Below are 57,671 nucleotides of genomic sequence, written 5' to 3'. Positions count from 1 at the left end.
GGCTGCCATGTCGATCTGCGTCACCGACAGATCCGAAGGCGCAGCCCAGCGCAGTTGCGCGGTGGTCTGCTCGAAGGTGGCACGGGCCTCGCTCGGGGTCATCTGGTGCATGGCCGGCAGGCCGGCGTCCTGGCTGTCTTGGGCCAGGTCGAGAAAGGCTTCCAGGTCAGGGTGTAACGACATCGCTAAGATCCTTGTATAAGCAAAAAAGGGGCGCGCCTCGGCAACGCCCCAAAATGACCGAGTGCCCGGCGATCAGCCGGCGCGTGCCATGCAATGCTCGATCAACGCCTCCAGCTCGCGCTGGTAATCGTTCATCAACGCATCCATGGTCCCGGCGCGATAGCGCTGGCTGCTGTAGATGCAGCGCAAGGCCAACTGACCGTCATAGACCTGGCCGACAATTTCCAGCCAGTTACCCAGGTTCGCCTTCAGGCTGTAGTTGTCGCCGGTCTCCTCCAGTGCCGGCACCAGCAATGCCTGCTCGTCGAAGCTCTGGTCGAACTGCCCCAGGTAATTGAACGTGACACGCGCCTGCGGCAGATCCGCCAGTTGCCGAGACACCTCGGCCCCCGCCAGATGGCGCAACACGCCGTAGCCGATGCCCTTCTGCGGAACCGCTGCCAATTGCGCCTGCACATCGACGATCGAGCGGCCGATGTCCTCGCTGTCCGGACGCAGACGTACCGGGAACATACTGGTGAACCAGCCCAGACTGCGGCTCAGGTCAAGGGTCTCGAACAGGTCTTCGCGACCATGCCCTTCGAGCAGGATCAGCGCCGACGGCTGCTGACTCCAGCGGCACAAAGTGCGGCTGAGCGCCGACAGCAGCAGATCGTTGATCTGCGTGCCGTACACCGCTGGCGCCTGTTTGAGCAGTTGCTCGGTGTGCTCGCGTGACAGTTTGAGGCGCGCCTGCGCTTGCTGGCGCACGAGGTTTTTGCCGCGCGGGTTGTCGCACGGCAGATCGACACCCGGCTGATCCAGTTGCTCCAGCCACCAGCCCAGTTCCTGCTCGGCAATCACTGGCGCCTGGGCCTGCAATGCCTCGGCAAACGAACGGTAGCTGCTGGTGCGAATCGGCAGCTGCGGTGGCAGCCCTTGCACGCAGGCTTCGTAGGCGACCTTCAAGTCGTCCAGCAGAATCCGCCACGACACCGTGTCGACCACCAGGTGATGGATCACCACCAGCAGTCGCGCCTGCCCCTCGGGCATGGCGACATGCATCACTCGCCAGACCGGCCCGGCGTCGAGTTTCAGGCTGCGCTGGGCGAGGTTGGCCAGCGTTTCGACCTGCTCGCTGTTCGCGGCTTCACGACGCCAGAGCAACGCTTCGCCCTGTTCATCGAGCTCACAGTAGCGCTGCACCCAGCGCCCGCCTTCGCGGGAGAAACGCAGACGCAACGAGTCGTGATGTTTTTCGATCCAGCCCAGCGCCTGCTCCAGCGCATCCAGATCCAGCGGCTGGCGCGCGCTCAGCAGCAGCGACTGGTTGTAGTGATGCGCCTCGGCCATGTCCTCGGCAAAGAACCATTCCTGAATCGGCAGCAGGTTGAACGTGCCCTCCGCTGCCACCTGCGTGAGGTCCGTCGCCGGTGGCTGGCCGCCCTCCTTCGCCACTTCCTGCTCGACGATGCCGGCGATGGTCTGATAGCGCATCAGATCGCGCAGTTTGAGCTCCATGTTCAGCGTCGGGTGATTACGCACCCGGGAAATCACCTGCAGGCTCAGAATCGAGTCGCCGCCCAGTTCGAAGAAGTTGTCGCAGATGCCCACCTGCTCGACCTGCAACACCTGAGCCCAGATTTGCGCGAGCAAGGTTTCCTGCTCGTTGCGCGGAGCGACGTATTCTTCGGTTTTGAACTCAGGCTCCGGCAACGCCTTGCGATCGAGTTTGCCGTTGGGTGTGACCGGGAAAGCGTCCAGGCAGACGATCTGCGCCGGCACCATGTATTCCGGCAACGACGCCCGCAGCCCGGCCTTGAGTTCATCGCCCATGTCCTGCCCGGCTTCGGTCACCACGTAACCGATCAGCTGTTTGCCCGACGCATTGTCCCGGGCGATCACCAGTGCATCGGTGACCGTCGGCAACTGTCGCAGACTCGCCTCGACTTCACCCAGTTCGATGCGGAAGCCGCGCACCTTGACCTGATGGTCGATGCGCCCGACGTAATCGACCACGCCGTCCGCACGCAGGCGCACCAGGTCGCCGCTGCGATACAAGCGCTCACCCGCGGCGAACGGGTTCGGCACGAAACGCTCGCAGGTCAGGTCGGGACGCCCGTGATAACCGCGGGCGACACCATAGCCACCGATGTACAACTCGCCGGCAAAACCTGGCGGCAACGGGTTCAGGTCTTCATCCAGCACGTACAGCGAACGCGCGCCAACGGCGCGGCCGATCGGCGCATACGCCGCTTCGCAATGCTCACTCACCGGGACTTTCCAGAGCATCGGCGTGACGACGGTTTCGGTCGGGCCATAGCCGTTGGTGAAGTACTCGGGGCGTAGCGCCGCCTTGACCTGCTCGAACGTCTGATCCGGTACCGCGTCACCGCCAAAGCAATAGATGCGCACCGGTGGCGGCGCGATTCCACTGGCGGCGGCGTATTCGGCCAACTGCTTGAGGTAAGCCGGCGGGAAGCAGGCAATGGTGATGCCGTATTCGTGCAACGCCTCGTAGGTCTGCTCCGGTGTCCACAGGCAACCGTCGCGAATCACCAGGCGACCGCCGCTGTACAAGGTGCTGAGCCAACGCTCATGGGCACCGTCGAAAGCGAACGACATGAAGTGCAGCTCGCAACTGCTGGCATCCATTTCATACAGCTCGGCAATCGCCTGGCAGTGCATGCTCAGCGGGCCTTGGGTCACCGCAACGCCTTTCGGCCGCCCGGTGGAGCCGGAGGTGTAGACCAGATACGCCAGGCCTTGCTCGTGAACGCGGCTGTCGGGGGCGTGATCGGCATAGCGGCATTCATCGAGGTGATCGATTTCCAGACGCAGCAAACCCTGTGGTGCCGGCAACGTCGCACGCAGGCTGCTCTGGGTCAGCAACAGCGCCATGCCCGAATCTTCGATCATGTACGCCAGACGCTCCGGCGGGTACTCGATGTCCAGCGGCACGTACGCCGCACCGCTCTTGAGCACCGCGAGGAAGCTGACCACCATCTCCAGCGAGCGCGGCAAGGCGACGCCGATCACCACTTCCGGACCCGCACCGTGCTCGATCAGGCAGTGAGCCAGACGATTGGCGCGCTGCTCGAGTTCGGCGTAGCTCAGGCTCATCCCCGCGCATTGCAAGGCAATGGCCTGCGGCTGTTGTTGCGCGTGGCGGCTGATCAACTCCGGCAACAACGCTGCCTGATGGCTGTGCGCCGGTTCGGCGCTCCAGACCTGCGCCGCTTGCCATTGCTCGCGGCTCAGGCGCTGCAGGTTGCCAAGGCGCTCGTACGGCGCGGCCATCATCGCCGCGAGGGTGTTTTCCATGGTCTGGCGAATACCCAGAACCGCTTCGGCACTGAAGTGGCTGCGCAGATACAGGTATTCGATCGACAACTCGTCACCGAGCATCACCGCGAGGTCCATCGGCACGTTGGTCACGCCGTGGCCGATGGATTTGCCGAAGGTCAGGTCGGTGTCGTTTTCTTCTTGCAGGCGATCGTCGATCGGGAAGTTCTCGAACACCACAATGCTGTCGAACAGGGCCTGGCCGCCGAGGTTGGACCAGCGCTGTACATCGGCCAGTGGCGCTTGGGAGTAATCGCGGATGTCGAGGTTATAGGCCTGCACTTCACCGAGCCAGTCGGCCACGCGCTGATGCGCTTGCGGCGTCTGAATGATCGGCAAGGTGTTGATGAACAGGCCGAGCATGTTGCCGACATTCGCCAGACTTTCCGGACGTCCCGACACCGTAGCGCCGAAGGTGACCGTCTGCTGCCCGGTGTAGCGTTGCAACAGCAGCAGCCACGCGCCCTGAATCAAGGTGTTGGGGGTGATGCGCAGGTCGCGGCAGAACTGCAGCAGTTGTTCGGTTTGCGCCTTGTCCCAGTTCGAGTAGATCGCATCGTGGCCGGAAACATCGGCGCTGTGGCGCGGATGCATCGCCTGGCTCAGCGCCGTCGGCTCGTTGACCACGGCCAGACGCGCCTTCCAGAACAGCTCCTGAGCGTCCTGATCCTGCGCCTGCAACCAGGCGATGAAGTCGCGGTAACGACCGTTCTCGCCGATGATTTCGCCCTTGGCGTAATACTGCAAAACCTCGCCGAACAGGCGCGAACTGCTCCAGCCGTCCATCAGGATATGGTGGCTGGTCCAGATCATCTGGTATTGATCGTCGCTCAGGCGCAGCAAGGTTATCCGCTGCAAACGCGCCTCGGCCAGATCAAAACCGAGCGCGCGGTCATCGCTGGCGAACTGGGCAATCAGCTCTTCGCTGGTTTCCCGCTCACGCCAGTCGAGCACCTGCATCTGCAACGGGGCGTGGCGATGCACCACCTGCAACGGTTTCACCAGGCCATCCTGCCAATGGAAACTGGTGCGCAGAATCGCCTGCCGGACGATCACGAATTCCCACGCCTGACGGAAGCGCTCCACGTCCAGGCCCTTGATCGGCAGGCTGACCTGCTGGACGTAAAGGCTGCTGCCGTTGTCCGACAGCGTGTGGAAAAGCATGCCCTCCTGCATGGGCGACAGCGGGTAAACGTCCTCGATCATCTGCGCCGGTACCGGCAACGCGTCGAGCTGCGCCTGATCCAGTTGGGCCAATGGATAATCCACTGCAGTGTCGCCCGCCGAGTCGTCATCCACCGAGACCACAGCCGCGAGTTTCTGCACGGTCTGCTGCTGGAACAGGTCTTTCGGGGTGAAGCGAATCCCCTGCTGACGCGCGCGGCTGACCAGTTGAATCGAGATGATCGAATCGCCGCCGAGGGCGAAGAAGTTATCGGTGACGCCGACGCGTTCGATCTTGAGAATGTCCTGCCAGACTTCGGCCAGTTGTTGCTCCAGTGGCGTCGACGCTGCCACGTATTCACGTTGCGCCTGGCTGGCGTCCGGCGCGGGCAGGGCCTTGCGGTCGAGTTTGCCGTTCGGCGTCAGCGGCAGTTGCTCGAGGAACAGCCACTGCACAGGCACCATGTAATCCGGCAGATGCGCCTTGAGTGCGAACTGCAACGCTTCACTCAGATCGTCCTGCTCCTTGAGGCTCAGGCCGCTGTCGCTCGGCACCACATACGCCACCAGTTGCTGCCCGCTATGGCCATCCACCGCCAGCACCACACCTTCGCGCACGCTGTCCTGGGCAAGCAGACGCGCTTCGATTTCACCCAGTTCGATGCGGAAACCACGCACCTTGACCTGATGGTCGATGCGTCCGACGTATTCAATCCGGCCGTCATCCGTGAAGCGGGTCAGGTCGCCGGTGCGGTACATGCGCTCGCCGCGGGTCGACAGCGGATTGGGCACGAAACGTTCGGCGGTCAGCCCCGGGCGGAACAGATAGCCGCGGGTGATGCCGTCGCCGGCCAGATACAGCTCGGCCGCCACGCCAATCGGCGCCGCCTGCAATTGGCCGTCGAGCAGGTACGCCGAGGTGTTGGCCAGCGGCCGGCCGATGTTCGCCTGACCACCGGCCTCGCGGCGGGTCCAGGTCGAATAGGTGGTGTCTTCCGACGGCCCGTACAGGTCATAGACGTGGGCCACCGAGGTTTCGCCATAGAGCGTGTCGACCAGGCCCTGCTTCAGTGGCTCGCCGGCGAGGTTGATGATGCGCACGCCGGGCGGAATGTGCCCGGCGCGTTGCAGCGCGGCAATCGCCGACGGCACGGTGTTGATCAGGCGCACCTGATCACGCTCCGGCAAGTCCGGCAGTTCCAGCGCATTGCGCGCCATGACGAGCGAACCGCCACGCGCGAGGGTGACGAAAATCTCCCACACCGACAGGTCGAAGCACACCGACGTCGAGGCCAGCACGCCTTGCAGGTCGTCTTCACTGTAGACCTCGGCGGACCAGTGAATCAGCGCCTGCACGTTGCGATGGGCGATGGCCACGCCCTTCGGTTTGCCGGTGGAACCGGAGGTGTAGATCACGTAAGCCAGATTGGCGCTATCGCCCCGCGCCGGCAGATTGTCCGGCGACTGCCCGGCAAACGCCTGCCCACCCGCCTCGACCAACACCACTTGCGCATCGGTCTGCGGCAATTGCGCCAGCAGCGACTGTTGCGTCAGCAGGACTTTCGCCTGGCTGTCGTCGAGCATGTACGCGACCCGATCCGCCGGATAATCCGGGTCCAGCGGCACATAAGTGCCGCCGGCCTTGAGCACCGCCATCAGGCCGATCACCAGTTCCGCCGAACGCGGCATCGCCACGCCCACGCGGATTTCCGGGCCGACCCCGAGCGCCAGCAGATGACGGGCCAACTGATTGGCACGTCGGTTGAGTTCGGCATAGCTCAGAGCCACGCCGGCATGACTCAGTGCCTGCGCTTGCGGATGCATCGCCACCCGTGCTTCGAAGCTCTGCGAAATGAGGCGTTGCTCTGCATAGGCGGCGTGATTGTCATTCCATTGCGCCAGGGTCTGACGTTCGGCCAGCGGCAACAGACCGATCTCACCCAGGCAACGCTGCGGCGCCTCGAGGAACTGACGCAGCACCTCTTGCAGATGCGCCGCCAGGCCCAGCACGCTGCGCTCGGAGAAGTGTTCGGTGAGGTAGTTGAAGTCCAGATTCAACACGTCGCTGGCCCCGGCGATCAGGGTCAGGCCGTAGTTGGTTTGCTCGCGGTGTTCCAGCCCGCCGAAACGCAACCCACCTGGATTGGCTTCCAGCGCTTCGGAGACCGGGTAGTTTTCAAAGACCAGCAAGGTGTCGAACAGCGCTTCGCCGCTCAGTTCGGCCAGACGCTGGATGTCCTGCAACGGGGTCTGCTCGTAGTCACGCAGCAGCAGGTTCTTGTCCTGCACGCTGCGCACCCAGTCGCCGACGCTGACGGTCGCCTGCGGGCTGGCGATCACCGGCAAGGTGTTGATGAACAGCCCCAATTGCTGCTCGATGCCCGGCAGATCCACCGGACGCCCCGACACGGTCGCGCCAAAGGCCACCGTGGCCTGCCCGGTGTAACGCTGCAACACCAGCAGCCACGCGGCTTGCACCAGACTGTTGAGGGTCACTTGCTGCTGACGCGAGAACGCGTTCAGGCGCCGGGTGAAGGCCGCATCGAAATGCAGACGATGCATCTGCTTGCCCGGCCCCGGCACCGTAGCACCGTGGCAGGCCGAAGCCAGGCGGGTCGGCGCCTCCAGCGCAGCCAGTTGCCCGCGCCAGAAATCCTGGGCGGCGGCTTTGTCCTGACCTTGCAGCCACACCAGGAAATCGCGGTAGCGGCCCTGCGCACTCGACACCGGCTGACCGGCGTAATCCTGCAACACCTCGCCGAACATCCGCGAGTTGCTCCAGCCGTCCATCAGAATGTGGTGGCAGGTGAAAATCAATCGATGACGTTCATCCGCAGTGCGCAACAGGCACAGGCGCAACAGCGGCGGATTCTGCAGATCAAAACCGCGCTCGCGATCGGCCTGCGCTCGAGCCTCAAGCACCGCCGGCAGATCCGCCACACCGCGCACATCGACTTCCGGCATCTCCAGGGTCAACTGCCGATTGATCACTTGCAGCGGTGCATCGAGACCGTCGCGGCCCCAGATGAACCCGGCGCGCAGCACTTCATGGCGATCCACCACCCGCTGCCAGGCTTGCTGGAAACGCGCCACATCGAGGCCGTCGATGTCCAGCAGCATCTGGTAGACGTAGGCGCTGGCATCGGCGTCGTACAGGCTGTGGAACAGAATGCCCTGCTGCATCGGCGCCAGCGGATAGATGTCTTCGATACGCTGAGCGGCGATCGGCAGGCTGTCCAGATGCGCCTGGGACAACCCGGCCAGCGGCACGTCGGACGGCGTCAAACCACCGCTCGAATGGCTCAGGCAATGGTCGATCAACTCGCCCAGCGCCACTTCATAAGCGCGAGCCAGCGCATTGATCGTCGCCTCTGCGAACACGTCGCCGCTGTAGGTCCAGGTCAGGCTCAGCTGGCCCTGATAGACCCGGCCATCGATGGTCAGCCAGTTGGCCATCGGCGCGTTTTCATCCTGACCGGCGCCCTTGTCTTCGGTGGCCGGTACCCACAGGGCATCGGCGTCGAAGTTGTTGTCGAACTGGCCGAGGTAATTGAACGTGACTTTCGGTTGCGCCAGCCCGTTCAGTGCCGCTTGTGCCTCGGCGCTGCCCAGATGACGCAGCAAGCCATAACCGATGCCTTTGTCGGGGATCGCGCGCAGTTGCTCCTTGATGCCCTTGATCGACGCTTCGAGACTGGCGCCGGGGGTCAGGCGCACCGGGAACATGCTGGTGAACCAGCCCACCGTGCGGCTCAGGTCGACATCGTCGAACAGGTCTTCACGACCGTGACCTTCAAGCTGCACCAGCGCGCTGTCCGTGTTCGTCCACTGGCACAACACACGGGCCAGTGCCGTCAGCAGCAGATCATTGACCTGGGTGCGATAGACCGCGGGGGCCTGTTGCAACAGCTGACGGGTACGTTCGGCATCCAGACGGGTGTCGACGCTGCACTCGAAACGATTGCTCAATTGGCCTTGCGGGTTGTCCAGCGGCAGCTCGACCGAGAAGTCGCGCAACTGCCCGCGCCAGTAGTCGAGTTGACTGTCCAGCGCCGCACTGCGGGCATGGGCTTGCAGACGCTGCCCCCAATCCTTGAACGCGCTGGTCTTGGCCGGTAGCACCACAGCCTGCCCGCCGCTCAGTTGTTGATAGGCGGTTTGCAGATCTTCCAGCAGGATCCGCCACGACACGCCATCGACCACCAGGTGATGGATCACCAGCAGCAAGCGCTGGCTGGCGTCCGGCAGATCGACCAGCGCCGCACGCATCAGCGGGCCGTCGAGCAGATCGAGACTGCGCTGCAACTCCAGGCACAGCGCCGGCAATGCCGCACTGTCATCCAGCGTGACAGTGCGCAGCAACGCTTGCGCCTGATCCGCCGGCGCATGGCTCTGCTGCCAGCCATCACCGGTCTGGCGATAACGCAGGCGCAGCGCGTCATGGTGCCGTTGCAGGTGCAGCAGCGCCTGTTCCAGCGGCGCCGCTTGCAGCGCCGTGGCCGGGGTCAGCAGGATCGACTGGTTCCAGTGATGCCGCGCCGGGATGTCGCTGTTGAAGAAGTAATGCTGAATCGGCGTCAGAACCGCATCGCCGAGCACTTCGCCCTGTTGCGTCTGCACCGCATCGCTCTGTTGCGCGACGGTTGCCAGACGCTGCACGGTCTGGTGCTGGAAGATGTCTTTGGGGGTGAAGCGAATACCCGCCTGACGGGCGCGACTGACCACCTGAATCGAAATGATCGAATCGCCGCCCAGCTCGAAGAAATTGTCGTTGAGACCGACGCGCTCGACCTTCAACACGTCCTGCCAGATATCGGCCAGACGCTGTTCCAGTTCGTTGCGCGGTGCGGCGTAGGCTTCCTGCACCTGGGCGACGTCCGGCTGCGGCAGTTGCTTGCGATCAAGCTTGCCATTGGCCGTCAGCGGCAGACGCTCGAGGAACGCCCAACTGACCGGAACCATGTAATCGGGCAGCGATTCGCGCAAGTGTGCCTTGATCGAATCGCGCAGCGCGCCCTGCCCTTCGGCATCCAGCGCCTCGTTGGCGACGATCCAGGTTGCCAGTTGCTGACCACTGAGACCATCGACCGCCAGCACCACCGTTTCACGCACTGCGGGGTGCTTGAGCAGTTGCGCTTCGATTTCTCCCAGCTCGATTCGGAAACCGCGGATCTTCACCTGATGGTCGATGCGGCCGATGTATTCGATCACACCGTCGCCGCGCAACCGCGCCAGGTCACCGGTGCGATACAGGCGTTGACCGGCCTGTGGATTGAACGGGTCCGGAACAAACCGCGTCGCGCTCATGCCGGCCTGATTCAGATAACCACGGGCCAGACCGGCACCGGCGATGTACAGCTCGCCGATGCAGCCTTGCGGCACCAGGTTCAGCGCGTTGTCGAGCAAATACCACGACAGGTCGACGATCGGCTCGCCGATCGGGCTGCTGTGGCTCTGCTGCAAGTCGGCCAGCGACAATGGCCGGTAGGTCACGTGCACGGTGGTTTCGGTGATGCCGTACATGTTGATCAGCGTAGGCGCGCGGTCGCCGAAACGTTCGAACCACGGGCGCAGGCTCTGCACTTCGAGGGCCTCGCCACCGAACACCACGTAACGCAGGGCGTTATCGCGCGACGACTCGCTGGCCACCTGCACCAACGGCTTGAATGCCGATGGCGTCTGGTTCAGCACGGTGACGTTTTCATCGCACAGCAGGCTGTAGAAATCTTCCGGGGAACGGCTGACGTCGTGGGGCACCACCACCAGTTTGCCGCCGTAGAGCAGCGCACCGAAAATCTCCCAGACCGAGAAGTCGAAGGCGTAGGAATGGAACAGCGTCCAGCTGTCCTGCGGGCCGAAATCGAACCAGTGCTCAGTGGCACTGAACAGACGAATGACGTTGCTGTGCGGCAACAAAGCGCCCTTCGGTTTGCCGGTGGAGCCCGAGGTGTAGATGACGTAGGCCAGATTGTCCGGCGTGGTCAGGCACACCGGGTTGCTGTCGCGGCTGCCTGCGACTGGCTGGTTCAGATCCAGGCAGGTCAGTCCCGCTGGCACTGGCAATTGCGCCAGCAGATGACCCTGGGTCAGCAGCCACTGGATGCCGCTGTCCGCGATCATGTAGCTCAGCCGATCATCCGGGTAACCCGGGTCCAGTGGCACATACGCGCCACCGGCCTTCAGCACCGCCAGGATGGCGACGATCATGTCCAGCGAACGCTCGACGGCAACACCGACGCGCACGTCCGGGCCGACGCCACGGTCGATCAGCACGTGCGCCCACTGGTTGGCACGGCGATTGAGCTCGGCGTAGGTCAGACGCTGCCCGTCAAAGGTCACCGCGATCGCTTCAGGATGACGTTCAGCCTGGGCTTCGATGACTTGATGAATGCACTGCTCGACCGTTCGTTCCACCCGTGCCGGATTCCACTGCGCGAGCAATTGTTGCTGCTGGCCGTCATCGAGCATCGGCAGTTGCCCGATACGCTGGCCCGGCTCGGCGACGATCGCCCGCAACAGCGCATTCCAGTGTTGCGCCAGGCGCTCGATGGTCGCGGCGTCGAACAGATCCGTGGCGTACTTGAGCACGGCTTCGATGCCGTGAGCCTGCTCGGTGGTGTTCAGGGTCAAGTCGAACTGCGCAGTCTGGCTTTGCCATTCCAGCGGTTCGATGCTCAGGCCGTTGAGGCGGGTTTCGACGCTTGCGCGGCGTTCTGCCTGGTGGTTGAACATCACCTGGAACAATGGGCTGTGGCTCAGGCTGCGCCCCGGCTCCAGCGCTTCGACCAATTGCTCGAACGGCAGGTCCTGATGGGCCTGGGCTTCCTGCGCGGTCTGTTTGACCTGACGCAGCAGATCGACAAACGGCATCTGCCCGTCGATGTCGGCCTTGAGCACCTGAGTGTTGACGAAGAAGCCGATCAGACGCTCGATTTCCACCCGCCCACGGTTGGCCACCGGCACGCCGACGCGGATGTCGGCCTGCCCGCTGTAGCGGTGCAGCAACGCCTGGAACGAGGCCAGCAACACCACGAACAGGGTCACGTTTTCCTGACGGGCGAACGCCTTGAGCGCATCGCTCAGCGCCGGATCGAGAATCAGGTTGTGACTGGCCCCGGCAAAGCTTTGCTCGATGGAACGCGGGCGATCCATCGGCAGTTCCAGCACTGGCTGCTCACCGCCCAGCTTCTCTTGCCAGTACGCCAGTTGCCGCTCTTGCTCACCGGCCTCCATCCACTGCCGCTGCCACAGGGCGTAATCGGCGTATTGAATCGGCAACGCCGGCAGACCGGCGGCGTGCCCGAGATTGAAACCGGCGTACAGCTGCACCAGTTCCTCGATCATCACTTGCAGCGACCAGCCATCGGAAACAATGTGGTGCAGGGTCAGCACCAGGACATGGTCATTCGGGGTGACCTGCAGCAACGCCGCGCGCAACAGCGGGCCATGCTCCAGGTCGAAAGTTTTCTGGCTCTGGGTCTGCACGAACGCCTGAATGGACGCTTCAGGGTCGTTCGCCGACTCAGCGCTCAGTTGCTGGATCTCCAGTGCAAAGGCGCCTGCGGGCAGGACCACTTGCAAGGGTTGTCCGGTTTCCTGGGTGAACACCGTGCGCAAGGTTTCGTGTCGTTCGATCAGCGCCTGGACGCTGCGCTCCAGCGCGGAGACATCCAGCGGCCCCTGCAAACGCAGGGCCGTCGGAATGTTGTAGGCCGCGCTGTGCGGCGCCCACTGCCAGAGAAACCACTGGCGTTGCTGGGCGTAGGACAGCAGCAACGGCTCTTCAGCCGTGCGCTTGAAAACCGGGGCAATGTCAAAGAGGTTGACGCCTTTCTGCTTGAGCAGAACCGCCAGAGCCTTTCTTTGCTTAGCCGAAAGTTGTCCTACCGACTCGATTAACTCTTGCACGCGTTTTTCCCTCTCAAGAAATCAGTTTTTCCAGATCATCGAGGGATAGACGTTTGAGGGCCTCCAGGGATTTAGCCAATTCATCCTGAACGGGCGACATTTCGACACGCAGGGCCTCGATCCGCGCACAGAATGCCTTGAGGGTATCGGTTTCAAACAACGCCTTGAGCGGCACCTTGTCACCCAGACGTTCCTTGATCCGGGTCACCACCAGCGTGGCCAGCAACGAGTGCCCGCCGAGCTGGAAGAAATTGTCCGCCAGCCCGACGCGCTCGACCTCCAGCACCTCCTGCCAGACCGTCGCCACTTCCCACTGCAGATCGGTCTGTGGCGCCTGATACTGCTGCTGCGCAGGACTGTCGCCCAGGGTCATCAGCGCCTTGCGATCCAGCTTGCCGTTAGGCGTCAGCGGGATGGCGTCAATCAGGTGCAAGTGCCCCGGCACCATGTGCGCCGGCAGGCGCGCGGCCAGAGCACTGCGCAAGCGTTCCGCCAACGCGACCTGATCGCTCACCGGCTGCGCCGGTACGACGTAGGCGTGCAGGTGTTTACCGGCCGCACCGTCCTGGGCGAGCACCACCGCTTCAGCAACGTCCGCCTGCTCCAGCAGCCGCGCCTCGATCTCGCTGAGTTCGATACGGAACCCGCGAATCTTCACTTGATGGTCGGCGCGACCAATGTATTCGATGTTGCCGTCACTGCCCTGGCGCACCAGGTCGCCGCTGCGGTACAGCCGTTCGCCGTTGCTGGCGTAAGGGTTCGGCACAAAGCGTTCGGCGGTCAGCGCGGCCTTCATCAGGTAGCCACGGGTCACGCCGGCACCACCCAGGTAGAGCTCGGCCGGCACGCCTTCAGGCAGCACCTGCAACTGACTGTCGAGCAGGTACGCGACGGTGTTTTCCAGCGGCCGGCCGATGTTCGCCTGCCCCTGTGGCGTACGCAGGGTGAAGGTCGAATATGTGGTGTCTTCCGACGGCCCGTACAGGTCATACACCTGCTGCACCGAGGTGCTCGCATACAAGGTATCCACCAGACTTTGCTTGAGCGGTTCACCGGCCAGGTTGATGGTCTTGACCGAGCGCGGAATCTGCCCGGCGCGTTGCAGCGCGGCAATCGCCGACGGCACCGTGTTGATCAAGGTGACCTGTTCGCGGCCCGGCAGATCGGCCAGTGCCAGTGCGTTGTCCACCAGCACCAGACAACCGCCGCAGGCCAGCGTGACGAAGATTTCCCAGACCGACAGGTCGAAGCAGATCGACGTCGACGCCAGCACACCGCGCAGTTGTTCTGCGCGATACACACCCGCCGACCACTGAATCAGCGCCGACAGGTTGCCGTGGGTAATCGCCACGCCTTTCGGCTTGCCGGTGGAACCCGAGGTGTAGATGACATATGCCAGATTCTGCGCCGTCACTTTCGCCACCGGAGCGGTAGACGGGAACTCGCAGAGCGCGTCCTCATCCACCAGCACTACCTGCGCACTCAACGCTTCAGGCAGCATCGCCTGCGCCGCGGGTTCGGTGAGCAGCACGGCGGCGTGACTGTCGTCGAGCATGTGCAGCAAACGTTCCTGCGGGTAGTCCGGATCCAGCGGCACATAAGCGCCACCGGCCTTGAGGATCGCCAGCAGGCCCACGAGCATGTCCGGGGTACGACGCATGCACACGCCCACGCGCACTTCCGGCCCGACACCCAAGGTTTGCAGTTTGTGCGCCAGACGATTGGCCCGGCTATCGAGGCTCTGGTAATCGATCGATTGCTCGGCGAACACCACGGCCTGCGCCTGTGGTTGCCGCTGCAGTTGCGCGGCGATGTGTTCCAGCACCGTGCGAGTATCCGGCGCGGTGATGGCAGCCTTGCCCCAATTGATCGCCTCTTCGCGCTGCGGCGCTGCGAGCAATTGCAACCCGCCCAGTGGCTGAGCAGCATCGGCGAGGAACTGCGTCAGCAGACTTTCCAGCTGCGCACTCAGGGCAACGACTGTGTTCGCGGCAAAACTGGCCTGATCGTAACTGATCCCCAGACTCAGCTCCCGACCGGTGACCGCCACCAGCGTCATTGGGTAGTTGGTCTGTTCCTGACGACGAATCGCCGAGAACGTCAGGCCGGTGGCCGGGCCTTGTTGCAGGGCTTCGGCCATCGGGTAGTTTTCGAACACCAGTAGGCTGTCGAACAACGCCCCGGCACCGGTTCCCGCCCAACGCTGAATGTCGTAGAGCGGCGTATGTTCGTGCTCGCGCAACGCCAGATTGAGTCCCTGCACCTGTTGCAACCACTGACTGACGACGATTTCCGCGGACGGCGCCGCCACCACCGGCAGGGTGTTGATGAACAGGCCGATCTGCTGCTCGACACCCGGCAGGTCGGTGGGACGTCCGGCAACGGTGGCACCGAACGCCACGTTGTCCTGACCGGTGTAACGCTGCAACAGCACCAGCCAAGCCGCCTGCACCAAAGTGTTGAGGGTGACTTTCTGCTCGCGGGCGAAACGGTTCAGATCGGCGGTCAACGCCTCGCTGAACACATGCTCGTGGTCGGCGTAACCGACTGCCGCCAGCGGCGCGCCCGACACGGCGCCGGCCAGTCGCGTCGGCTCTTCCAGGTCGGCCAGCGCCGCCGTCCAGAACGCGCGGCTGGCCTGCTGATCACGCTGGCCGAGCCACTCGATGTAGTCGCGATAGCGCCCCTGGGGCGCGGCCGGGGCCAGACCGGCGTAGCGCTGCAACACTTCGCCGAACAACTGCGAGGTGCTCCAGCCATCCATCAGGATGTGATGGCAGGTGTAGATCAGGTGATGCGTCGCTTCGTCGGTGCGCACCAGCGTCACCCGCAACAGCGGCGCGGCGGTCAGGTCGAACCCGCTGGCAAGATCGTCACTGGCCAGTTGTTCCAGCGCTGCGCCGAGGTCGGCCCGGCCACGCCAATCCTCGACCTGCCATGGCATCTGCACGTTGTGCCGCACCACTTGCACCGCCGCGGCGGCATCCTGCGGCCAGATGAATGCGCTGCGCAGAATCTCGTGGGCCTCAACGGTGTGCTGCCAGGCCTGACGGAAGCGCTCGGCGTCCAGTTGTTGCACGTCGACACGCAACTGGTTGGTGTACGCCGGGCTGTCCGGATCGTTGACGCTATGGAACAGGATGCCTTGCTGCATCGGCGATAACGGGTACAGATCGACGATGTCACGGGCCGGGATTGGCAGTGTCGACAGCTGTGCCTGGGTCAAGGTCGCCAGACTGAAGTCCGACGGCGTGACGCCTGCTTCACCGCTGTCGCAGCAGTGCTCGATCAGACGCTCCAGCTCACGCCGATAGGCTTCGGCCAGCGCCGCGATGGTTTCTGCGCGGTACATGCCCGTGCCGAAGGTCCAGGTCAGCTCCAGTTCACCGCCGTACACCTGACCGTCGACGCTCAGCCAGTTGCCCAACGGTGCAGCGGCGTCCTGATTGGCGCCGGTGCTTTCGCCACTTGGCACGAACAGCGCGCCCTCGTCAGCGCTGAAGGCACCGTCGAACTGGCCCAGATAGTTGAACGTCACGCGCGGCTGCGGCAATTCCTGCAGCTCGGCGCGTCGGCTCAGATATCGCAGCACGCCATAACCGATGCCTTTGCCCGGCACCGCACGCAGTTGTTCCTTGATCGCACACAGGGAGGCGCCCGGATTCACATCCGGGGTCAGGCGTACCGGGAACAGGCTGCTGAACCAGCCGACCGTGCGACTCAGATCGACCTCGTCGAACAGGTCTTCGCGACCGTGCCCTTCGAGCTGAATCAATACCGAAGGCTGTGCGCTCCAGTCGCACAACACCCGCGCCAGCGCGGTCAGCAGCAGATCGTTGATTTGCGTGCGATACGCCGCGGGAGCGACTTTGAGCAGCTTGTGGGTCAGCGCCTGACTCAGGCGCGAACTGGCCCGGGCCGCCTCGGCACGGGTCTGACTGTCCTGCGGGAAATCTCGCGGCAGTTGTGCGTCGCCCGCCTCCAGGGTTGCACGCCAGTAGTCGCTCTCGGCAGCCAGCGCCTCGCTTTGCGCATACCGCTGCAGATGTTCGGCCCAACTGTGCAGCGACGTGCTTTTACCCGCCAGAACCAGCGGCGTGCCGGCGGCCAGCGCGGTGTAAGCGTGCTGCAGATCCTCCAGCAGAATGCGCCAGGACACCCCGTCGACCACCAGGTGATGAATGACCAGCAACAGGCGTTGCTCAGCGTGCGGCAGGTTCACCAGCACCGCACGCAGCAAGCGTCCCTGTTGCAGATCGAGGCTGCGCTGGGCTTCGTCAGCGAGTGCTGGCAACGCCGCCAGACTGTCCAGCTCGCGCAGCCACAACAACTCCGGATCACGCTGGGTCTGCGCCAGTGCCTGCCACGTATCGCCCGAGCACTGGAAACTCAGCGCGAGTGCATCGTGCTGTTCGACCAGTGCCGCCAACGCAGTGCGCAGGTGATTGGCGTCAAGGGTGGTGGTCGGTTGCAACATGACCGACTGGTTCCAGTGTTGACGCTGGGCAATGTCGGTCTCGAAGAAGCGTGCCTGAATCGGCAACAACGGCAGCGGCCCACGATTCGGCTGCGCCGTGGCCGCCACCGGTTTGGCTTCGATCAGCCTGGCCACCGCAGCCAGCTGGCCAATGGTCTGTTTTTCGAACAGTTGCTTGGGGCTCAGCTTGATCCCCTGGCGCTTGGCCCGGGCAATGATCTGCAGGCTGAGGATGGAGTCACCGCCCAGCTCGAAGAAGTTGTCGCTGGTGCCCACGCGCTCAAGCTTGAGCACTTCGGCCCAGATTGCTGCCAGCTTCTCCTCGACCTCCCCCACCGGCGCAACGAAATGCTGCGTGACCACGCCCGGCACCGGCAAGGCACGCTTGTCGAGTTTGCCATTGGCCGTCAGCGGCAGTTGCTCCAGCAGCACAATCTGCGCCGGCACCATGTACTCCGGCAGGCACGCCTGCAACTGCTCGCGCAGAGCGTGTGCCTGCACGGTCGCAGCGGCCGCCGGCACACACCACGCCACCAGTTGCAGGCGCGCCGGATCGTCATCCAGGGCCAGGGCGAGCACCGCCGCCTCACTGACGCCGTCAAGGCCGAGCAGCACCCGCGCGACTTCCGCCGGTTCGACGCGATAACCACGCACCTTGACCTGATCGTCGGCGCGACCGATGAACTCCACCGCTTGCTGACGATTGCGCCGCACCCGGTCACCACTGCGATAGACCCGCGCACCCGGGGCGCCGAACGGATCAGGCAGGAAGCGCTCGGCAGTCAGACCCGGTTGCCCGAGATACCCCAGCGCCACGCTGTCACCACCGATGTACAACTCGCCGGCCACCTGATCGGCGACATTGTTCAGCACATCGTCAACGATGTAGACCTGCGCACCGCTCAGCGCGGTGCCGACCGGAACGCTGCGCGCGTCGGCCGCCAGCTCACTGACCTCGTGGGTCAGCACACCGACCGTGGTTTCGCTCGGCCCGTAGTGGTTGATGATGCGGCACTCCGGCTTGAGCTGACGCACGCGTTCCACCAGTGCCGGCGAGCAGGCTTCGCCGCCGACGATCAGCGCCTGCGCCGGCAGTACATCGGCGGCGCGGCCAGCCTGCAACAACGCCGCCAGGTGCCCCGGGACGATTTTCAGCATGCCCACTTGATGCGTAGCCATGTACTCGGCAAATCGATCCGGGTCGAAACCCAATTCCTCCGGCAATACGTGCAACAGGCGACCGGAACACAGCGCGCCGAACAACACCGTGAAGCCCAGATCCGCCGCAATGGTCGACACCAGCGCCATGCTGGTGTCCGGCGTCGGCGCCAGGCGCTCCAGCACCGCGCGCACGTAACTGCCCAGCGCCCCGTGACTGACCAGCACGCCCTTGGGTTGCCCGGTGGAACCGGAGGTGTGAATCACATACGCCGGGGATTGCGCAAACAGTGGCACCACCGGGCTGACATCCGCCTCCTGCTGCCACTGTTGCGGGGCATACGCGAGCCCCTGACAACCGTCGACCGCCAGCGCGGACACCCGCGCATCCCCTTGCGCGCACAACAGCAGGCGCGCGCCGGCATTGCCGAGCATCTGCTGCAAGCGCGCGTTCGGCGCCTTCACGTCCAGCGGCATATACACCGCTGCGGCCTTGAAGATCGCCAGCACACAGGTCAGCCAGTCCAGCGAACGCTCCATCAGCACCGCTACCGCTTGGCCGGGGCTGATGCCCTGCGCCAGCAGATGATGGGCCAGACGATTGGCGGCCTGGTCCAGCGCCTGAAAACTCAGGGTCTGATGCAGGTCGCGCGCAGCCAGTGCTTCGGGCTGTTGCGCCACTTGACGAGCCCACTGCTGCAACACTGACAACGCCGGTTCGCCCGGTGCTGCGAGCACCACCGGAGCCCGCGTGGCGACGCTGTGCAACGGCGCTTGCGGTGCCTTGAGCAATTCGCCGAACAGACCGAGTAACGCCGGCACAAAGCCCTCGACGGTTTGTGCGCGATAAAGGTCGCTGGCATAGGTCAGCTGGCCGTGGATCAGCGTGCCGTCGTCGGTGATGTCCAGCGCCAGATCAAAGTGGGTGCCGTCCTTGTCCAGCGGATACTCGGCCACGCTCAGTCCCGGCAGGTTCATCGAGCGCTGTTTCTGCATACCGACGTTCTGGTTGAACTTGGCCTGGAACAACGGGTTGTGGCCCAGGGTTCGTTCCGCCACCAATTCGTCCACCAGTTGCTCGAATGGCAGTTCCTGATGCGCCTGCGCGCCGAACGCCGCCTCGCGCACCTGCGCCAGCAAGTCTTCGAAACTGCCGCACTCATCGATCTCGCAACGCAACACCTGGGTGTTGACGAAGAAACCGATCAACCCTTCGACTTCGGCACGGCCACGATTGGCATTCGGCACGCCGACGCGAATGTCGCGCTGCCCGGCCTGACGCGAGAGGAACAGCGAGAAACCCGCCAGCACCAGCATGAACAGACTGATGCCCTTGCTGCGGGCAAACGCATTGAGTTGCAGGGACAGTTGCGCACCGAAACCAAAGCTCAGGGTCTGGCCTGCGAAGCTTTGCGTCAGGGGCCGGGCGAAGTCCGGCGCCACTTCCAGCAGCGGATGTTCCTCACCGAGCTGCTGACGCCAGTAATCGAGTTGACGCTCGCCCTCGCCGGCTTCCAGCCAGCGCCGCTGCCAGATCGCATAGTCGGCGTATTGCAACGGCAGCGCCGGCAACTGCGGCTCGCGCTGAAGACTGAAGGCCTGATAACACTGGACGAATTCCTTGACCATCACGTCCATCGACCAACCGTCGGAGACGATGTGGTGCATGCTCACCACCAGCACGAATTCCTCTTCGGCCAGAGCAAACAGGCTCGCACGCAGCAGCGGTCCATGGCGCAAATCGAACGGTCGCGCGGTGGCTGTCTGCACCTGTTGCGCCAAGGCCGGCTCGCGCTGCGAAGCCGCGAGGCCGGTCAGGTCAATGCGTTCCAGAGCGATCGATTGCTGCTCGAGAATCACCTGCTGCGGCTGATCGCCGTCGGTGTGGAACACGGTGCGCAGCACTTCGTGGCGCGCGACCAGATGATCGAAAGAGCGTTGCAGCGCCGATTCGTCCAGACGTCCTTTCAGGCGCAGCCCCGCCGCCATGTTGTACGCGGCGCTCTGCGGTTCGAGTTGCCAGAGAAACAGCAGCCGTTGCTGAGCGAACGACAACGGAATCGGCGTGACCTCGTGACGACTGACCGGCAGCGGCAACAGGCTGAAGTCCTTGCCGTCTTCGCGCAGTCTGGCCAGAAACTGTCGACGCTGCTCCAGCGGCAAACCGACGAATCTTTTAGCGATACGCTCCGCCATGGTGCCGCTCATACTTCTTCTCCTTCCAAAGCATTCATGAACTGATCCATGTCGGACCAGTCGTCATCCGTTGCACTGTCCACCTGTTGCGCCAGCACTGCCGCCAGATCGGCCAGCAAAGGTTTTTCGAACAGGCTGCGCAGTGGCAAGACCACGCCCAATTGAGTTTTGATGCGTGCGATCACCTGCGCCGCCAGCAGCGAATGGCCGCCCAGTTCAAAAAAGTGATCATCCAGACCGATCCGCGACACTTGCAGGACCTCGGCCCAGATTTGCGCCAGGCACTGCTCGGTGTCGGTTTGCGGCGCGCGATAGTCGCCTTGCAACTGGCTCGCATCCGGCGCCGGCAAGGCCTTGCGGTCGAGCTTGCCACTCGGTGTCAACGGCAGATTCGGCAACAACAGCAAATGCCCCGGCACCATGTAGTCCGGCAGATGGGCTTGCAGCGCGGTGCGGATTTGCTGGCGGAACGCCGACTGGGTGGCGGCGCTTTCCAGCACGGCGTGCTCGCCGACCACGTACGCCACCAGTTGCTGGCCGCCGCTGAGCGGCACCGCCAGAACCACCGCCTCGCGAATGCCCGGGCACTGTTGCAGGCGCGACTCGATTTCGCCCAGCTCGATGCGGAAACCGCGGATCTTCACTTGATGGTCGACTCGGCCGACATACTCCAGCGCGCCATCGGCGCGCAGTCGGGCACGGTCCCCGGTGCGGTACAGACGCTGCCCTGCGGCGAACGGGTCGGCGATAAAGCGCTCGGCACTGAGCATCGGCTGACGGTGATAACCACGGGCCAGGCCCGGGCCACCGATGTACAACTCGCCCACCGCACCTTGCGGCAGCAGGTTCAAATCATCGTCCAGCACGTACAGACGCCGGGCATCGAGCCCCTTGCCAATCGGGATGCCGCGCCAGGACACGGCGTCTGCCGTCAGTGCACTGCAATCATGAATGGTCGAAACCACCGTGGCTTCGGTCGGACCGTAGGTGTTGAGCAACCGCACATGCCCCAGCCCGGCCTGTTGCCACAGACGCAAACCGTCCACCGCCATGGCCTCGCCACCGACGTGGATCTGTCGCAGCGCGCCAAAACCGGCCGGCGGCTGCGCTGCATATTCCTGCACCAGCCAATACCAGTACGCGGCCGGCAGGTCAGCCAGGGTGATGCCGTGATCGACAATCACCTGACGCAACGTTGCGCTGTCCCACAATGGCGCATCGCGCAGCACCACAGCGGCGCCATGGCACAGCGGCGGGAAGAACTGCTCGACAAAACCGTCGAAGCTGCTGGTGGCGAACTGCAGGACCCGGTCACCTTCGCGCAAGTCGCTGTAATCGATGGCGCGGTCGATGAATTCACTCAGTGCGCCGTGACTGACCGCCACGCCTTTCGGCCGTCCGGTGGAACCGGAGGTGTAGATCACGTAGGCAAGATTCTGCGGCGCGACCGTTAACGACAGGTTGTCGGCCGAAGTCTCACCGGACAATTGCTCCAGACACAGGCACTCGACAGCCTCCAGCGCCGGCAGGCTGGCAAGGCTGGCGCTGTCGGTCAGCAGCAGTTTCAAGCCACTGTCATCCAGCACATGGCGCAATCGCTCAGCCGGAGTTTGCGGGTCGAGTGGCACATAGGCGCCGCCCGCCTTGAGCACGGCCAGCAACGCCACCGCCAGCTCCAGCGAGCGCCCCAACGCCACACCGACCAGCACGTCCGGGCCGACACCGCGCGCGCGCAGCTGATGCGCCAGGCGATTGCTGCGCGCATTGAGTTCGGCATAGGTCAGTGACGGTGACGGTGCGGTGGCGAGGATCACGGCTGCTGCCTGCGGCGTGCGTGCCACTTGCGCCTCGAACAGGTTTTGCACGCTGGTGAAACGCGGCGCCGCAGCAGTGGCCTGAATCAGTTGCGCGCGCTCGGCATCTGCCAGCAGCGCGACTTCGCCGATGACCTGCTGCGGGTCGCGGCAGACGGATTCAAGAATGTTGCGCCAATGCCCGGCCATCGCGGCGATGGTCGCGGCATCAAAAATATCGGTGGCGTACGTGAAGGCGGCGAACAGCTGCTCGCCTTCTTCGCGGGTATCGAGCATCAAATCGCTGGTGGCCGCATGTTGCCGAGCGCTGCCGGCCAGTTGCTCTTGCGTCAGATAACCCACCTGCAAACCCGATTCCAACTGCACATGCTGCAAGTCGGTCACCAGCGGCTGATGGTTGAACATCACCTGAAACAGCGGATTGTGGCTTTGGCTACGCGCCGGTTGCAGGGCCTCGATCAAGGCGTCGAACGGCAGCTCTTGATGAACCTGCGCGCCGAGTGCGGCCTCGCGTAGCCGCTGCAACAGCTCGGCGAAACGGGTTTGCGCGGTGACTTCGCTGCGCAGGATCTGAGTGTTGACGAAGAAGCCGATCAGCCCTTCCGTTTCGCTGCGGGTGCGGTTGGCAATCAGGCCGCCGACGCGAATGTCGGTCTGCCCGCTGTAGCGATGCAACAACGTCTTGAACGCCGCGAGCAGCACCACGAACAGGGTCACGCCCTGACGCTGGGCAAGGCTTTTCAGCTCCTGACGCAGCGCCGCATCAATGACCGTTTCCAGACGCGCGCCCTGGTGACTCGATTGCGCCGGATAAGCGCGGTCGGTCGGCAACTCCAGGACCGGATGCTCGTCGCCCAATTGTGCGCGCCAGTAGTCCAGTTGCCGTTCGCGCTCACCTGCCTCCAGCCAGCTGCGCTGCCACAGCGCGTAATCGCGGTAATGCACGGTCAGCGCCGGCAACGATGGTTCGCGCCCCGCCACCAGCGCATCGTAGGTACGCATGAACTCGTCGATGAGAATATTCATCGACCAGCCATCGGCAATGATGTGGTGCAAGGTCAGCAAGAGCACGTGCTCCTGCTCGGCCAGACGCAACAGGCGCAGGCTCAGCAGCGGGCCGCTCTGCAGATCGAACGCTTGCGTGGCTTCAGCCATCATGTGCTGTTGCGCGAGCGGCCAGCGCTGCTGTTCGGGCACGGCGCTCAAATCGGTGAGGGGCAGTTGCAGCGCCTGCGGCTCGGCCACACGCTGAAAGGCACGCTCGCCGACCTGACCGAAGGTGGTGCGCAGACATTCGTGCCGCGCGACCAGCAGGCTGAACGCCTGCTCCAGCGCTTGCACCTGCAACGCGCCGTTCAGACGCACGGCCATCGGCAGGTTGTAGGCAGCACTTTGCGGATCCAGTTGCCAGAGAAACCACATCCGTTGCTGGGCGTAGGACAGGCCGTCACGCTCGGCGATCCCGTCACAGGCGGTCATGGGAAGCTGCGCAAAATCGATGCCTTCGCGGGCCATGCCGGCGAGAAACAAACGGCGTTTGTCCTGCGGCAGTTCGATAAAGCGGCGGGCTAGTTTCTGTGCGTCTGCGGCATTCATGCATTGGGTCCTTGCTGATCGGCGGCGTGACCAGGAGGCCCGGTCGTATCAACAAGAACGAATGACAAACGCAATGATTTAGCGCACTGGCGCAACAGCGCCCCGCCGGTCAGCCGTGCCGACGCACAAACGCCGAAGCCGGTCCAAGACCGGCTTCGGCACTTTCACGGGCAACCACCCGAATGGCTCAGAGCGGGCCTTGGGAATGCCCCTCGGCCATGGCCACGATGACTTTGCGCGGCCCTTCGAACGGCGAACGCGCATGGGCCGACAACATGTTGTCGAGCATCAGTACGTCGCCTTCCTGCCACGGAAAACTGATCGCGCACTCATCGAGTACCGCACGGATCTGCGCCAGCACTTCGTCTTCGATGGCCGAGCCGTCACCGTAATAAACGTTACGCGGCAAGTCCTCCTCATCGACGATGTCCAACAGGCTTTCGCGCACTTCCGGCTGCAAGTTGGAGATGTGGAACAAGTGCGCCTGATTGAACCAGACGTGATCGCCGGTCACCGGATGCACCGCCACCGCCTGACAGGTCTGACGGGTTCGCAATTCGCCGTCATCCTTCCACTCGCAAAGGATGCCGTGGGCCTTGCAGTACGCCTCGACGACCTCGCGGTCGTCGGTGTTGAACACATCTTCCCAGGCCACATCCAGACCGTTACCGAAGTTGCGCACATACATCAGACCTTTGCTGACAAAGCGCTCACGAATGGCCACCGGAATACGCCGATAGACTTCGCGGCTGTCGGCAATCGGCGTTTCGCCACCGGACTTCGCCGCGATCATGCTGTAGAACCAGATCTTCATCGGCCAGTCGCGGGAGTAAGCCTGTTCGTTGTGCAGCGGAATGCTCTGGTGCGCCGGGTATTCGGTCGAGGTGTATACGCCTTGGGTGACGTTGGTGCGCGGCGTGGAGCCGAACTCATAGTTCAACAGCGGATGACCGAAACTGGCCGCGAACTGACGAAACTGCTCAGCGCCGTCGAGACGAAATCCGCGGAACAGCACCCCGCCATCGCGCAGCAGATGCTCATCGACCAGCGCTTTCACTTCATCGAACACCGCCAACAGGTCGGTATCCGCCTCGGTCGTCTCCACCAACAGCGGCAAGCGCCCTCGTTGCGGCAACAGCGGCCGAACGGAAAATTCCACAGCAACAGCCATGACTGGCCTCCTGTAATCACTCGATAGTGAGCAGTGCGTCAAAACGCCGGTGCCGCCGCTTGCGCATGACGCCGGTGATGGACTTCCAGATGCGTCTTGATCGTGCGGATCACCCGGGCTTCGTGCTCATGGATGAAGAAATGCCCACCGGTCATCATGTCCACGGAAAAACTGCCCAGGGTTTCCTTGCTCCAGCCGATCAGTTGCTCGGTGGTCGCGCGGTCTTCCTTGCCGCCCAGCACATGCACCGGGCAATTGAGCAGGGGCCGCTGCGCCGGACTGAAGCGTCCGCACATCATGAAGTCGGCGCGCAGCACCGGCAGCGTCAGGCTCATGAGTTCCTGGTTGGCCAGCACTTCTTCGCTGGTGCCCTGAAAGGTGCGCAGTTGATCGATCAATTCCTCATCGCTGCGCGCTTCGGCAAACCCGCGATCGTAGTCGCTGCGCATGGTCGGCGCCGCCGTGCCGGAGGCGAACAGCGCCACCGGTTCCGGCGCGCCCAGCTCGCGAAAGGCGTGCGCCATCTCGCACGCCAGCAGCGCGCCGAGGCTGTGGCCGAACAGGGCGTATGGCGTTTGCAGGCCGGGTTTGTGCTCACGGGCCAACTGGCGGGCCAGGGCTCGCATGTCAGTTTGCAGGGGTTCGTCGAAACGGGCACCGCGCCCGGGCAACTCCACCGGTTGCAATTGCAGCCATGACGGCAGTTGGCGCCGCCAGCGGCTGTAGACCATCGCGCTGGCGCCCGAATAGGGCAGGCACAGCAGTGTCAGCTTTGTCACCGCGTTTACCTCAATGGGTTATCTGTAAAAGAGAACGGATGAGGCGTGGCGCGAATTAGTCCGAATGCCGATCACTTCAAATGGCGGAAACTCTGCACAGCTGAACCCAGCACCACCGCGCCGGCCGCGATCGCCAGCCAGAATCCGCTGCGCGCACCGAAGGCGTCCACCAGTGCGCCGGATCCAGCCGCGCCAATCGCCACCCCGATGCTCAGACCGGTGACCAGCCAGGTCAGGCCTTCGGTGAGCTTGGCCGGCGGCACGATGCGCTCAACCAGCGCCATGGCGACGATCAGCGTCGGCGAGAAGAACAGCCCGGCGACAAACACCGCCAGCGACAAACCGAAAATATTGCTCGCCAGCAACAGCGGCAGCGTGGTCACCGCCGTCGCCACACCGCCGTACAGAAACAGCCGCGGCAACGGCAGTTTCGAACGCATCGCGCCAAAGGCGATACCGGCCAGGCACGAGCCGATGGCATACACCGACAACACGATGCTCGCCGCCGCCGGCTGACCCTGCTGCTGGGCGAAGGCAACGCTGACCACATCGACCACGCCAACGATGACGCCCATGGCCAGCATCAACGCCAGCAGCCATTGCACGTTGGTCGAGCGAATGATCGAACCCTGATGCTGCGACTCCTGCGGGTGCACCGCCGGTTCGGTGCTGCGCTGGGCGACAAACGCCGTTACGCCGACCGCCAGCGCCAACAGCGCGGCCAATGGCCCGGCCTCGGGAAACGCCACCACACACAGCCCCACCGACAATGGCGGGCCGACGATGAAACAAACTTCATCGAGTACGGATTCCAGTGCATAAGCGGTCTGCAATTGCGGCTGGCCGCGATAGATCTCGGTCCAGCGCGCGCGCACCATCGCCGACATGCTTGGCATGCAACCGGCCAGCGCGGCGAAGATGAACAATGTCCAGGTCGGCGCCTGCAAGCGGGTGCACAGCAGCAACATCAACAGCGCCCCGCCACCGATCAATGCCGACAGCGGCAGCACCTTGCCCTGACCGAAACGATCCACCAGACGCGAGACCTGCGGCGCACAAAACGCCGTGGCCAGGGCAAAGGTCGCCGCCACCGCACCGGCCAGCGCGTACCCGCCCTTCAGTTGCGAAAGCATGGTGATCACGCCGATGCCGGTCATGGAAATCGGCATGCGCGCGATCATCCCGGCCAGTACAAAAGCCCGGGCGCCGGGGGCGGTGAATAATTCGCGGTAGGGGTTTGCCATGGGTTGCAGCCTCATCAGGGGCGGCCAAGTTGCCATAAAGGCTGACGGGCGTGGAAGCAGGGAATTGTTGGTGGAATGTGAAGGCCTGAAGAGCAAAAGATCGCAGCGTGCCGCAGCTCCTACAGGTGATCGCATTTCCATGTAGGAGCTGCCGAAGGCTGCGATCTTTTGATCTTTGCTCTTGAACTCTCATGGCTTGCGACCAGTCAGCTAAATAGGCCCTCACGCAAGGCACTACTTCGCATGCAGATTTCCCTCGCCCGACAAGTAGCCCTGATTACCGGCGCCAGCTCCGGCATCGGCCACGCCGCCGCCAAAGCCCTGGCCGCTGCCGGTGCAGCAGTCGTCATCAATTACAACCGTCAGGCGGAACCCGCCGAAGCACTGGCCCGGCAGATCATTGCCGATGGCGGTCAGGCGCTGGCCATCGGTGCCGATGTGTCGAAGGAGGACGAGGTCGAACGGTTGTTCGCCGAGACTCTGGACGCCTTCGGTTCGCTGGACATTCTGCTGGCCAATTCCGGCCTGCAAAAGGACGCCGCGGCGGTGGACATGACGCTGGAAGACTGGAACACGGTGATCGGCGTCAACCTCACCGGCCAGTTCCTCTGCGCCCGCGCCGCGCTGCGGATTTTCAACCGGCAAGGCGTGCGTGAAGGCGTGTCCCGCGCCGCCGGCAAGATCATTCACATGAGTTCGGTGCACCAGCGCATTCCATGGGCCGGGCACGTCAACTACGCAGCCTCCAAGGGCGGCGTCGACCAGTTGATGCAGACCCTCGCCCAGGAAGTCAGCCATCAGCGCATCCGCATCAACAGCATCGCGCCGGGAGCGATTCGCACCGCCATCAACCAAGACGCCACCGAAGGCGCAGCCGGCGAAAAACTGCTGGATCTGATCCCCTACGGGCGTATCGGCGATGTCGAAGACATCGCCAACGCGGTGGTGTTTCTCGCTTCCGACGCTGCCGACTACATCGTCGGCACCACCCTGTTCATCGACGGCGGCATGAGTCTTTATCCGGAGTTTCGTGGCAATGGCTGAGCATCATCCTGAACGACAAAGCCCGATCGACGCCCACGGCATCATCGGCGACCTGCGCAGTGCCGCACTGGTCAACGACAAGGGCAGCGTGGATTTTTTCTGCTGGCCGGAATTCGACAGTCCGTCGATCTTCTGTGCGCTGCTCGACACGCCCGAGGCGGGGATTTTCCAGCTCGCGCCGGATCTGCCCGATGCCCGGCGCGAGCAGATCTACCTGCCGGACACCAACGTTCTGCAAACGCGCTGGCTCAGCGAACAGGCCGTGGTGGAAATCACCGACCTGCTGCCGATCGGCGACAGTGTCGATGACCTGCCGCTGCTGATGCGCCGGGTGCGGGTGGTCAGCGGCCAGGCCACTTTTCATATGCGCTGCGCGGTGCGCCATGACTACGCCCGCGCCAACACCCGGGCGCAGATGGACGAACAATCGGTGGTTTTCAGCGCCGAGGGTCAGCCGTCGCTGCGGCTGGTGGCGGATCAGGCGCTGCAGATCGATGGCGAATCGGCCGTCGCAACGTTCAGTTTGAACCAGGATCAGAACGCCGAATTCCTCCTCGGGGGGGCCGACGATCCACGCTTCAAGGATGACGGCGCAAAAATGTGCGTGGAACGCACGCTGAAGTTCTGGCGCGACTGGATCGGCCAGTCCAACTACCGCGGACGCTGGCGGGAAATGGTCAACCGCTCGGCGCTGGCGCTGAAACTGCTGACCTCGCGCAAGCACGGAGCAATCCTCGCCGCCGCCACCTTCGGTCTGCCGGAAACCCCCGGCGGCGAGCGCAACTGGGACTATCGCTACACCTGGATCCGCGACGCCTCGTTCACCGTTTACGCGTTCATGCGCTTGGGCTTTGTCGCTGAGGCCAACGCCTACATGGGCTGGCTGCGCGGGCGGGTCAGCGATTGCCATGGGCAGTCAACCAAACTCAACATCCTGTATGCCATCGATGGCCGTCAGGAATTGCCGGAAACCGAACTCTCCCACCTCTCCGGTCATGGCGGCGCGCAACCGGTGCGCATCGGCAATGGCGCGTACGACCAGATTCAGCTCGATATCTTTGGCGAACTGATGGACGCGGTGTATCTGGTCAACAAGTACGGCGACGCGATTTCCCATCAGGGCTGGAAACATGTGCGTGAAGTGGTCGATCAGGTATGTGAGACCTGGCAGACCACCGACGTAGGCATTTGGGAAATGCGCGGTGAGCAACATCACTTCCTGCACTCGCGACTGATGTGCTGGGTGGCACTGGACCGGGCGATTCGCCTGGCCTCGAAACGCTCGCTGCCGGCACCGTTCGCCCAGTGGGACCAGACCCGCCAGGCGATCTACGCCGACATCTGGGATAACTTCTGGGACGAGGAGCGCGGGCATTTCGTCCAGTACAAGGGCGGCACCGCGCTCGACGGCTCGATGCTGCTGATGCCGCTGGTGCGCTTCGTCAGCGCCAAGGACCCGCGCTGGCTGTCGACCCTTGAAGCCATCGAAAAGCATCTGGTGCGCGACGGCATGGTCTATCGCTATCGCAACGACGACGCCAACATCGACGGTTTGACCGGCACCGAAGGCGCATTTGCTGCCTGCTCGTTCTGGTACGTCGAATGCCTGGCCCGGGCCGGTCAGGTGGAAAAGGCCCACCTGGAGTTCGAACAACTGCTGCGCTATGCGAACCCGCTGGGGCTGTACGCCGAAGAGTTCGACAGCAAGGGCCGGCATCTGGGCAACACCCCGCAGGCGCTGACGCATCTGGCGCTGATCAGCGCGGCGAGTTTTCTGGATCGGCGTTTGAGTGGGGAGAAGAGTGTTTGGCAGCCGTAATATTCGCCGCACTCTGTCGGAAATATCCCTTACAACTCGGCTTTTGCAGGACTGATTCCTACACAAAAATAAACGTTGGTGAACTTCTGTGGCGAGGGAGCTTGCTCCCGCCGGGTCGCGAAGCGGCCCCAATGCCTGCGTCCCCACTTCTCCAGAAGAACCGCATTGTCTGGCTTTGCGCCTGCTTCGCAGCCGAGCGGGAGCAAGCTCCCTCGCCACACGCCAGGTCATTCAGCTCCTACTTCGTCTAAACAATCTCCGCCCAATCCCTCCCCCGTAACCTGCACTTACACCCTGAAATACCCTGTTGCCAGCTGTTACATCCCCCCCTACCATCCACCGCAACGGGCACAGCGGAGCTGTCCAATAAAACCCGAATTCAAGGAACCAGAATGACCCTGCATGTCCATCGCCCCATCGCCACGCCCCTGCGCACCGGCCTGACTCGCACCCAACTCTGGGAAGCCGCCGACAAAGGCCTGATCAAATGCTGGGAAATCGGCCGCCAGCGCGCCACGCGCTTCCCCGACCTTGCGCAACAATGCCTCGCCGGCGAACTGCCGGTACTCGGCTGGAAAGGCGGCGTGAGCCGCAGCCTGAAGAAAAACGAGAAATACGGCTCACTGAAATACCTCGCCCAGTGGCAGGGCTTGCGAGGCGAGGATCTGGATATTGATCTGGGTGAGGAACGTTCGCTGACCTGCTCGCGGACGAAGATGCGGGTAACGTTTACCCCGGATCGGACGAAGTATTTCAATCAGGTGGCGGAAGCCGAGGCTTAGCGGTATTGACGCCGAAAAATGGCGCTTCCCCTGTGGCGAGGGAGCTTGCTCCCGCCGGGTTGCGAAGCGACCCCATACTCGAATGGACATGCTGCGCAGTCCAGCGGGAGCAAGCTCCCTCGCCACAAAATAATGGTCTAGTGTTGCCTGACGCCCATTGCCGTGGAGTCTGCCGTGTCTGACATTCAACGCGTACCGACACCCAACTTGACCGTTGCCTTTGAACAGCACGGCCCGTCCAGCGGCGACGCGGTCATATTGCTGCATGGTTTCCCCTACTCGCCTCGGGCGTACGATGAAATCGCCCCCGCCCTCGGCGCCCACGGTTATCGGGTGATCGTCCCGTACCTGCGCGGTTACGGGCCGACTCGCTTCAACCACCCCGAAACACTGCGCTCCGGCCAGCAAGCGGCCCTCGCTCAGGATTTGCTGGAGTTGATGGATGCGCTGGGTATCGAACAGGCCACGCTTTGCGGTTACGACTGGGGCGGTCGGGCAGCGTGCATCGTTGCGGCGTTGTTTCCCGAGCGGGTGCGCGGGCTGGTGACGGGGGATGGCTATAACGTGCAGGACATCGCCAATTCGACCCGACCACTGGATCCCGAGACCGAGCACCGTTATTGGTACCAGTACTATTTCCACACGCCACGCGGCGTCGCGGGCCTGACGCAAAACCGGCAGGCGTTCTGTGAACTGCTCTGGAAATTGTGGTCACCGACCTGGGCACGCAACGCCGAACGTTATTCGCTGAGCGCACCGGCCTTCGACAACCCGGACTTCGTTGACGTGGTGATTCATTCCTACCGTCATCGCTTCATGTACGCCGCAGGCGATCCGGCGCTGCAATGGATGGAAGACGCGTTGATCAAACAACCGCCGATCAGCGTGCCCACTATCTCCCTGTGCGGTGCCGACGACGGGGTCGGTCCGGCGCCGGAAGTCGATGAAGACCTTGCGCACTTCACCGGCCTGTACGAAAGGCGCGTGCTGCCCGGTGTCGGCCACAACATTCCCGAAGAAGCACCGCAGCAAACGCTCAAGGCACTACTGGATCTGCTCCAGCGCTAACCGAAAACCGCTCCCGATAGGCCTGCGGCGTCACGCCAATCGCCCGCAGAAAACTGCGGCGCAACGTTTCTTCACTGCCAAACCCGCAGTTGGCCGCAATCCGTTTGACCGGCAACCCGGTATCACTGAGCAAGCGCCGCGCGGTTTCGACGCGGATCAGTTCGATGGCGCGGGCCGGGGTCTGGCCGGTGTCGGCGCGGTAGTGGCGGACGAAACTGCGTTCGCTCATGCCGGCCTGTTCGGCCAGGGTCGGCACGCCGAGGTCGCAGGTGAGGTTTTCGGCGATCCAGGCGTGCAGTTCATCAAAGCGATTGCCCTGATTCTGCAGGGCCAGGGTCACACTGAACTGCGACTGCCCGCCGGGGCGTTTGAGGAACACCACCAGATGCCGGGCGACGTCGAGAGCAATATCACTGCCCAGATCTTCCTCGACCATCGCCAGTGCCAGATCGATGCCGGCGGTGACGCCTGCCGAAGTCCATACCGGGCCGTCGTTGATGAAAATCGGATTGGCTTCGACCTGCAGCTTCGGATGCTGCTGCGCGAGTTGTTCGCAACGGGTCCAGTGGGTGACCACGCGACGTCCGTCGAGCCAGCCGCTCGCCGCCAGTAGAAATGCCCCCGTACACACCGAGGCCACGCGTCGACATTTCGCTGCGTGCTCGCGTACCCAATCCACCAGCGACTCATCTTCGGATGCCGGATAGATCCCCCAACCACCCGCGATAATCAGCGTGTCGCTGGCGTCTTGCGGCAACGGCTCGGCGAGCACCGCCAGCCCCGCCGAGGACATCACCGCCCCGCCCTCTCGGGCAATCACCGATGGCGCATACGGCACGGGTAAGCCGCGTTGGCGGGCGATGTCGTTGGCCGAGGCGAACACTTGCAGCGGGCCGGTGACATCGAGAATCTGCATGTTGGCAAACGCGAGTACATGGATGACTTTGGGCATTTGGCGTAATTCGTGGGGTGATTGGCGTATGCGCCAGAACCTACGCGCCTACAGTGAAGCCGTCCACCCCTCAAATGGAGAAATCCCCCATGACGTTGCAGATCGGTTTTCTGTTGTTTCCACAGGTGCAGCAACTGGACCTGACCGGCCCCTATGACGTGCTGGCCTCGCTGCCGGACGTGCAGGTGCATCTGATCTGGAAAGATCTGGTGCCGATCACCGCCAGCACCGGCCTGCTGCTGAAACCGACCACCACCTTCGACGACTGCCCGGATCTGGATGTGATCTGCATTCCCGGCGGCGCCGGGGTCGGGCCGCTGATGGAAGATGAGCAGACGCTGGGCTTCATCAAGCGTCAGGCGGCGCAGGCCAGGTATGTGACGTCGGTGTGCACCGGTTCGCTGGTGCTGGGCGCGGCGGGACTGCTGAAAGGCAAACGCGCGACCACCCACTGGGCCTATCACGAACTGCTGCCGAAACTCGGCGCGATTGCGGTGCAGGACCGGGTGGTGCGCGACGGCAATCTGTTTACCGGTGGCGGGATTACCGCGGGGATCGACTTTGCGCTGGTGCTGGCCGCCGAACTGGTGGGAGCCGAGGCGGCGCAGTTGATCCAGCTGCAACTGGAATATGCGCCGGCACCGCCGTTTGAGTCGGGCAGCCCGCAGACAGCGCCGAGTGCTGTCGTCGAAGAGGCTCGTAATCGTGCAGCGGCGTCGTTGAAGACGCGTACTGCAATCACCGAGCGCGCTGCGGCGAAGCTCGATTTGCGCTGATTCCTCAGCCACGCACAGATCTACTGTGGGAGCGGGCTTGCTCGCGAAGAGGGTGTGTCAGGCGACATGGATGTTGTCTGATACACCCTCTTCGCGAGCAAGCCCGCTCCCACAAGGGATCCGGGTCTGGCGATCGTGTTTTGTGTTGTCCCCACCTCCCGCCACACCTTTGCTTGTCCCAACGCCCCCACCCGTGTAGAAAGCCCTTCCACAAAATTCTGCACAAGGACTTTCGATGAAGGCGTTGCCATGGGTCTATCTGGCGCTTCTCAGCCTCGGTTACGGGTGGGCGCTGAGCATTGGCCACCTCGGCTGGCTCGCGCTGATCTCGGTCGGATTGTTGCTGGTGGCCGGTTTCGCCGTGCGCCAACAGCAGGTGCCGGTGGCGCGGTTGCTGGGACACGCGCTGTTTATCTTCCTCGCCCTGTCACTGGCGCTGCACTGGTTGCCGGGGTTCGACAACGGTCGGGCCATCGCCCGGATGCGCTTCACCGACGACGCCGTGCCTTTTGTGATGTACCTCAATCTGGACAAACCCTTGCTCGGCTTCTGGCTGTTGCTGGCCTGCCCGTGGATCGTCGCGGCACGCTCGCTGCGTCTGACGGTGTTCGCCAGCGTCCTGGGCCTGACGTTGAGCGCCGTAATGGCGCTGGGGGGAGCGCTTCTGTTCGGCATGATCGCCTGGGCGCCGAAGTGGCCCGATCAGGCGTGGCTGTGGCTGCTGAACAATCTGCTGCTGGTGACCCTGGTCGAGGAGGCGCTGTTTCGCGGCTATATACAGGGAGGCCTGAGCCGCCTGTTCAAGCACCTGCCCCACGGCGACAATCTCGCCCTGCTGCTGGCGTCGCTGATCTTCGGCCTGGCACATGCGGGTGCTGGCTGGCACTGGGTGTTGCTCGCGGGGCTGGCGGGTGTCGGCTATGGTCTGGCTTACCGTTTCGGTGGATTGGCGGCAGCGATCGCCACGCATTTCGGGCTGAATCTGCTGCATTTTGCGCTGTTCACCTATCCGATGCTGGCCGCTTGAAGCAAGAGCGGTTTTGCGACGCCGTACTTATATCTGAAAAAAAACTTCAATAATTTCCTGACAGCGCCGACAACCTTTCAAAGCCTTGCGGATTGAAAAACCATGCGTAATAACCAGCCCATTACACAACGCGAACGGACTTTCCCGGCTCAGCAGCGGTTGATTTCCACAACCGACGCCAAAGGCGTGATCACCTACTGCAACGACGCTTTCGTCGAAATCAGCGGGTTTTCGCGTGAAGAGCTGATCCGTGCGCCGCACAACCTGGTTCGTCACCCCGACGTCCCGGCGGCGGTGTTTTCGCACATGTGGGGCACACTGAAACAAGGCTTGCCATGGATGGGCATTGTCAAGAATCGCTGCAAATCCGGTGACCATTACTGGGTTAACGCCTACGTGACACCGGTGTTCGACGGCAATCAGGTGGTCGGTTACGAGTCGGTGCGGATCAAACCCACTGCCGAACAGATCCGTCGTGCCGAAGCGCTCTACCAACGCATCAACCAGGGCAAGTCGGCAATTCCTTCCAGCGACAAATGGCTGCCGGTGCTGCAGGACTGGCTGCCGTTCATTCTGGTCAGCCAACTGAGCTTCGTGATCGGCGCGACCCTGAACTCGCACTGGGGCTTCGCCCTGGCCGCTGGTCTGTCGGTACCGCTGGGCCTGATGGGCCTGCAATGGCAACAACGCGGGCTCAAGCGCCTGCTGCGCCTGGCCGAACAGACCACCTCCGACCCGCTGATCGCGCAGATGTACACCGACAGCCGTGGCGCGCAGGCGCGTCTGGAGATGTCGATCCTCAGCCAGGAAGCCCGCCTGAAAACCTGCCTGACCCGTCTGCAGGACACCGCCGAACACCTGACCGATCAGGCCAAGCAGTCCGACGCCCTCGCGCACAACAGCTCCAGCGGTCTGGAACGCCAACGCGTGGAAACCGAACAGGTCGCCACCGCCGTCAACCAGATGGCTGCCACCACGCAAGAAGTGGCGAGCCACGTGCAGCGCACTGCCGACGCGACGCAGGAAGCCAATCGCCTCACCGGCCGCGGCCGCGACATCGCTGGCGAAACCCGCGAAGCCATCCAGCGCCTGTCGGTAGTGGTTGGTGAAACTGGCCTGACCGTCACCCAACTGGCCAAGGACAGCGACGAAATCGGCGGCGTGGTCGACGTGATCAAAGGCATCGCCGACCAGACCAACCTGCTCGCGCTCAACGCCGCCATCGAAGCAGCACGTGCCGGCGAAATGGGCCGTGGCTTCGCCGTGGTAGCTGACGAAGTGCGCCAACTGGCGCAACGCACCAGCGAATCCACCGGGCAGATCCATGCCCTGATCGCCAAGCTGCAGCAGACTGCGAGCAGCGCCGTGCAAACCATGGAAGCCGGGCATCGCCAGGCCGAAGAAGGTGTGGCGCGGGTACTGGAGGCGGATCAGGCACTGGTCGGCATCAGCGAAGCAGTGGCCAACATCACCGACATGACCACCCAGATCGCTGCGGCGACCGAAGAGCAAAGTGCAGTGGCTGAAGAAATCAGCCGCAACATCAGCAATATTTCGGAGTTGGCGGACCAGACCTCGGAACAGGCACATAACTCGGCGTTGCTGAGTGAAGAGCTGACCAAGACGGCGAACACGCAGTATTCGTTGGTGGAGCGGTTTAACCGCTAAAAACAAAAGATCGCAGCCTTCGGCAGCTCCTACAGGAACATGCATTCCAATGCAGGAGCTGCCGAAGGCTGCGATCTTTTGATCTTCAAAGCCCGGACGGCGAAAGCGTCCGGTTTTTTTGTTGCTGGTCTGAAAGTGATGGTGCTTGGCAGATCGCAATCGCGAGCAGGCTCACTCCCAAAGGGAGATGCATTCCAAATGTGGGAGCGAGCCTGCTCGCGATGAGGCCTTCTCTGCCAACGACGATCTCACTCAAGCAATGCAGACACTGCCTACAACTGCGCCAGAATGCGCCGACTGGTGCTCGGTGCAGCCAAGTTCTATCGTTTGCCGGTCGCTACTCAATCACGCAGATCGGCCAGCATGAATACATACCCCACGCAAAAACCCCACAAACAGAAAGTTCGTGATGAACTGACATTCCTGGATGTTCGGCAAGCCGCGCGTGATGGTCAGAAAGTGTTCGATAAATTTGTGATCACTGGCAGGCTACCCATTACAAAGTAAATCCAAAAAGATCGCAGCCTGCGGCAGATCCTACAAGTAACTGTGTAGGAGCTGCCGCAGGCTGCGATCTTTTGATCGTGAAAACCGGCTAGCGAAAGCTTCCGGTTTTTTATTGCCTATTTGAAATTGATGGCGCTTGGCAGACCGCTTTCGCGAGCAGGCTCGCTCCCACTGTTGAACTGCGGTAATCACAGAGCATGTGCCCGGCGACGATCCTCTGTAGGAGTGAGCCTGCTCGCGATGAGGCCATAACGGCCAGCAAAATTATTGAGACAACTTCAGCTTATCCAGCAGTCGATTGACCAACAGCTCGTTCAGCATGATCACCTGTTGCAATGCCAGCAGCGGTTTGCGCTCCGGACCTTTCACCGAGTTGGCGATATTGCCGGCCATGGCGTTGGCTGATGACAGTGATTCACTGGCTTCGACGAGCAGTGTTTCGTCATCGAGCGTGGGATCGACCATGTAGATGGGGCGGGCCTTGGGTGGGAAGTACTTCGGGATATCGGGGCCGAGGTAAAAGTCGAGTGCGCGGTCGGCGGCGTCTTTTGTCTTTTGCGACTCAAACTCGGGGTGGTGAGGGGTTGGATCAGTTTTTGGTGGATTGGGCGTGGCTTTGAACATGGATGTAACTCCTATCGCAGATTCCAAGGAGCCATCACCCACGCTACCAAACGATGGGTGGCGGCCATACGCGGGTTGGTAGACCGGCTGCAATAGGAACCCGGCGCTCGCGAACGAGCCCCACGCATGACCACCATAAAACCGAGCCTCAAGAAAGAGACTGAATAGGTGTTGCCATACAGCTATTACAGACGGGCTACCAAACCCGATCACTGATTTTCAGTGACAGGGAAACGATATAGCCCGGCCCATAGCCGCGTAAGCCGGCGGATTCTGGCGTACGCGTAGGTAACGGCGCAAGGTGTTGTAGCCGTTATGGCGTAACGGTTCGTGTACTTTAAACGTGCTTGCGAGGTTACGTTTATGCGCAGGGAGTGTCGGGTTTTTCCTGATATTTTGATGGTGTCTGGCAGGCCGCTTTCGCGAGCAAGCTCGCTCCCACATTTGGACTGGGTGCGTCAGGAAGGGAATGGTCGGCTGTCAGGCCGTCATCGCTGGCAAGCCAGCTCCCACAGGGATTGCATGCAGTCTGCAGGATATTGGCCAGGTATCAGAACGCCATCGCGAACAGGCTCACTCCTACAGTTGGATGGGGTGTATCAGTAAGTGAATGGTCGGGTCGTAGGCCGCCATCGCTGGCAAGCCTGCTCTCACAAGATCAGGATCAAGATCAAAAGATCGCAGCCTTCGGCAGCTCCTACACAGGATGAGCGCAAGCTCGGCTGCAGCTTTTGATCTTGATCCACGGGCGACGTCGGAAGGCTGAGTGGAGGGATTGATCCGGGGGTGGGAGCGCAGCGACCGTTTGGCGCAGCCAAACACAGCGAGAGGAGGTGCAGCGAAGCAAACCGGAGGCGCTGCCCCCGGATCAATCCCGGAGCGAAGGGACCCCGAGCCCCAGCGAGCGGGCCGAACGCAGGAGCAAGCGTTTTTTTGCTTACTTTTTTTAGGCGTTTGTAAAAAAAGTGAGTCGCCGTCAGGGCGAAACCCTAAGTGGCCGTTACCGCAGCAACGGATATACACCCCCAACCAAACCTCAACGAAGAAACCCGGCAACCTTCTCCACCGCCGAAGCCAAATGATCCGAATGCGTAAACCCCGAAACCTTCAACGGCTTCAAATCATGATCCCCAGAGGCCAACCAAAACACCTCAATACTCGGCGATAGATCATAAGCCTCGACAGCGTCCCGATTGCCAAGCGCATCCCGCTCCCCCTGCACAATCAAAGTCCGCGTCTTCAACCCAGCCAAATGCTCAACCCGCGGCTTCTCCGGTTTCCCCACCGCATAAAACGGATACCCCAGACAAACCAGCGCATCGGCGTCCAATTCGTCAGCCAAAAGACTGGCCATCCGCCCGCCCATGGACTTACCACCGATGGCCAAAGTCCCAGCGACATGACGTCGCACTTCAGCGAACACTTCGCGCCAGCACTCAAGCAGTTTCGGCGCCGGATTAGGCGGCCGTTTACTGCCATCCACCCGCCGCTGCGCCATATAAGGAAACTCAAACCGCAACACGTTCACGCCCAATGCAGCAAGGCGCCCAGCCATATCAGTCATCCACTCACTGTCCATCGGCGCCCCCGCCCCATGCGCCAGGATCACAGTCGCCGAAGCCTCGCCAACAGCGGCATCCCACAACCACCCATGATCCCGCACGCACTGCGCCCATTGATCCCCGTCAATACTGGCCTTGTGCTGTTTGTCCATGCTTGCCTCGCTTTTAGTCTGCCTATAACTCCAGACGAAGGATTCGCGGCGTCTTGCGCGCGCTCACTTCGGCTGAACCGTGGATGGGGAACCATGAACACTTCTATCAGTACCGCCTACAACTACAAGGTGGTCCGCCAATTCGCCATTATGACGGTGGTATGGGGCATCGTCGGCATGGGGCTCGGGGTTTTTCTCGCGGCCCAATTGGTCTGGCCCGAACTCAACTTCAATTTGCCCTGGACCAGTTTCGGCCGTCTGCGCCCGCTGCACACCAACGCGGTGATCTTCGCCTTCGGTGGCTGTGCGCTGTTCGCCAGTTCGTTCTACTCGGTACAACGCACCTGCCAGACGCAATTGTTCGCGCCGAAAATCGCCGCGTTCTGCTTCTGGGGCTGGCAGCTTGTGATTCTATTGGCAGCGATCAGCCTGCCACTGGGTTACACCAGCTCCAAGGAATACGCCGAGCTGGAATGGCCGATCGACATCCTGATCACCATCGTCTGGGTCGCCTACGCCATCGTGTTCTTCGGCACGATCATGCAGCGCAAGACCAAGCACATCTACGTCGGCAACTGGTTCTTCGGCGCGTTCATCATCACCGTGGCGATTCTGCACATCGTCAACAACCTTGAGTTGCCGGTGAGTTTCACCAAGTCCTACTCGGTGTACGCCGGTGCGACCGACGCGATGGTGCAATGGTGGTACGGCCACAACGCCGTGGGCTTTTTCCTCACCGCCGGTTTCCTCGGGATGATGTACTACTTCGTGCCGAAACAGGCCGAACGTCCGGTGTATTCGTATCGCCTGTCGATCGTGCACTTCTGGGCGCTGATCACTCTGTACATCTGGGCCGGCCCGCACCACCTGCACTACACCGCACTGCCGGACTGGGCGCAGTCGCTGGGCATGGTGATGTCGCTGATTTTGCTGGCACCGAGTTGGGGCGGCATGATCAACGGCATGATGACCCTCTCGGGCGCGTGGCATAAGTTGCGCAGCGACCCGATCCTGCGCTTCCTCGTGGTCTCGCTGGCGTTCTACGGCATGTCGACCTTCGAAGGGCCGATGATGGCGATCAAGACCGTCAACGCCCTCTCCCACTACACCGACTGGACCATCGGCCACGTCCACGCCGGCGCGCTCGGCTGGGTGGCGATGATCTCGATCGGCGCGCTGTACCACATGATCCCGAAAGTCTTCGGCAAAGAGCAGATGCACAGCATCGGCCTGATCAACGCGCACTTCTGGCTCGCGACCATCGGCACCGTGCTGTACATCGCCTCGATGTGGGTCAACGGCATCGCCCAGGGCCTGATGTGGCGCGCAGTCAACGAGGACGGCACGCTGACTTACTCCTTCGTCGAAACCCTGGTGGCCAGCCACCCAGGCTTCATCGTGCGTCTGGTGGGTGGGGCGATCTTCCTCAGCGGCATGTTGCTGATGGCTTACAACACCTGGCGCACCGTGCGGGCCTCGCAGCCTGCTGACGTCGTTGCTGCCGCGCAGATGGCCTGAGGAGTCCGCCATGAAACACGAAACGATTGAAAAGAACGTCGGCCTGTTGATGCTGCTGATGGTGTTCGCCGTGAGCATCGGCGGCCTGACCCAGATCGTCCCGCTGTTCTTCCAGGACGTCACCAACAAACCGGTGGAAGGCATGAAGCCCTACACCGCGCTGCAACTGGAGGGCCGCGACATCTACATCCGCGAAGGCTGCGTCGGTTGCCACTCGCAGATGATCCGCCCGTTCCGTGCCGAAACCGAACGCTACGGGCACTACTCGGTGGCCGGTGAGAGCGTGTGGGATCACCCGTTCCTCTGGGGCTCGAAACGTACCGGGCCGGATCTGGCCCGGGTCGGCGCGCGTTACTCGGATGACTGGCACCGCGCGCACTTGTACAACCCGCGCAACGTCGTGCCCGAGTCGAAGATGCCGGCCTACCCGTGGCTGGTGACGCAAGCGGTCGACAGCAGCCACACCGAAACCAAGCTCAAGACCATGCGCACCCTCGGCGTGCCGTACACCGACGATGACATCAGCGGCGCGGTCGCCAGCCTCAAGGGCAAGACCGAAATGGACGCCCTCGTCTCCTACCTGCAAGTGCTCGGCACTGCGATCAAGAGCAAGAGGTGAGCACGATGATCATTGAAATGAGTGCAGGGCTGATTCGCGGCCTCGGCACCGTCGTGGTGTTCGTCGCCTTCGTCGGCCTGACGATCTGGGTGTTCAACCGCAAGCGCACCCCGGAGTTTGCCGAAGCGCGCCTGCTGCCGTTCGCCGACGAGCCGCAACCCGACACCCAACCAGTATCTGAAACAAGGAGTACTCGGCCATGACCACCTTCTGGAGTACGTGGATCTGCGTACTGACCATCGGCAGCCTGATCGGCCTGACCTGGCTGCTGATCGGCACGCGTCGGGGCGAGACCAAGGGCAGCGTCGACCAGACCATGGGCCACAGCTTCGACGGCATCGAGGAGTACGACAACCCGCTGCCGCAGTGGTGGTTCATGCTGTTCGCCGGCACGCTGGTGTTCTCCGTGGGCTATCTGATCCTGTATCCGGGCCTGGGCAACTGGAAAGGCATCCTGCCCGGCTACGAGGACGGCTGGACCGGCGTCCACGAGTGGGAAAAGGAAATGAGCAAGGCCGACGCCAAATTCGGGCCGATCTTCGCCAAATTCGCCGCCATGCCGGTGGAAGAAGTGGCGAAGGATCCGCAGGCGCTGAAAATGGGTGGCCGGCTGTTCGCTTCCAACTGCTCGGTGTGTCACGGTTCCGACGCCAAGGGCGCTTTCGGCTTCCCTAACCTGGCCGACAGCGATTGGCGCTGGGGCGGCGATGCCGAGACCATCAAGACCACCATCATGGGTGGCCGGATGGCGGCAATGCCAGCCTGGGGCGACGTGCTGGGTGAAGCCGGGGTGAAGAACGTCGCGGCGTATGTGCGTCACGAACTGGCCGGCCTGCCACTGCCCGCCGACAGCAAGGCGGACCTGCAAGCCGGACAGCAAGCGTTCAGCACCACCTGCGTAGCCTGTCATGGGGCAACCGGCCACGGCACTGAAGCCATGGGTGCGCCGAATCTGACGCACCCGGCCGGATTTATTTATGGTACGAGTCTGACGCAGCTGGAGCAGACCATCCGCCACGGTCGCCAAGGCCATATGCCGGCACAGAACGAACTGTTGGGCAACGATAAAGTGCAACTGCTCGCAGCTTATGTGTACAGCCTTAGCCATGGATTGAATACAGAAAAACTGATTACTGAAGACAACAAGCAATAAGCATTGCGTACATATCTGCCGCACCGTTCTCGGTGCGGCAGCATCCCGCCCCTTTGCGACGCATTGTCGCACCCCGTCACACCCTCTCCTTTCGAATCCTCCGATTCGGGTCTACGCTTGCTCGATGCGGACTGGCCCGTGCCGGTTCCAGGTCGACCTTGAGCGATGTGTTCGACAAATCGCCTGACTGACAGGGCGCAAAGCCCGGTAGATACCGGCTGTCGCGTCGATGACCGTCCGTCACCCGATCAGCGCGTTCGAACACACCCCGTTACAACTGACCTGAACCCCTCGCTTTTTTCGTCCGCTGCGACATTTTGTCCGAGGCCAATTTTGTCCTTACGCGGCGTATGGAAAGGCCGCAGAATCAGCGTTGGAAAGCATTGACCCAGATCATGGCGCGTTGCAATGACCCCCTGCTCTCTGCATACTTGCGGCCGATTTTAATCCTAATAAAACACCCAAACCGTGGAACCTTAGAATGAGCACAGCAATCAGTCCGACTGCTTATAACTATAAGGTAGTCCGCCAGTTCGCCATCATGACGGTGGTCTGGGGGATCCTTGGCATGGGGCTCGGTGTCTTCATCGCCTCGCAACTGGTCTGGCCGGAGTTGAACTTCGGTCTGCCGTGGACGAGCTTTGGACGCCTGCGCCCGTTGCACACAAACCTGGTGATTTTCGCCTTCGGTGGTTGTGCACTGTTTGCCACTTCCTACTATGTCGTGCAGCGAACCTGCCAGACGCGACTGATCTCCGACAGCCTCGCCGCCTTCACTTTCTGGGGCTGGCAAGCGGTGATCGTCGGCGCAATCATTACCTTGCCGCTGGGTTACACCACCACCAAGGAATATGCAGAGCTGGAATGGCCGCTCGCCATTCTGCTGGCCATTGTCTGGGTCTCCTACGGGCTGGTGTTCTTCGGCACCATCACCAAGCGCAAGACCAAGCACATCTATGTCGGTAACTGGTTCTACGGCGCGTTCATCGTCGTGACCGCGATGCTGCACATCGTCAACCACGCGTCCCTGCCGGTCAGCTTCTTCAAGTCCTACTCGGCCTATGCCGGTGCGACCGACGCGATGATCCAGTGGTGGTACGGCCACAACGCCGTGGGCTTCTTCCTGACCACCGGCTTCCTCGGGATGATGTACTACTTCGTGCCGAAACAGGCCGAACGTCCGATCTACTCCTATCGCCTGTCGATCGTGCACTTCTGGGCGCTGATCACCCTGTACATCTGGGCCGGCCCGCACCACCTGCACTACACCGCACTGCCGGATTGGGCACAATCGCTGGGCATGGCGATGTCGATCATCCTCCTGGCGCCAAGCTGGGGCGGCATGATCAACGGCATGATGACCCTGTCGGGCGCCTGGCATAAGCTGCGCACCGACCCGATTCTGCGCTTCCTCGTGGTTTCCCTGGCGTTCTACGGCATGTCGACCTTCGAAGGTCCGATGATGGCGATCAAGACCGTCAACTCGCTCTCGCACTACACCGACTGGACCATCGGCCACGTCCACGCCGGCGCTTTGGGCTGGGTGGCGATGATTTCGATCGGCGCGATCTACCACATGATCCCGAAACTGTTCGGTCGTGCGCAGATGCACAGCGTCGGCCTGATCAACGCGCACTTCTGGCTCGCGACCATCGGTACCGTGCTGTACATCGCTTCGATGTGGGTCAACGGCATCACTCAGGGTCTGATGTGGCGTGCAATCAACGATGACGGCACCCTCACCTACTCGTTCGTCGAAGCGCTGCAGGCCAGCCACCCGGGCTACATCGTCCGTGCCCTGGGCGGTGCATTCTTCGCCAGCGGCATGTTGTTGATGGCTTACAACGTCTGGCGCACCGTGCGCGCCTCGAACCCGGCTGAAGCCGAAGCCGCTGCCCAGATCGCTGTCGTTGGAGCTCACTGATGAAGCATGAAGCTGTCGAGAAGAATATTGGCCTGCTGGCCTTCTTCATGGTCATCGCCGTCAGCATTGGCGGCCTGACCCAGATTGTTCCGCTGTTCTTCCAGGACGTCACCAACAAGCCGGTCGAAGGCATGAAGCCGCGCTCAGCGCTGGAACTGGAAGGCCGCGACGTCTACATCGCCAACGGTTGTGTCGGCTGCCACTCGCAGATGATCCGTCCGTTCCGCGCTGAAACCGAACGCTACGGCCACTACTCGGTCGCCGGTGAAAGCGTCTGGGACCATCCGTTCCTGTGGGGTTCCAAGCGTACCGGCCCGGACCTGGCTCGTGTCGGCGGTCGTTACTCCGATGACTGGCACCGTGCGCACCTGTACAACCCGCGCAACGTGGTGCCTGAGTCGAAAATGCCGGCTTACCCGTTCCTCGTGGAAAACAAGCTCGACGGCAAAGACACGGCCAAGAAAATGGAAGTGTTGCGCACGCTCGGCGTCCCTTACACCGACGAAGACATCGCCGGTGCAAAAGATGCCGTGAAGGGCAAAACCGAAATGGACGCGCTGGTGGCCTACCTTCAGGGCCTGGGCACCATCATCAAAAGCAAACGGTGATTCTTAATGGATATCGGGATGATTCGAGGCCTGGGCACCGTTGTCGTGATGGTGGCCTTCATCGGTTTGGCGCTGTGGGTGTTCAGCCCCAAGCGCAAGTCGGAGTTTGAAGACGCAACCTTGCTGCCTTTTGCGGATGATCCCGAAGCCATCAAGCACGTCGAGCAAGCTTCTAGGAGTAACAAAGAATGACTACATTCTGGAGTCTGTACGTCACAGTCCTCAGTCTCGGTACGATCTTCGCCCTGACCTGGCTGCTGCTGTCGACCCGCAAGGGCCAGCGCAGCGAACAGACGGACGAAACGGTCGGCCACTCCTTCGACGGGATCGAGGAGTACGACAACCCACTGCCGAAATGGTGGTTCATGCTGTTCGTGGGCACCATCGTGTTTGCCCTGGGTTATCTGGTGCTGTACCCGGGCCTGGGCAACTGGAAAGGTCTGCTGCCGGGTTACAACTACCTCGATAACGACAAGCAGACCGCGTTCGCCAACGGCAAGACCGGCTGGACCGGCGTGCACGAATGGGAAAAGGAAATGGCCCGCTCGGACGCCAAGTTCGGTCCGATCTTCGCCAAGTTCGCGGCGATGCCGATCGAAGAAGTTGCCAAGGATCCGCAAGCCTTGAAGATGGGTGGCCGTCTGTTCGCCTCCAACTGCTCGGTGTGCCACGGTTCCGACGCCAAGGGCGCCTATGGCTTCCCGAACCTGACCGACGCCGACTGGCGCTGGGGTGGCGAGCCGGAAACCATCAAGACCACCATCATGGGCGGTCGTCACGCAGTGATGCCGGCCTGGGCCGAAGTCATTGGCGAACAAGGTGTAGCCGACGTCGCAGCCTTCGTGGTGACTCAACTTGATGGCCGTAAACTGCCGGAAGGCACCAAGGCTGACCCGGCCAACGGCCAGAAACTCTTCGCCGCCAACTGCGTGGCCTGCCACGGTCCCGAAGGCAAAGGCACCCCGGCGATGGGCGCGCCTAACCTGACCCACCCGGCCGCGTTCATCTACGGTTCGAGCTTCGCGCAACTGCAGCAGACCATCCGTTACGGCCGTCAGGGCCAGATGCCTGCGCAGGAACAACTGCAAGGCAACGACAAGGTCCACCTGCTGGCGGCTTACGTTTACAGCCTGTCCCACGGTGAAAAAGCGCCGGAAGCCGAGGCGCAGTAAAGCCAGGGCTTGATGCAATGAAGAATCCCCCGCCAGTGCTCTGGCGGGGGATTTTTTATGGGGCACTGGCCCAGATCGACTTCACCGGCACGGTGGCCACCGGTGTACGTTTGCGCCACTGATTGTCCTCGACCAGACTCACCTCCAATTGCTTGCGGTCCTTGGAAAAAGTGGCGGTCAGGTACGTCTGCTGAGAAGCTGAACCGCTGAGAAACATCGGCACGCTCCCCATATAGGTCTGGCTACCACCCTCGTCGTGGAAGTGGCCGGCGAACATCGCCGTCACCTGATACTTTTCGATCATGTCGCGAAAGCGCTTCTGCTGATCCCAACTGCCTTTCCATTCATAGGGTTTGTGCATGTTGATAATGATCGCGTAGCCCTGCGCTCGCGCTATTCGCAAATCATTCTCCAGCCAGTCCAGCGACGCCCTGATGTCGAATGTGGTCGGATTCAACGCGTGAGAAATCTTCACCGCATAAGTCGGCTCATTGTTCAACTGCACCAGATGCACTTCACCGATATTCTTTGAATAAGCCAGACTACCCAGATAGTGTTTATTCAGAAAACTGCCGCTCACTTCCAGATCGAACTGGTCGACTTTATCGACATGATGATCACGGTAATCAACAATACTGCCCGCGGCGCAGTTCTCACTGAAACAGTCATTCACATTGTTCTGATAATCATGATTACCCAATCCGTAGAGCACGTGATCGCCAAAGTATTTCTTCAGCATCGATCCGACATAAGAACGCTGCCAGCCATGGCCGAACGCGGTCATGTCACCATTGATCATCAATGGTACTGCAGCCTGCCCGCCCATCTCGTTGCGGAACTGGGCAATACTCGCGAACTGGGTTTCCACCAGCCATTTCGCGCGCTTTTCGAAATCCGCGCTCGATTCATCTTCACCACTGTCCGATTTTTCCGTCCACGGGTATTGCGGATCCGAGGCGAATACCATGTGTTGCGGCGCACTTTCGTTGGCACTGGCCAAAGAAGTCAGTGACAACAGGCACAGACACGCGAAAAGCTTTTTAACTTCCTTGATTCTCATAACACTCCACTATTTAGTTAACCATCAAAACATGAACATGCAACTAGTACGCTGCAGAACAGCCGCAAAGCTATTCGAAAACAATAAAAAATTAAAAGCCTTCAATTAACTAATGATATTTCTGCAACATCGGCACAGTTATTGAAATTAATACTTTGAGACACATGCCTGATGGACTCGATCAACAATGCTCTGTAGGGTCTTCCACAGCCCGATGATCCGCATCGGAGCAACTTCAAGGATGAAGCCACTATGTTGAATGACGACAAGAACCGTCTCTCGGATGATCAGAACCTCTCTGATAACAATCACGCAATCGAAGCATCAGATCACCCCGCGGAATCGATTGCCGTGACACTGGGCAATCCGTTGCAACCCGAATCCCGCCACACCACAAAACCCCACAGAAATACCGGCAGCCTCGACAGCCTGGGCGGCGGCAGGCTTCCCTGAGTCTTGAAGTCAGGTCTGAATAAACCCGAGCCGGTCTCCACCTTTGGCGAGGCCGGCTCGACTGACGCCAGCCAGGGACCGACCAACGGACGGCTGAGCCCGGTCCTCCTCGATTGCCGCACCGAAGGCGAAGTAGTAACGTTGCTACACCTGTATTGCGAGAGGTCTACCATGATGGCAATCACCACCATCTCAAGCCGTGAATTCAATCAGGACACCAGCGGCGCCAAAAAGGCTGCACGTCTGGGTCCAGTGATCATCACCGACCGTGGCAAGGCCTCTCACGTACTGTTGAGCATTGAGGAATTTCAGAAACTGAGCGGTGCAAACGCCAGCATTGTCGACTTGCTGGTCATGCCGGAGGCTGCCGACATCGATTTCGAAACCGAGCGCGCAGTCATCATTCATCGTCCTGTGGATCTGTCCTGATGTATTTACTCGACACCAATGTGATTTCCGAACTTCGCAAGCCGCAAGCCGATGCCAATGTCGTCAGTTGGGCCAAAAGCGTCATCGCACCGCGCCTGTACATCTCGGCCATTACCTTGAAAGAACTGGAAACCGGGGTACTACGAATGGAACGGCGTGATCCTGCTCAAGGAAAGCTGTTGCGCAGCTGGCTGACGCGTCACGTCATGCCGGCCTTCGAAACACGAATCCTGCCGGTCGATGCTGCGGTTGCACTACGCTGCGCCAGCCTGCATGTGCCCGACCAGACCAATGAAAGCGATGCATTGATCGCCGCCACTGCCCTGGTGCACGGGCTCACGGTGGTCACTCGTAACGTCGGCGATTTCCAGTCGAGCGGTGTCGCCCTGATCAATCCATGGGAACAATGAGCGAGCGACAGCGCGAAAACTGTCCATACTCATCAAGTCAATTGATCTGCATCAGGCTTTGCTGCATTCGCTACACCAATAACGCTTTTTTCCCAACGCGACCAAAGGTCGCACCCTTGAGCCAGAGCGACAGGCGTATCATTGCGCCACTGCAACACCCCTTTCTGACCGCGGTCGGCACGTATCGACCGAGGCGTTTTTCCACTGCCGTGGGATGCAATGATGAGCAACCAGATTCCGGTACACGACGTCACACCACCGAGCAAAAACGCGAACAACAGCGTCGATCTTTACGCCTCCCGAGAAAAAATCTACACCCGTGCCTTCACCGGCCTGTTCCGCAATCTGCGGATGGTGGGCGGCGCCGCGCTGTTCCTGCTGTATTTCGGTACGGTGTGGCTGAACTGGGGCGGGCATCAGGCGGTGTGGTGGAACCTGCCGGAGCGTAAATTCTTCATCTTTGGTGCGACCTTCTGGCCGCAGGATTTCATCCTGCTGTCCGGCCTGCTGATCATCGCGGCGTTCGGCCTGTTCTTTATCACCGTCTACGCAGGCCGCGTCTGGTGCGGCTATACCTGCCCGCAAAGCGTGTGGACATGGATATTCATGTGGTGCGAGAAGGTCACCGAAGGCGACCGCAACCAGCGCATCAAGCTCGATAAAGCGCCGATGAGCGGCAACAAGTTTTTGCGCAAACTCGCCAAGCATTCGCTTTGGCTGCTGATCGGTTTCGTCACCGGCATGACCTTCGTCGGCTACTTCTCGCCGATCCGCGAACTGGTGTTCGAGTTCTTCACCGGCCAGGCCGATGGCTGGTCGTATTTCTGGGTCGGGTTCTTCACCCTCGCCACCTACGGCAATGCCGGCTGGCTGCGTGAACAGGTGTGTATCTACATGTGCCCGTACGCACGCTTCCAGAGCGTGATGTTCGACAAGGACACGCTGATCGTTTCCTACGATCCGCGTCGCGGCGAAAGCCGTGGCCCGCGCAAGAAAGGTGTCGACTACAAGGCCCTGGGGCTGGGCGATTGCATCGATTGCACCATGTGCGTTCAGGTGTGCCCGACCGGCATCGACATTCGTGACGGTCTGCAGATCGAGTGCATCGGTTGCGCCGCGTGCATCGACGCCTGCGACGCCATCATGGACAAGATGGACTACCCGCGCGGCCTCATCAGCTACACCACCGAACACAACCTCTCCGGACAGAAAACCCATAAACTGCGGCCACGCCTGATCGGCTATGCGGTAGTGCTGCTGGCGATGATCAGTCTTTTGGTCACCGCGTTCTTCATGCGCTCACTGGTCGGGTTCGACGTCAGCAAGGACCGCGTGCTGTACCGCGAAAACGCCGAAGGCCGGATCGAAAACGTCTACAGCCTGAAGATCATGAACAAGGATCAGCGCGACCACACCTACGTGCTGGAGGCCGCCGGTCTGCCGGATCTGCGCCTGCAGGGCAAACGCGAGATCAAGGTGCCGGCCGGCGAAATCTTCAGCATGCCGGTGGAGTTGTCGAGCGCACCGGAACAATTGCCGTCGAGCACCAACGAGGTGAAATTCATCCTCAAGGATGCCGACGACGACAGCGTCCACGTTGAAGCCAAGAGCCGATTCATCGGCCCACAAACCCGTTGAGAGAACTGAACATGCCCGCAGCAAACGCCGCAAGCCCTTGGTACAAGCACCTTTGGCCATGGATCATCATCGGGATCCTGACCTGTTCGGTGACCTTGACCCTGTCGATGGTGACCATTGCGGTGAACAACCCGGACAACCTGGTCAACGACAACTACTACGAGGCCGGCAAAGGCATCAATCGTTCACTGGATCGCGAACTGCTGGCGCAGAATCTGAAGATGCGCGCCAACGTGCATCTGGATGACGTCACTGGCGAAGTCGATCTGCGCCTGAGCGGTGACAGCCAGCCGAAAACCCTGGAACTGAACCTGATCTCGCCGACCCAGCCGGAGAAGGATCGCAAGATCGTCCTGACCCGCAGCGAAACCGAAACCGGCCGTTACATCGGCCAGTTGGGCGACAAGGTCGAAGGCCGGCGTTTTGTCGAATTGCTGGGCACTCAGGACGACCACGTATGGCGCATGTTCGAAGAGGAACAGGTCAGCCATGACAAGGATCTGCTGCTCGGTGACGAACCGCTGCAGGGCGCCGAAGACCTGGATAAATAAAAATCTGCACTGTGGCGAGGGGATTTATCCCCGATGGGGCGCGCAGCGCCCCCTGCTTTCTTTCAGGCATTGCGCGCGCAAGCTTAACGACTGCTACGCAGCCGATCGGGGATAAATCCCCTCGCCACAAAAGCCAAGTCAGTTTTGCCAATATCGCTTTTATGGCCAACTAAATGACCACCCCACTCCCCTGCTACCACTGCGCTCTGCCCGTCCCGTCGGGCAGCCGCTTCACCGCCGTCGTGCTCGGGGAGTCCCGCGAGTTCTGCTGCCCCGGCTGTCAGGCTGTGGCCGAAGCCATCGTCGCCGGTGGTCTGGAAAGCTATTACCAGCATCGCAGCGAAGCTTCGGCCAACCCCGAAGCACTGCCGGTGCAATTGACCGATGAACTGGCGCTGTACGACCGCGCCGACGTGCAAAAACCTTTCGTCCGTCATGAGGGCGAACTCGCCGAAACCACCCTGTTGATGGAAGGCATCAGTTGCGCCGCCTGCGGCTGGCTGATCGAGAAACACCTGCGCACTCTGCCGGCCGTGGCCGAGGCGCGGCTCAATCTGTCGAACCATCGCCTGCATGTGCAATGGGCGGATGCGCAATTGCCACTGAGCCAGATCCTCGCCGAACTGCGCCACATCGGTTACGCCGCCCACCCGTATCAGGCCGACCGCGCCAGCGAACAACTGGCCAGCGAAAACCGTCTGGCGCTGCGCCAACTCGGCGTCGCCGGATTGCTGTGGTTCCAGGCAATGATGGCGACCATGGCGACCTGGCCGGAATTCAACATCGACCTCAGCCCCGAACTGCACACGATCCTGCGTTGGGTCGCGCTGTTCCTCACCACGCCGATCGTGTTCTACAGCTGCGCGCCGTTCTTCAAGGGCGCCATGCGCGATTTGCGCACCCGGCATCTGACCATGGACGTCTCGGTGTCGCTGGCGATCGGCAGTGCCTACATCGCCGGGATCTGGACCTCGATCACCGGGGTCGGCGAGCTGTACTTCGATGCGGTCGGGATGTTCGCGCTGTTTCTCCTTGCCGGGCGCTATCTGGAGCGACGCGCCCGCGAACGCACCGCCGCTGCCACCGCGCAGCTTGTGAACCTGCTGCCAGCCTCGTGCCTGCGCCTCGACGCCAATGGCCAGAGCGAACGCATTCTGCTCAGCGAATTGCGCCTGGGTGACCGGGTGCTGGTGCAACCGGGTTCGATCCTGCCGGCGGACGGCAAGATCCTCGACGGCCAGTCGAGCATCGACGAATCGCTGCTGACCGGTGAATACCTGCCACAACCGCGCACCCTCGGCGATGCGGTCACCGCTGGCACGCTGAACGTCGAAGGCGCGTTGACCGTCGAGGTGCTGGCGCTGGGTCAGGACACACGCCTGTCGGCCATCGTCCGCCTGCTTGATCGCGCCCAGGCCGAGAAACCGCGGCTGGCGGAAATCGCCGACCGTGCCGCGCAATGTTTCCTGCTGTTGTCGCTGATTGCAGCGGCGGCCATCGGCCTGTTGTGGTGGCAGCTGGACTCGTCACGGGCGTTCTGGATCGTCCTGGCGATGCTGGTCGCGACCTGCCCTTGCGCGCTATCGCTGGCGACCCCGACGGCGTTGACCGCTGCCACTGGCACCCTGCACAAACTCGGCCTGTTGCTGACGCGCGGCCACGTGCTGGAAGGCCTGAACCAGATCGACACGGTGATCTTCGACAAGACCGGCACCCTCACCGAAGGACGACTGGTTTTGCGTTCGATTCGCCCACTGGGCACGTTGAACAGCGACCAGTGCCTGAGCCTGGCCGCCGCTCTGGAAAACCGTTCGGAACACCCGATAGCCCGCGCCTTCGGGCGTGCGCCACTGGCCGCCGAGGAAGTGCACAGCACGCCAGGGCTTGGGCTAGAAGGATTGGTCGACGCACAGCGCTTGCGCATCGGGCAGGCCGACTTCGTCTGCGACCTCAGCGGCGCACCTTTGCCGGCGATGCCGGATGAACCGGGCCAATGGCTGCTGCTTGGAGACGATCAAGGGCCGCTGGCATGGTTCGTTCTCGACGACCGCCTGCGCGACGACGCACCCGCCCTGATCGCCGCGTGCAAGGCCCGAGGCTGGCGCACGCTGCTGCTGTCCGGCGACAGCTCGCCGATGGTCGCCAGCGTCGCCGCCGAACTGGGCATCGACGAGGCCCGTGGCGGTCTGCGCCCGGATGACAAACTGCAAGTGCTGCAACAACTGCACGCTCAAGGCCGTAAAGTGCTGATGCTCGGCGATGGCGTGAACGACGTACCGGTGCTGGCCGCTGCCGACATCAGCGTGGCCATGGGTTCGGCCACGGATCTGGCGAAAACCAGTGCCGACGCGGTGCTGCTGTCCAACCGTCTCGACGCGCTGGTGCAAGCCTTCACGCTAGCGCGCAGAACCCGTCGGGTAATCATCGAGAACCTGCTGTGGGCGGCGCTGTACAATGGCCTCATGTTGCCGTTCGCCGCCCTCGGCTGGATCACTCCGGTGTGGGCCGCGGTCGGCATGTCGATCAGTTCGTTGACCGTGGTGCTCAACGCCCTGCGCCTGACTCGCCTGCCGAGCGCGCCGGTTGCCGGCACCCGTTCAGAAACCCGCCCGTTGCCGGCCTGAGCCGCACGGCCCTGGAGTACCGATGCCAGCTCTTTACGTGATGATCCCGGCCGCCCTGCTGATCGTGGCCATCGCCGTGTACATCTTCTTCTGGGCGGTGGACAGCGGGCAGTACGACGACCTCGACGGCCCGGCCCACAGCATCCTGTTCGACGATCAGGACCCGAACCACACCGCCGCCGTGGACGAAGCCAAATCCGACAAACCGGACGACAAGGCCCCACCCCATGCTTGAGCTGGCGCCCCTGCTGGTCTCGGCGCTGATCCTCGGCCTGCTCGGTGGCGGGCATTGCCTGGGCATGTGCGGCGGCCTGATGGGCGCGTTGACTCTGGCGATTCCGAAGGAACAGCGCAGCCGGCGGTTTCGTCTGCTGCTGGCGTACAACCTGGGGCGCATCCTCAGTTACGCGACCGCTGGATTGCTGATCGGCCTGGCTGGCTGGGCGGTGGCGAACAGCCCGGCGGCGCTGTTCATGCGCATCCTCGCCGGGTTGCTGCTAATTGCGATGGGCCTGTATCTGGCCGGCTGGTGGAGCGGCCTGACCCGCATCGAAAGCCTGGGTCGCGGGTTGTGGCGTTACATTCAGCCGGTGGCCAATCGGCTGCTGCCGGTGTCAAGTTTGCCCCGCGCGTTGCTGCTCGGCGCACTATGGGGCTGGCTGCCCTGCGGACTGGTTTACAGCACGCTGCTGTGGTCGGCGAGCCAGGGCAATGCGCTGGACAGTGCGCTGTTGATGCTGGCGTTCGGGCTGGGGACGTGGCCGGTGCTGCTCGCCACAGGGCTGGCGGCCGAGCGGGTGACGACGTTGCTGCGCAAACGCAGCGTGCGCATGGCCGGGGGCTTGCTGGTGATTCTGTTCGGCATCTGGACCTTGCCCGGCCCACACCAACATTGGCTGATGGGTCACTAAAACTGTGGCGAGGGAGCTTGCTCCCGCTGGGGTGCGAAGCGCCCCTCCCGATTTGACAGCAAAACCAGGGGCCTGCTGCGCAGTCCAGCGGGAGCAAGCTCCCTCGCCACAAAAGCAGTCATTACCAATACGCCGTTGATGCAAATCAAGAGCCCCGTCGCCGCACCCCGATAGACTCGCCACACTGCCAGCCTATCCGGGGGAATGCCCGCATGCTCGACGCCATTCGTTGGGACACTGATCTGATCCGCCGCTACGACCTGGCGGGGCCGCGCTACACCTCGTACCCGACGGCCGTGCAATTCAACAGTCAGGTCGGCACCTTCGACCTGTTCCACGCCCTGCGCGACAGCCGCAAGGCGTTGCGCCCGTTGTCGCTGTACGTGCACGTGCCGTTCTGCGCGAACATTTGTTACTACTGCGCCTGCAACAAGGTCATCACCAAGGATCGCGGCCGTGCACAGCCATATCTGCAACGGCTGGAGCAAGAAATCCAGTTGATCGCCTGCCATCTCGAGCCGACGCAGAAAGTCGAGCAACTGCACTTCGGCGGCGGCACCCCGACCTTCCTCAGCCACGACGAACTGCGCCAGTTGATGGCGCACCTGCGCAAACACTTCAATCTGCTGGATGACGATTCCGGCGATTACGGCATCGAGATCGACCCACGCGAGGCCGACTGGTCGACCATGGGCCTGCTGCGTGAACTGGGTTTCAACCGGGTCAGCATCGGCCTGCAAGACCTCGATCCGGCGGTGCAACGCGCCGTCAATCGCCTGCAAAGCCTTGAGGAGACCCGCGCAGTCATCGACGCGGCGCGCACCCTGCAATTTCGCTCGATCAACATCGACTTGATCTATGGCCTGCCCAAGCAGACCCCGGAAAACTTCGCGCGCACCGTCGAGGAAGTCATCAGCCTGCAACCGGACCGGCTCTCGGTGTTCAACTACGCGCACTTGCCGGAGCGCTTCATGCCGCAGCGGCGGATCAACAGCCACGAACTGCCAAGCCCTGCGCAAAAACTGGAAATGCTTCAGCGCACCATTGAACAACTGACCGCCGCCGGCTACCGCTACATCGGCATGGACCACTTCGCGCTGCCCGATGATGAGCTGGCAATCGCTCAGGAAGAACAGACCCTGCAGCGCAACTTCCAGGGCTACACCACACACGGCCATTGCGATCTGATTGGTCTGGGGGTGTCGGCGATCAGCCAGATCGGCGATCTCTACTGCCAGAACAATAGCGATCTTAATCAGTACCAGAACACCCTTGCCGCCGCGCAACTGGCGACCAGCCGGGGCCTGGTGTGCAATGCCGACGATCGCCTGCGCCGCGCGGTGATCCAGCAACTGATCTGCAATTTCAGCCTGGAATTCGCCGAAATCGAGCAGGCGTTCAACATCGATTTTCAGGGTTACTTCGGCGCGCTGTGGCCGCAACTGCAAGGCATGGCCAACGATGGGCTGATCAATCTGGAACGCGAGCGGATCGAAGTGCTGCCGGCCGGACGCCTGCTGGTGCGCTCGGTGTGCATGGTGTTCGACGCGTATCTGGAACAGCAGAACCGGCAGCGCTTTTCGCGGGTGATCTAGTTTTTCGTCAGCAGTGAGCCGAGCGTGAGGTTCTGCTCGGAGGTGAGGCCGGACTGGTCCATGACTTTGGACAGGGCCAAGTTGGCGCTGATCAGCCCGGTATTCAGCGCGGCGATGGCACCGCGCAGCGCGGCGAGCATGTTGACCTTGGCTTCGTTGGTCAGCCTCTTGTCAGCCATGACCGCCGCCATCCGGGCTTTCTTCTCGGCGATTTCCTTTTGCAATTTGCGGATCATCTTCAGCAATTGCTGGACGTTTTCCGGCAGGCCACTGTCTTCGATGTCGCTGTTCTCGCCACCGGCGCTGAAGGCTTTTTCGATCGAGGCATGGGACAGCGACACTTTGACACCCTCGACCAAGGTCGGGGTTGCCAGCGACGCCGAGTCGGCATCCTGCTCGTCGCCGGACACCGTCCTGGCGGTGCTCGGTACAGACGCAACGCCGCTGTTACCGGGGTTCAGCGTGTCAATGGCAGCCATCGAAGCGATTCCTTGCATGCGTGGTGATACCCCTTTATCGGCCACTTGCCCTGCGGCTTTACGCCCGTGGGACAAACTCGCCGCAGACTGGCCTGAATGTCCTCCCGTGGGTTACCCTTACGGCTTATGTGTGTTTTCCCACAAGGATTTAAGAAATGTCCGAGCCAGTTAAACTGCGCGCTCACAACCAGGCCCATTGCAAGGATTGCAGCCTGGCTCCTCTCTGCCTGCCACTTTCTCTGAATCTGGAAGACATGGATGCGCTGGACGAAATCGTTAAACGTGGCCGCCCGCTGAAAAAGGGCGAGTTCCTGTTCCGCCAGGGCGACACTTTCGATTCCGTTTATGCAGTACGCTCCGGCGCCCTGAAGACCTTCAGCCTGAGCGACAGCGGCGAAGAACAGCTCACCGGTTTCCACCTGCCGAGCGAACTGGTCGGCCTGTCCGGCATGGACACCGAGAAACACCCGGTGTCGGCCCAGGCGCTGGAAACCACCTCGGTCTGTGAAATTCCCTTCGAACGCCTCGACGAACTGGCCCTGCAACTGCCGCAGCTGCGCCGTCAGTTGATGCGGGTGATGAGCCGCGAGATCCGCGACGACCAGCAAATGATGCTGCTGCTGTCGAAGAAAACCGCCGACGAGCGCATCGCCACGTTCCTGGTCAATCTGTCGGCACGTTTCCGCGCTCGCGGGTTCTCGGCCAACCAGTTCCGCCTGAGCATGTCACGCAACGAAATCGGCAACTATCTGGGCCTCGCGGTGGAAACCGTGTCGCGGGTGTTCACCCGGTTCCAGCAGAACGAACTGATCGCCGCCGAGGGCAAAGAGATCCACATCCTCGACCCGATCCAGCTCTGCGCCCTGGCCGGCGGCTCGCTCGAAGGCTGATCTCGATCCGCGGTTGAGCGAAGCGTTTCAGCCGCGGGTATACTGCGCCGTTTGCAGCCCTGCCAGGACACCTCGACGATGGTCTTCGACTCCTTCGACATCAAATCCCTGATCCGCCCCGTGATCGACTTCCCGAAACCGGGCGTGATCTTTCGCGACATCACCCCACTGTTCCAGTCGCCCAAGGCCCTGCGCCTGGTGATGGACAGCTTCGCCCACCGTTATGTGGAAGCCGACTTCACCCACATCGGCGCGATGGATGCGCGCGGTTTCCTGATCGGCTCGGTGCTGGCCTACCAACTGAACAAGCCGCTGGTGCTGTTCCGCAAGCAGGGCAAACTGCCGGCGGACGTATTGGCCGAGGGTTATGCGACCGAATACGGCGAAGCGTTCCTCGAAGTGCACGCCGACAGCCTGTGCGAAGGCGATTCGGTGGTGATGTTCGATGACCTGATTGCCACCGGTGGCACGCTGATCGCAGCCGCCAACCTGATCCGCCGCATGGGCGCGCGGGTGCATGAAGCGGCGGCGATCATTGATCTGCCGGAGCTGGGGGGTTCGCAGCGTCTGGAAGATATGGGCATCCCTACTTTCTGTCTGACGCAGTTTGCGTTGACCGATAAATAAGTAGCGCCCTTCAGG

At 62.0% G+C, this 57,671-nt stretch carries 38 protein-coding genes (1 of these 38 running past the window's edge); 26 read left to right on the top strand and 12 right to left on the bottom strand.

Annotated features, from left to right (window positions below):
- The 7 genes from NTD85_RS13150 to NTD85_RS13120 all read right to left on the bottom strand — a co-directional run.
- On the bottom strand, window positions 1–183 hold the 5' end (the start) of the coding sequence (locus NTD85_RS13150; protein ID WP_262142353.1) for an alpha/beta hydrolase. The gene continues 774 nt to the left of window position 1, outside the view; the window shows 183 of its 957 coding nt (coding positions 1–183); its start codon is at window positions 181–183; the stop codon falls past the left edge of the window.
- A gap of 72 nt (window positions 184–255) precedes the next feature.
- Entirely contained in the window at window positions 256–12,579 is a 12,324-nt protein-coding gene (locus tag NTD85_RS13145; protein WP_262142352.1) for a non-ribosomal peptide synthase/polyketide synthase, read from the bottom strand.
- Between the two features lie 13 nt (window positions 12,580–12,592).
- Window positions 12,593–20,422, bottom strand: coding sequence for a non-ribosomal peptide synthetase (locus NTD85_RS13140; protein ID WP_262142351.1), 7,830 nt, complete (start codon window positions 20,420–20,422; stop codon window positions 12,593–12,595).
- The gene (locus NTD85_RS13135; RefSeq protein WP_262142350.1) at window positions 20,419–23,820 is read right to left on the bottom strand and encodes an amino acid adenylation domain-containing protein; all 3,402 of its coding nucleotides are present in this window, start codon (window positions 23,818–23,820) and stop codon (window positions 20,419–20,421) included. The genes NTD85_RS13140 and NTD85_RS13135 overlap by 4 nt, the downstream gene beginning before the upstream one ends.
- Before the next feature lie 187 nt (window positions 23,821–24,007).
- Entirely contained in the window at window positions 24,008–24,991 is a 984-nt protein-coding gene (locus NTD85_RS13130) for a TauD/TfdA family dioxygenase (RefSeq protein WP_262142349.1), read from the bottom strand.
- 38 nt (window positions 24,992–25,029) lie between these two features.
- Window positions 25,030–25,770: a thioesterase II family protein gene (locus NTD85_RS13125; protein WP_003223420.1), complete on the bottom strand. Its 741-nt coding sequence runs from the start codon at window positions 25,768–25,770 to the stop codon at window positions 25,030–25,032.
- Between the two features lie 71 nt (window positions 25,771–25,841).
- Window positions 25,842–27,014: an MFS transporter gene (locus tag NTD85_RS13120; protein WP_262142348.1), complete on the bottom strand. Its 1,173-nt coding sequence runs from the start codon at window positions 27,012–27,014 to the stop codon at window positions 25,842–25,844.
- 243 nt (window positions 27,015–27,257) lie between these two features.
- Between NTD85_RS13120 and NTD85_RS13115 the strand changes: the two genes are divergently transcribed.
- The 4 genes from NTD85_RS13115 (at window position 27,258) to NTD85_RS13100 (ending at window position 31,727) form a co-directional block, all read left to right on the top strand.
- Window positions 27,258–28,058 carry a glucose 1-dehydrogenase gene (locus tag NTD85_RS13115; RefSeq protein WP_103484097.1) on the top strand — a complete coding sequence of 267 codons (801 nt, stop codon included), beginning with the start codon at window positions 27,258–27,260 and terminating at the stop codon, window positions 28,056–28,058.
- Window positions 28,051–29,877 carry a glycoside hydrolase family 15 protein gene (locus NTD85_RS13110; protein ID WP_262142347.1) on the top strand — a complete coding sequence of 609 codons (1,827 nt, stop codon included), beginning with the start codon at window positions 28,051–28,053 and terminating at the stop codon, window positions 29,875–29,877. Before NTD85_RS13115 ends, NTD85_RS13110 begins: the two co-directional genes overlap by 8 nt.
- 392 nt (window positions 29,878–30,269) lie before the next feature.
- Window positions 30,270–30,659, top strand: a complete 390-nt coding sequence (locus tag NTD85_RS13105) for a hypothetical protein (protein WP_003223411.1) — start codon at window positions 30,270–30,272, stop codon at window positions 30,657–30,659.
- 174 nt (window positions 30,660–30,833) lie between these two features.
- Window positions 30,834–31,727, top strand: a complete 894-nt coding sequence (locus NTD85_RS13100) for an alpha/beta fold hydrolase (protein ID WP_262142346.1) — start codon at window positions 30,834–30,836, stop codon at window positions 31,725–31,727.
- On the opposite strand, the gene NTD85_RS13095 is transcribed toward NTD85_RS13100, so the two are convergent.
- Window positions 31,696–32,679 carry a GlxA family transcriptional regulator gene (locus NTD85_RS13095; protein ID WP_103522554.1) on the bottom strand — a complete coding sequence of 328 codons (984 nt, stop codon included), beginning with the start codon at window positions 32,677–32,679 and terminating at the stop codon, window positions 31,696–31,698. The genes NTD85_RS13100 and NTD85_RS13095 overlap by 32 nt on opposite strands.
- Window positions 32,680–32,768: 89 nt before the next feature.
- On the opposite strand from NTD85_RS13095, the gene inhA reads away from it, so the two are divergent.
- The 3 genes from inhA to NTD85_RS13080 all read left to right on the top strand — a co-directional run bounded on the left by inhA (window position 32,769) and on the right by NTD85_RS13080 (window position 36,150).
- Window positions 32,769–33,455 (top strand): isonitrile hydratase, encoded by a 687-nt coding sequence (gene inhA, locus NTD85_RS13090; RefSeq protein WP_262142345.1) that lies wholly within the window; start codon window positions 32,769–32,771, stop codon window positions 33,453–33,455.
- Between the two features lie 235 nt (window positions 33,456–33,690).
- On the top strand, window positions 33,691–34,482 hold the full coding sequence (locus NTD85_RS13085) for a CPBP family intramembrane glutamic endopeptidase (protein ID WP_201138263.1): 792 nt from the start codon (window positions 33,691–33,693) through the stop codon (window positions 34,480–34,482).
- 102 nt (window positions 34,483–34,584) lie between these two features.
- Complete coding sequence (locus NTD85_RS13080; protein ID WP_003223402.1) at window positions 34,585–36,150, top strand: methyl-accepting chemotaxis protein; 1,566 nt, start codon at window positions 34,585–34,587, stop codon at window positions 36,148–36,150.
- A 771-nt stretch (window positions 36,151–36,921) separates the two neighbouring features.
- Here the strand turns inward: NTD85_RS13080 and NTD85_RS13075 are convergent.
- Both NTD85_RS13075 and NTD85_RS13070 read right to left on the bottom strand, forming a co-directional pair.
- On the bottom strand, window positions 36,922–37,281 hold the full coding sequence (locus NTD85_RS13075; protein WP_262142344.1) for a DUF6124 family protein: 360 nt from the start codon (window positions 37,279–37,281) through the stop codon (window positions 36,922–36,924).
- Window positions 37,282–38,317: 1,036 nt separating this feature from the next.
- On the bottom strand, window positions 38,318–38,995 hold the full coding sequence (locus NTD85_RS13070; protein WP_262142343.1) for an alpha/beta family hydrolase: 678 nt from the start codon (window positions 38,993–38,995) through the stop codon (window positions 38,318–38,320).
- A gap of 93 nt (window positions 38,996–39,088) precedes the next feature.
- On the opposite strand from NTD85_RS13070, the gene ccoN (NTD85_RS13065) reads away from it, so the two are divergent.
- The 8 genes from ccoN (NTD85_RS13065) to ccoP (NTD85_RS13030) all read left to right on the top strand — a co-directional run bounded on the left by ccoN (NTD85_RS13065) (window position 39,089) and on the right by ccoP (NTD85_RS13030) (window position 45,989).
- Window positions 39,089–40,513, top strand: coding sequence for a cytochrome-c oxidase, cbb3-type subunit I (ccoN, locus tag NTD85_RS13065; protein WP_201138267.1), 1,425 nt, complete (start codon window positions 39,089–39,091; stop codon window positions 40,511–40,513).
- A gap of 10 nt (window positions 40,514–40,523) precedes the next feature.
- The gene (gene ccoO, locus NTD85_RS13060; protein WP_003223389.1) at window positions 40,524–41,132 is read left to right on the top strand and encodes a cytochrome-c oxidase, cbb3-type subunit II; all 609 of its coding nucleotides are present in this window, start codon (window positions 40,524–40,526) and stop codon (window positions 41,130–41,132) included.
- Window positions 41,133–41,137: 5 nt separating this feature from the next.
- Window positions 41,138–41,335, top strand: a complete 198-nt coding sequence (locus tag NTD85_RS13055; RefSeq protein WP_262142342.1) for a cbb3-type cytochrome oxidase subunit 3 — start codon at window positions 41,138–41,140, stop codon at window positions 41,333–41,335.
- A complete protein-coding gene (gene ccoP / locus NTD85_RS13050) occupies window positions 41,332–42,285 on the top strand; it encodes a cytochrome-c oxidase, cbb3-type subunit III (protein ID WP_003223384.1) in 954 nt (317 codons plus the stop codon). Before NTD85_RS13055 ends, ccoP (NTD85_RS13050) begins: the two co-directional genes overlap by 4 nt.
- A gap of 481 nt (window positions 42,286–42,766) precedes the next feature.
- Window positions 42,767–44,209 (top strand): cytochrome-c oxidase, cbb3-type subunit I, encoded by a 1,443-nt coding sequence (gene ccoN / locus NTD85_RS13045; RefSeq protein ID WP_003223381.1) that lies wholly within the window; start codon window positions 42,767–42,769, stop codon window positions 44,207–44,209.
- Window positions 44,209–44,817 carry a cytochrome-c oxidase, cbb3-type subunit II gene (gene ccoO, locus NTD85_RS13040; RefSeq protein WP_003223378.1) on the top strand — a complete coding sequence of 203 codons (609 nt, stop codon included), beginning with the start codon at window positions 44,209–44,211 and terminating at the stop codon, window positions 44,815–44,817. Before ccoN (NTD85_RS13045) ends, ccoO (NTD85_RS13040) begins: the two co-directional genes overlap by 1 nt.
- 6 nt (window positions 44,818–44,823) lie before the next feature.
- Window positions 44,824–45,009 carry a CcoQ/FixQ family Cbb3-type cytochrome c oxidase assembly chaperone gene (locus NTD85_RS13035; protein WP_003175465.1) on the top strand — a complete coding sequence of 62 codons (186 nt, stop codon included), beginning with the start codon at window positions 44,824–44,826 and terminating at the stop codon, window positions 45,007–45,009.
- Entirely contained in the window at window positions 45,006–45,989 is a 984-nt protein-coding gene (gene ccoP / locus NTD85_RS13030; RefSeq protein WP_003223372.1) for a cytochrome-c oxidase, cbb3-type subunit III, read from the top strand. Before NTD85_RS13035 ends, ccoP (NTD85_RS13030) begins: the two co-directional genes overlap by 4 nt.
- Window positions 45,990–46,044: 55 nt before the next feature.
- On the opposite strand, the gene NTD85_RS13025 is transcribed toward ccoP (NTD85_RS13030), so the two are convergent.
- Complete coding sequence (locus NTD85_RS13025; protein WP_262142341.1) at window positions 46,045–47,049, bottom strand: metallophosphoesterase family protein; 1,005 nt, start codon at window positions 47,047–47,049, stop codon at window positions 46,045–46,047.
- 252 nt (window positions 47,050–47,301) lie between these two features.
- Here NTD85_RS13025 and NTD85_RS13020 point away from each other — a divergent pair, with 252 nt between their 5' ends.
- From NTD85_RS13020 to hemN, 9 genes are all read left to right on the top strand, one after another.
- Window positions 47,302–47,502 carry a hypothetical protein gene (locus NTD85_RS13020; RefSeq protein ID WP_262142340.1) on the top strand — a complete coding sequence of 67 codons (201 nt, stop codon included), beginning with the start codon at window positions 47,302–47,304 and terminating at the stop codon, window positions 47,500–47,502.
- 174 nt (window positions 47,503–47,676) lie between these two features.
- Window positions 47,677–47,931 (top strand): type II toxin-antitoxin system Phd/YefM family antitoxin, encoded by a 255-nt coding sequence (locus tag NTD85_RS13015; protein WP_045122727.1) that lies wholly within the window; start codon window positions 47,677–47,679, stop codon window positions 47,929–47,931.
- The gene (locus NTD85_RS13010; protein ID WP_262142339.1) at window positions 47,931–48,341 is read left to right on the top strand and encodes a type II toxin-antitoxin system VapC family toxin; all 411 of its coding nucleotides are present in this window, start codon (window positions 47,931–47,933) and stop codon (window positions 48,339–48,341) included. The genes NTD85_RS13015 and NTD85_RS13010 overlap by 1 nt, the downstream gene beginning before the upstream one ends.
- A gap of 222 nt (window positions 48,342–48,563) precedes the next feature.
- A complete protein-coding gene (gene ccoG, locus NTD85_RS13005) occupies window positions 48,564–49,979 on the top strand; it encodes a cytochrome c oxidase accessory protein CcoG (RefSeq protein ID WP_003223360.1) in 1,416 nt (471 codons plus the stop codon).
- An 11-nt stretch (window positions 49,980–49,990) separates the two neighbouring features.
- Window positions 49,991–50,530, top strand: a complete 540-nt coding sequence (locus NTD85_RS13000) for a FixH family protein (RefSeq protein WP_103485065.1) — start codon at window positions 49,991–49,993, stop codon at window positions 50,528–50,530.
- Between the two features lie 173 nt (window positions 50,531–50,703).
- Window positions 50,704–53,154, top strand: coding sequence for a heavy metal translocating P-type ATPase (locus NTD85_RS12995; protein WP_262142338.1), 2,451 nt, complete (start codon window positions 50,704–50,706; stop codon window positions 53,152–53,154).
- 22 nt (window positions 53,155–53,176) lie between these two features.
- A complete protein-coding gene (ccoS, locus tag NTD85_RS12990) occupies window positions 53,177–53,389 on the top strand; it encodes a cbb3-type cytochrome oxidase assembly protein CcoS (RefSeq protein ID WP_103521523.1) in 213 nt (70 codons plus the stop codon).
- Window positions 53,382–54,065 (top strand): sulfite exporter TauE/SafE family protein, encoded by a 684-nt coding sequence (locus NTD85_RS12985; protein WP_262142337.1) that lies wholly within the window; start codon window positions 53,382–53,384, stop codon window positions 54,063–54,065. The genes ccoS and NTD85_RS12985 overlap by 8 nt, the downstream gene beginning before the upstream one ends.
- A 212-nt stretch (window positions 54,066–54,277) precedes the next feature.
- Window positions 54,278–55,660 carry an oxygen-independent coproporphyrinogen III oxidase gene (gene hemN, locus NTD85_RS12980; RefSeq protein ID WP_262142336.1) on the top strand — a complete coding sequence of 461 codons (1,383 nt, stop codon included), beginning with the start codon at window positions 54,278–54,280 and terminating at the stop codon, window positions 55,658–55,660.
- Here hemN and NTD85_RS12975 read toward each other — a convergent pair.
- Entirely contained in the window at window positions 55,657–56,139 is a 483-nt protein-coding gene (locus tag NTD85_RS12975) for a hypothetical protein (RefSeq protein ID WP_262142335.1), read from the bottom strand. The genes hemN and NTD85_RS12975 overlap by 4 nt on opposite strands.
- Before the next feature lie 155 nt (window positions 56,140–56,294).
- On the opposite strand from NTD85_RS12975, the gene fnr reads away from it, so the two are divergent.
- Both fnr and NTD85_RS12965 read left to right on the top strand, forming a co-directional pair.
- Entirely contained in the window at window positions 56,295–57,029 is a 735-nt protein-coding gene (gene fnr, locus NTD85_RS12970; protein ID WP_003223347.1) for a fumarate/nitrate reduction transcriptional regulator Fnr, read from the top strand.
- Between the two features lie 78 nt (window positions 57,030–57,107).
- Window positions 57,108–57,656 carry an adenine phosphoribosyltransferase gene (locus NTD85_RS12965; RefSeq protein WP_003223345.1) on the top strand — a complete coding sequence of 183 codons (549 nt, stop codon included), beginning with the start codon at window positions 57,108–57,110 and terminating at the stop codon, window positions 57,654–57,656.
- The last annotated feature ends 15 nt before the right edge of the window (window positions 57,657–57,671 follow it).

Source organism: Pseudomonas sp. 13B_3.2_Bac1 (assembly GCF_025466205.1).
Taxonomy (GTDB): Bacteria; Pseudomonadota; Gammaproteobacteria; order Pseudomonadales; family Pseudomonadaceae; genus Aquipseudomonas; species Aquipseudomonas fluorescens_H.
This window is presented reverse-complemented; position numbering and strand designations above follow the sequence as displayed.

What these genes read in the sequence shown, in the direction of transcription:
- NTD85_RS13140 (WP_262142351.1), bottom strand. Translation starts at nt 20,422, where the DNA reads ATGAGCGGCACCATGGCGGAGCGTATCGCTAAAAGATTCGTCGGTTTG.
- NTD85_RS13135 (WP_262142350.1), bottom strand. Translation starts at nt 23,820, where the DNA reads ATGAATGCCGCAGACGCACAGAAACTAGCCCGCCGCTTTATCGAACTG.
- NTD85_RS13130 (WP_262142349.1), bottom strand. Translation starts at nt 24,991, where the DNA reads ATGGCTGTTGCTGTGGAATTTTCCGTTCGGCCGCTGTTGCCGCAACGA.
- NTD85_RS13120 (WP_262142348.1), bottom strand. Translation starts at nt 27,014, where the DNA reads ATGGCAAACCCCTACCGCGAATTATTCACCGCCCCCGGCGCCCGGGCT.
- NTD85_RS13115 (WP_103484097.1), top strand. Translation starts at nt 27,258, where the DNA reads ATGCAGATTTCCCTCGCCCGACAAGTAGCCCTGATTACCGGCGCCAGC.
- NTD85_RS13110 (WP_262142347.1), top strand. Translation starts at nt 28,051, where the DNA reads ATGGCTGAGCATCATCCTGAACGACAAAGCCCGATCGACGCCCACGGC.
- NTD85_RS13105 (WP_003223411.1), top strand. Translation starts at nt 30,270, where the DNA reads ATGACCCTGCATGTCCATCGCCCCATCGCCACGCCCCTGCGCACCGGC.
- NTD85_RS13095 (WP_103522554.1), bottom strand. Translation starts at nt 32,679, where the DNA reads ATGCCCAAAGTCATCCATGTACTCGCGTTTGCCAACATGCAGATTCTC.
- inhA (WP_262142345.1), top strand. Translation starts at nt 32,769, where the DNA reads ATGACGTTGCAGATCGGTTTTCTGTTGTTTCCACAGGTGCAGCAACTG.
- NTD85_RS13085 (WP_201138263.1), top strand. Translation starts at nt 33,691, where the DNA reads ATGAAGGCGTTGCCATGGGTCTATCTGGCGCTTCTCAGCCTCGGTTAC.
- NTD85_RS13080 (WP_003223402.1), top strand. Translation starts at nt 34,585, where the DNA reads ATGCGTAATAACCAGCCCATTACACAACGCGAACGGACTTTCCCGGCT.
- NTD85_RS13075 (WP_262142344.1), bottom strand. Translation starts at nt 37,281, where the DNA reads ATGTTCAAAGCCACGCCCAATCCACCAAAAACTGATCCAACCCCTCAC.
- NTD85_RS13070 (WP_262142343.1), bottom strand. Translation starts at nt 38,995, where the DNA reads ATGGACAAACAGCACAAGGCCAGTATTGACGGGGATCAATGGGCGCAG.
- ccoN (WP_201138267.1), top strand. Translation starts at nt 39,089, where the DNA reads ATGAACACTTCTATCAGTACCGCCTACAACTACAAGGTGGTCCGCCAA.
- ccoO (WP_003223389.1), top strand. Translation starts at nt 40,524, where the DNA reads ATGAAACACGAAACGATTGAAAAGAACGTCGGCCTGTTGATGCTGCTG.
- NTD85_RS13055 (WP_262142342.1), top strand. Translation starts at nt 41,138, where the DNA reads ATGATCATTGAAATGAGTGCAGGGCTGATTCGCGGCCTCGGCACCGTC.
- ccoP (WP_003223384.1), top strand. Translation starts at nt 41,332, where the DNA reads ATGACCACCTTCTGGAGTACGTGGATCTGCGTACTGACCATCGGCAGC.
- ccoN (WP_003223381.1), top strand. Translation starts at nt 42,767, where the DNA reads ATGAGCACAGCAATCAGTCCGACTGCTTATAACTATAAGGTAGTCCGC.
- ccoO (WP_003223378.1), top strand. Translation starts at nt 44,209, where the DNA reads ATGAAGCATGAAGCTGTCGAGAAGAATATTGGCCTGCTGGCCTTCTTC.
- NTD85_RS13035 (WP_003175465.1), top strand. Translation starts at nt 44,824, where the DNA reads ATGGATATCGGGATGATTCGAGGCCTGGGCACCGTTGTCGTGATGGTG.
- ccoP (WP_003223372.1), top strand. Translation starts at nt 45,006, where the DNA reads ATGACTACATTCTGGAGTCTGTACGTCACAGTCCTCAGTCTCGGTACG.
- NTD85_RS13025 (WP_262142341.1), bottom strand. Translation starts at nt 47,049, where the DNA reads ATGAGAATCAAGGAAGTTAAAAAGCTTTTCGCGTGTCTGTGCCTGTTG.
- NTD85_RS13020 (WP_262142340.1), top strand. Translation starts at nt 47,302, where the DNA reads ATGTTGAATGACGACAAGAACCGTCTCTCGGATGATCAGAACCTCTCT.
- NTD85_RS13015 (WP_045122727.1), top strand. Translation starts at nt 47,677, where the DNA reads ATGGCAATCACCACCATCTCAAGCCGTGAATTCAATCAGGACACCAGC.
- NTD85_RS13010 (WP_262142339.1), top strand. Translation starts at nt 47,931, where the DNA reads ATGTATTTACTCGACACCAATGTGATTTCCGAACTTCGCAAGCCGCAA.
- ccoG (WP_003223360.1), top strand. Translation starts at nt 48,564, where the DNA reads ATGAGCAACCAGATTCCGGTACACGACGTCACACCACCGAGCAAAAAC.
- NTD85_RS13000 (WP_103485065.1), top strand. Translation starts at nt 49,991, where the DNA reads ATGCCCGCAGCAAACGCCGCAAGCCCTTGGTACAAGCACCTTTGGCCA.
- NTD85_RS12995 (WP_262142338.1), top strand. Translation starts at nt 50,704, where the DNA reads ATGACCACCCCACTCCCCTGCTACCACTGCGCTCTGCCCGTCCCGTCG.
- ccoS (WP_103521523.1), top strand. Translation starts at nt 53,177, where the DNA reads ATGCCAGCTCTTTACGTGATGATCCCGGCCGCCCTGCTGATCGTGGCC.
- NTD85_RS12985 (WP_262142337.1), top strand. Translation starts at nt 53,382, where the DNA reads ATGCTTGAGCTGGCGCCCCTGCTGGTCTCGGCGCTGATCCTCGGCCTG.
- hemN (WP_262142336.1), top strand. Translation starts at nt 54,278, where the DNA reads ATGCTCGACGCCATTCGTTGGGACACTGATCTGATCCGCCGCTACGAC.
- NTD85_RS12975 (WP_262142335.1), bottom strand. Translation starts at nt 56,139, where the DNA reads ATGGCTGCCATTGACACGCTGAACCCCGGTAACAGCGGCGTTGCGTCT.
- fnr (WP_003223347.1), top strand. Translation starts at nt 56,295, where the DNA reads ATGTCCGAGCCAGTTAAACTGCGCGCTCACAACCAGGCCCATTGCAAG.
- NTD85_RS12965 (WP_003223345.1), top strand. Translation starts at nt 57,108, where the DNA reads ATGGTCTTCGACTCCTTCGACATCAAATCCCTGATCCGCCCCGTGATC.